Origin of the sequence: Pseudomonas sp. PD9R (assembly GCF_019200975.1) — a bacterium.
Taxonomy (GTDB): Bacteria; Pseudomonadota; Gammaproteobacteria; order Pseudomonadales; family Pseudomonadaceae; genus Aquipseudomonas.
On record NZ_JAHTMR010000003.1, the window covers coordinates 459468 to 517138 of the forward strand.

51 protein-coding genes and 6 pseudogenes (2 of these 57 cut by a window edge) are annotated in these 57671 nt (G+C 58.2%); 32 read left to right on the forward strand and 25 right to left on the reverse strand.

Features of this window, described 5'->3' with window-relative positions; genetic code table 11:
- Together KUF73_RS09640 and KUF73_RS09645 are read left to right on the forward strand one after the other, a co-directional pair.
- Positions 1-811: the 3' portion of a LysR family transcriptional regulator gene (locus KUF73_RS09640; RefSeq protein WP_218437806.1), read on the forward strand. It extends 86 nt beyond the left edge of the window; 811 of the gene's 897 nt are visible here — the last part of the coding sequence; its start codon lies beyond the left edge, outside the window; its stop codon occupies positions 809-811.
- Positions 812-989: 178 nt separating this feature from the next.
- The gene (locus tag KUF73_RS09645; RefSeq protein ID WP_218437807.1) at positions 990-1403 is read left to right on the forward strand and encodes a PaaI family thioesterase; all 414 of its coding nucleotides are present in this window, start codon (positions 990-992) and stop codon (positions 1401-1403) included.
- A 113-nt stretch (positions 1404-1516) separates the two neighbouring features.
- Here the strand turns inward: KUF73_RS09645 and KUF73_RS09650 are convergent, their stop codons facing one another.
- On the reverse strand, positions 1517-2419 hold the full coding sequence (locus KUF73_RS09650) for a LysR family transcriptional regulator (RefSeq protein WP_256345531.1): 903 nt from the start codon (positions 2417-2419) through the stop codon (positions 1517-1519).
- A 119-nt stretch (positions 2420-2538) separates the two neighbouring features.
- On the opposite strand from KUF73_RS09650, the gene KUF73_RS09655 reads away from it, so the two are divergent.
- From KUF73_RS09655 to KUF73_RS09665, 3 genes are all read left to right on the forward strand, one after another.
- Complete coding sequence (locus KUF73_RS09655; RefSeq protein ID WP_218437808.1) at positions 2539-3969, forward strand: aldehyde dehydrogenase family protein; 1431 nt, start codon at positions 2539-2541, stop codon at positions 3967-3969.
- A 120-nt stretch (positions 3970-4089) separates the two neighbouring features.
- Complete coding sequence (locus tag KUF73_RS09660; protein WP_218437809.1) at positions 4090-4995, forward strand: alkaline phosphatase family protein; 906 nt, start codon at positions 4090-4092, stop codon at positions 4993-4995.
- 200 nt (positions 4996-5195) lie between these two features.
- A complete protein-coding gene (locus KUF73_RS09665; protein ID WP_218437810.1) occupies positions 5196-6065 on the forward strand; it encodes a GyrI-like domain-containing protein in 870 nt (289 codons plus the stop codon).
- Positions 6066-6213: 148 nt separating this feature from the next.
- On the opposite strand, the gene KUF73_RS09670 is transcribed toward KUF73_RS09665, so the two are convergent.
- The 6 genes and pseudogenes from KUF73_RS09670 to KUF73_RS09695 form a co-directional block, all read right to left on the reverse strand.
- Positions 6214-7041, reverse strand: coding sequence for a DMT family transporter (locus KUF73_RS09670; protein ID WP_218437811.1), 828 nt, complete (start codon positions 7039-7041; stop codon positions 6214-6216).
- 160 nt (positions 7042-7201) lie between these two features.
- Positions 7202-7450, reverse strand: a pseudogene (locus tag KUF73_RS09675) (N-acetyltransferase family protein); the annotation flags it as partial.
- Between the two features lie 99 nt (positions 7451-7549).
- Entirely contained in the window at positions 7550-8248 is a 699-nt protein-coding gene (gene arsH / locus KUF73_RS09680) for an arsenical resistance protein ArsH (protein ID WP_218437812.1), read from the reverse strand.
- Between the two features lie 9 nt (positions 8249-8257).
- Complete coding sequence (locus KUF73_RS09685; protein WP_218437813.1) at positions 8258-8728, reverse strand: arsenate reductase ArsC; 471 nt, start codon at positions 8726-8728, stop codon at positions 8258-8260.
- Positions 8729-8771: 43 nt separating this feature from the next.
- Positions 8772-8967: pseudogene (locus KUF73_RS09690) on the reverse strand (ArsB/NhaD family transporter); the annotation flags it as partial.
- A 17-nt stretch (positions 8968-8984) separates the two neighbouring features.
- A complete protein-coding gene (locus tag KUF73_RS09695; RefSeq protein ID WP_218437814.1) occupies positions 8985-9332 on the reverse strand; it encodes a metalloregulator ArsR/SmtB family transcription factor in 348 nt (115 codons plus the stop codon).
- Positions 9333-9585: 253 nt separating this feature from the next.
- Here KUF73_RS09695 and KUF73_RS09700 point away from each other — a divergent pair, with 253 nt between their 5' ends.
- The 4 genes and pseudogenes from KUF73_RS09700 to KUF73_RS09715 form a co-directional block, all read left to right on the forward strand.
- The gene (locus KUF73_RS09700) at positions 9586-10302 is read left to right on the forward strand and encodes a bifunctional 2-polyprenyl-6-hydroxyphenol methylase/3-demethylubiquinol 3-O-methyltransferase UbiG (protein WP_218437815.1); all 717 of its coding nucleotides are present in this window, start codon (positions 9586-9588) and stop codon (positions 10300-10302) included.
- A gap of 924 nt (positions 10303-11226) precedes the next feature.
- The gene (locus KUF73_RS09705; protein WP_218437816.1) at positions 11227-11910 is read left to right on the forward strand and encodes a hypothetical protein; all 684 of its coding nucleotides are present in this window, start codon (positions 11227-11229) and stop codon (positions 11908-11910) included.
- 167 nt (positions 11911-12077) lie between these two features.
- On the forward strand, positions 12078-13481 hold the full coding sequence (locus KUF73_RS09710) for an MFS transporter (protein WP_218437817.1): 1404 nt from the start codon (positions 12078-12080) through the stop codon (positions 13479-13481).
- 89 nt (positions 13482-13570) lie between these two features.
- Positions 13571-13974 (forward strand): annotated as a pseudogene (locus KUF73_RS09715) (helix-turn-helix transcriptional regulator); the annotation flags it as partial.
- Positions 13975-14065: 91 nt separating this feature from the next.
- Here the strand turns inward: KUF73_RS09715 and phnX are convergent.
- The 6 genes and pseudogenes from phnX to KUF73_RS31545 form a co-directional block, all read right to left on the reverse strand.
- Entirely contained in the window at positions 14066-14893 is an 828-nt protein-coding gene (phnX, locus tag KUF73_RS09720) for a phosphonoacetaldehyde hydrolase (protein WP_218437818.1), read from the reverse strand.
- Between the two features lie 86 nt (positions 14894-14979).
- Positions 14980-15852, reverse strand: a complete 873-nt coding sequence (locus KUF73_RS09725; RefSeq protein WP_218437819.1) for a LysR substrate-binding domain-containing protein — start codon at positions 15850-15852, stop codon at positions 14980-14982.
- 55 nt (positions 15853-15907) lie between these two features.
- Positions 15908-17203 (reverse strand): MFS transporter, encoded by a 1296-nt coding sequence (locus KUF73_RS09730; RefSeq protein WP_218437820.1) that lies wholly within the window; start codon positions 17201-17203, stop codon positions 15908-15910.
- A gap of 123 nt (positions 17204-17326) precedes the next feature.
- Positions 17327-18418, reverse strand: coding sequence for an iron-containing alcohol dehydrogenase PsrA (psrA, locus tag KUF73_RS09735; protein WP_218437821.1), 1092 nt, complete (start codon positions 18416-18418; stop codon positions 17327-17329).
- Positions 18419-18919: 501 nt separating this feature from the next.
- Positions 18920-20688, reverse strand: a pseudogene (locus KUF73_RS09740) (flavin-containing monooxygenase).
- Between the two features lie 285 nt (positions 20689-20973).
- Positions 20974-21183 carry a hypothetical protein gene (locus KUF73_RS31545; RefSeq protein WP_305516100.1) on the reverse strand — a complete coding sequence of 70 codons (210 nt, stop codon included), beginning with the start codon at positions 21181-21183 and terminating at the stop codon, positions 20974-20976.
- Here KUF73_RS31545 and KUF73_RS09745 point away from each other — a divergent pair.
- Together KUF73_RS09745 and KUF73_RS09750 are read left to right on the forward strand one after the other, a co-directional pair.
- Positions 21169-22830, forward strand: coding sequence for a sigma-54-dependent Fis family transcriptional regulator (locus KUF73_RS09745; protein ID WP_305516101.1), 1662 nt, complete (start codon positions 21169-21171; stop codon positions 22828-22830). The two genes, KUF73_RS31545 and KUF73_RS09745, sit on opposite strands and share 15 nt — an antisense overlap.
- 280 nt (positions 22831-23110) lie before the next feature.
- Positions 23111-23917: a lytic transglycosylase domain-containing protein gene (locus tag KUF73_RS09750; RefSeq protein WP_218437823.1), complete on the forward strand. Its 807-nt coding sequence runs from the start codon at positions 23111-23113 to the stop codon at positions 23915-23917.
- Between the two features lie 164 nt (positions 23918-24081).
- Here KUF73_RS09750 and KUF73_RS09755 read toward each other — a convergent pair whose 3' ends face one another.
- From KUF73_RS09755 to KUF73_RS09765, 3 genes are all read right to left on the reverse strand, one after another.
- Entirely contained in the window at positions 24082-24330 is a 249-nt protein-coding gene (locus KUF73_RS09755) for a hypothetical protein (protein ID WP_218437824.1), read from the reverse strand.
- 289 nt (positions 24331-24619) lie between these two features.
- Positions 24620-25450, reverse strand: coding sequence for a type 1 glutamine amidotransferase domain-containing protein (locus KUF73_RS09760; protein WP_218437825.1), 831 nt, complete (start codon positions 25448-25450; stop codon positions 24620-24622).
- 259 nt (positions 25451-25709) lie between these two features.
- Positions 25710-26597, reverse strand: coding sequence for a LysR substrate-binding domain-containing protein (locus tag KUF73_RS09765; protein WP_218437826.1), 888 nt, complete (start codon positions 26595-26597; stop codon positions 25710-25712).
- Between the two features lie 109 nt (positions 26598-26706).
- Between KUF73_RS09765 and KUF73_RS09770 the strand changes: the two genes are divergently transcribed.
- From KUF73_RS09770 to KUF73_RS09780, 3 genes are all read left to right on the forward strand, one after another.
- On the forward strand, positions 26707-27042 hold the full coding sequence (locus tag KUF73_RS09770) for a carboxymuconolactone decarboxylase family protein (RefSeq protein ID WP_218437827.1): 336 nt from the start codon (positions 26707-26709) through the stop codon (positions 27040-27042).
- Between the two features lie 6 nt (positions 27043-27048).
- Positions 27049-27423, forward strand: coding sequence for a tautomerase family protein (locus KUF73_RS09775; protein WP_218437828.1), 375 nt, complete (start codon positions 27049-27051; stop codon positions 27421-27423).
- Positions 27424-27569: 146 nt separating this feature from the next.
- The gene (locus KUF73_RS09780; RefSeq protein ID WP_218437829.1) at positions 27570-28700 is read left to right on the forward strand and encodes an alpha/beta hydrolase; all 1131 of its coding nucleotides are present in this window, start codon (positions 27570-27572) and stop codon (positions 28698-28700) included.
- A 230-nt stretch (positions 28701-28930) separates the two neighbouring features.
- Here KUF73_RS09780 and KUF73_RS09785 read toward each other — a convergent pair whose 3' ends face one another.
- The 5 genes and pseudogenes from KUF73_RS09785 to KUF73_RS09805 form a co-directional block, all read right to left on the reverse strand.
- A complete protein-coding gene (locus KUF73_RS09785; protein ID WP_218437830.1) occupies positions 28931-30550 on the reverse strand; it encodes a methyl-accepting chemotaxis protein in 1620 nt (539 codons plus the stop codon).
- A 478-nt stretch (positions 30551-31028) separates the two neighbouring features.
- Positions 31029-31172, reverse strand: a complete 144-nt coding sequence (locus tag KUF73_RS31655; RefSeq protein WP_218437914.1) for a hypothetical protein — start codon at positions 31170-31172, stop codon at positions 31029-31031.
- A gap of 1 nt (position 31173) precedes the next feature.
- Positions 31174-31410, reverse strand: a pseudogene (locus KUF73_RS09795) (formaldehyde dehydrogenase, glutathione-independent); the annotation flags it as partial.
- A gap of 156 nt (positions 31411-31566) precedes the next feature.
- Positions 31567-32643: an aromatic ring-hydroxylating dioxygenase subunit alpha gene (locus KUF73_RS09800; protein WP_218437831.1), complete on the reverse strand. Its 1077-nt coding sequence runs from the start codon at positions 32641-32643 to the stop codon at positions 31567-31569.
- 32 nt (positions 32644-32675) lie between these two features.
- Positions 32676-33629: a PDR/VanB family oxidoreductase gene (locus KUF73_RS09805; protein WP_218437832.1), complete on the reverse strand. Its 954-nt coding sequence runs from the start codon at positions 33627-33629 to the stop codon at positions 32676-32678.
- Positions 33630-33920: 291 nt separating this feature from the next.
- Here KUF73_RS09805 and KUF73_RS09810 point away from each other — a divergent pair, with 291 nt between their 5' ends.
- The 4 genes and pseudogenes from KUF73_RS09810 (at position 33921) to KUF73_RS09820 (ending at position 37703) form a co-directional block, all read left to right on the forward strand.
- Entirely contained in the window at positions 33921-34391 is a 471-nt protein-coding gene (locus KUF73_RS09810; RefSeq protein WP_218437833.1) for a MarR family winged helix-turn-helix transcriptional regulator, read from the forward strand.
- Between the two features lie 1267 nt (positions 34392-35658).
- Positions 35659-35847: pseudogene (locus KUF73_RS31660) on the forward strand (HAMP domain-containing protein); the annotation flags it as partial.
- A gap of 78 nt (positions 35848-35925) precedes the next feature.
- On the forward strand, positions 35926-36717 hold the full coding sequence (locus KUF73_RS31665; RefSeq protein ID WP_371135439.1) for a methyl-accepting chemotaxis protein: 792 nt from the start codon (positions 35926-35928) through the stop codon (positions 36715-36717).
- A gap of 50 nt (positions 36718-36767) precedes the next feature.
- Positions 36768-37703: a LysR family transcriptional regulator gene (locus KUF73_RS09820; protein WP_218437834.1), complete on the forward strand. Its 936-nt coding sequence runs from the start codon at positions 36768-36770 to the stop codon at positions 37701-37703.
- Here the strand turns inward: KUF73_RS09820 and KUF73_RS09825 are convergent.
- Both KUF73_RS09825 and KUF73_RS09830 read right to left on the reverse strand, forming a co-directional pair.
- Positions 37688-38134 carry a heme-binding protein gene (locus tag KUF73_RS09825; RefSeq protein ID WP_218437835.1) on the reverse strand — a complete coding sequence of 149 codons (447 nt, stop codon included), beginning with the start codon at positions 38132-38134 and terminating at the stop codon, positions 37688-37690. The genes KUF73_RS09820 and KUF73_RS09825 overlap by 16 nt on opposite strands.
- Before the next feature lie 11 nt (positions 38135-38145).
- Positions 38146-39495 (reverse strand): amidohydrolase family protein, encoded by a 1350-nt coding sequence (locus KUF73_RS09830; protein ID WP_218437836.1) that lies wholly within the window; start codon positions 39493-39495, stop codon positions 38146-38148.
- Between the two features lie 259 nt (positions 39496-39754).
- Between KUF73_RS09830 and KUF73_RS09835 the strand changes: the two genes are divergently transcribed.
- Positions 39755-40141 carry a nuclear transport factor 2 family protein gene (locus KUF73_RS09835; protein WP_218437837.1) on the forward strand — a complete coding sequence of 129 codons (387 nt, stop codon included), beginning with the start codon at positions 39755-39757 and terminating at the stop codon, positions 40139-40141.
- A 75-nt stretch (positions 40142-40216) separates the two neighbouring features.
- On the opposite strand, the gene KUF73_RS09840 is transcribed toward KUF73_RS09835, so the two are convergent.
- Positions 40217-41374 (reverse strand): S9 family peptidase, encoded by a 1158-nt coding sequence (locus tag KUF73_RS09840; protein WP_218437838.1) that lies wholly within the window; start codon positions 41372-41374, stop codon positions 40217-40219.
- Between the two features lie 59 nt (positions 41375-41433).
- Entirely contained in the window at positions 41434-42396 is a 963-nt protein-coding gene (locus tag KUF73_RS09845) for a LysR family transcriptional regulator (protein WP_218437839.1), read from the reverse strand.
- A 298-nt stretch (positions 42397-42694) separates the two neighbouring features.
- Between KUF73_RS09845 and KUF73_RS09850 the strand changes: the two genes are divergently transcribed.
- From KUF73_RS09850 to KUF73_RS09910, 13 genes are all read left to right on the forward strand, one after another.
- Positions 42695-43636 carry a VOC family protein gene (locus KUF73_RS09850; protein ID WP_218437840.1) on the forward strand — a complete coding sequence of 314 codons (942 nt, stop codon included), beginning with the start codon at positions 42695-42697 and terminating at the stop codon, positions 43634-43636.
- A gap of 15 nt (positions 43637-43651) precedes the next feature.
- Positions 43652-44062 (forward strand): Rieske (2Fe-2S) protein, encoded by a 411-nt coding sequence (locus tag KUF73_RS09855; RefSeq protein ID WP_218437841.1) that lies wholly within the window; start codon positions 43652-43654, stop codon positions 44060-44062.
- A gap of 87 nt (positions 44063-44149) precedes the next feature.
- The gene (locus tag KUF73_RS09860) at positions 44150-45274 is read left to right on the forward strand and encodes an FAD-dependent oxidoreductase (RefSeq protein WP_218437842.1); all 1125 of its coding nucleotides are present in this window, start codon (positions 44150-44152) and stop codon (positions 45272-45274) included.
- A gap of 49 nt (positions 45275-45323) precedes the next feature.
- Positions 45324-47021, forward strand: coding sequence for a DUF1302 domain-containing protein (locus KUF73_RS09865; protein WP_218437843.1), 1698 nt, complete (start codon positions 45324-45326; stop codon positions 47019-47021).
- Between the two features lie 12 nt (positions 47022-47033).
- Positions 47034-48422: a DUF1329 domain-containing protein gene (locus KUF73_RS09870; RefSeq protein WP_218437844.1), complete on the forward strand. Its 1389-nt coding sequence runs from the start codon at positions 47034-47036 to the stop codon at positions 48420-48422.
- Positions 48423-48484: 62 nt separating this feature from the next.
- A complete protein-coding gene (locus KUF73_RS09875) occupies positions 48485-49591 on the forward strand; it encodes a YCF48-related protein (RefSeq protein WP_218437845.1) in 1107 nt (368 codons plus the stop codon).
- Between the two features lie 4 nt (positions 49592-49595).
- The gene (locus KUF73_RS09880; protein ID WP_218437846.1) at positions 49596-52070 is read left to right on the forward strand and encodes an RND family transporter; all 2475 of its coding nucleotides are present in this window, start codon (positions 49596-49598) and stop codon (positions 52068-52070) included.
- Positions 52060-53310 carry an MFS transporter gene (locus KUF73_RS09885; RefSeq protein WP_218437847.1) on the forward strand — a complete coding sequence of 417 codons (1251 nt, stop codon included), beginning with the start codon at positions 52060-52062 and terminating at the stop codon, positions 53308-53310. Before KUF73_RS09880 ends, KUF73_RS09885 begins: the two co-directional genes overlap by 11 nt.
- Before the next feature lie 13 nt (positions 53311-53323).
- Positions 53324-53905, forward strand: coding sequence for a cupin domain-containing protein (locus tag KUF73_RS09890; RefSeq protein ID WP_218437848.1), 582 nt, complete (start codon positions 53324-53326; stop codon positions 53903-53905).
- On the forward strand, positions 53902-54885 hold the full coding sequence (locus KUF73_RS09895; protein ID WP_218437849.1) for a fumarylacetoacetate hydrolase family protein: 984 nt from the start codon (positions 53902-53904) through the stop codon (positions 54883-54885). Before KUF73_RS09890 ends, KUF73_RS09895 begins: the two co-directional genes overlap by 4 nt.
- 10 nt (positions 54886-54895) lie before the next feature.
- A complete protein-coding gene (locus KUF73_RS09900; protein ID WP_218437850.1) occupies positions 54896-55900 on the forward strand; it encodes an NAD-dependent epimerase/dehydratase family protein in 1005 nt (334 codons plus the stop codon).
- A complete protein-coding gene (locus tag KUF73_RS09905) occupies positions 55878-56672 on the forward strand; it encodes a cyclase family protein (RefSeq protein ID WP_218437851.1) in 795 nt (264 codons plus the stop codon). Before KUF73_RS09900 ends, KUF73_RS09905 begins: the two co-directional genes overlap by 23 nt.
- Positions 56673-56733: 61 nt before the next feature.
- A protein-coding gene (locus tag KUF73_RS09910) for an arylsulfatase (protein WP_218437852.1) crosses the window boundary here: on the forward strand, positions 56734-57671 show its 5' portion. It continues 718 nt past the right edge of the window; the window shows 938 of its 1656 coding nt (coding positions 1-938); the start codon lies at positions 56734-56736; its stop codon lies off the right edge, out of view.

Genomic DNA, 57671 nt, shown 5'->3' on the forward strand with positions numbered 1-57671 from the left:
ATCACTGGTCAGTCGGCAACTGGCGCAACTGGAGGCCGAGTGGGGCGATCAGCTATTCGTGCGCACTGGTCGCGGTCTGGTCGTCTCGGATTTCGGGCGGCTTGTGCTGCCGGAGATTCGTTTGCTGCTCGGTCAAGCCGAACGCCTGGAAACCCTGGTCAGGGAGTCGTCGGGCGTACCGGCAGGCACAGTGCACATCGGTGTGCTGCCGTCGATGTCCAGAAGGTTGCTGCCCATGCTTTTCACCGCGCTGCAAACCCATGCCCCCGGCGTACGCCTGCATGTGATTGAAGGCTTCAGCGGTGATCTTGATGAACAACTGGCAGCCGGTGCGCTGGACCTGATTGTCGTTAACCGATACGGCATCTCCAACGCCCGTGACGAAGAAACCCTCGGGGTCGTTGATACCTATCTGGTGGGTAAATCCGGAAGCCTGCCAAAGTTTGAGCAATCGATTGATTTTGCTGCGTTGCTGGAGTTTCCGCTGATCCTGCCCTCGCGCCCCAACGGATTGCGGACCACGCTGGACCAGTTGGCGCGTAAACATCAGGTCTCGTTGAACGTGGCGATTGAGGTCGACACGCTTAACGCAATGAAGGATGTGGCGATGACAGGAGGGGCATTCACCATCCTTCCTTTACTGGCGGTGCAGGACGATGTCGAGCGCGGGTTGCTTGATGCCATACGAATCAGTAAACCGGAGATCAAACGGACGATTGCGTTAGCGTTTACCCACCAGCATCCGCTTTCGAAGGCGGCCAGAGTCGTAGGCGTGCATGTCCGTGAGTTGTGCAAATCACTGCTCGAGTAGACAAGCGGCGGATCGACCTATGGCGTCTGCCCATATCCATTCAGGGCACCTGGTTTATCACTGCAAATTCCGCATACGTATAGTGCTTGCCCCATTGCGCGACCACAAATAAACCCTCTGAGTTGAATACAGGTATTCAGGTCAATGACGCCGGTCAGTAACCGCTCAAGGAGGGACTATGAACGACACAGCCATTCCCGAAGGTTTTACCCCGTTTACCCGCAGCAGTCCGCTGCTTGATTTGCTTGGCCCGATCTACGCGCGGGGCAATGGGCTGCAATTAGAACTGGGATTATTGACTGACTCACGACACGCCAATGGCCGCGGCACCTTGCATGGCGGTGTATTGGCGACATTGGCGGATGTGGGTATGGGTTACGCCATGGCATTTTCCAGCGACCCTCCGCAGCCATTGATAACGGCGAGCATGACCCTGGATTATCTCGGCGCAGTGCAAATCAATGAGTGGTTGGAGGTGCGTCTTGAGTATTCCAAAAAAGGACGTCAACTGGCGTTTGCCGCTGTCAGCTTGCATGTCGGTGAGCGAACAGTTGCACGCGCCAGTGCGGTGTTCGCTGTGCCACCGGGTTGAAAACGTATGTTCGTCGAGGCGGTAGCAGTCACTCGTCAAAGCGCCCTGATACTCTGCGGGTGAGTATTATCGCATCGCGTTTAATGACTGCTTCAGCCGACCCGTCACCCGAATCAAACCGGGGTGGACCTCAACTCGTGCACCAGATCAATCAGTGCGCGCAATCGCGCCGGCACGAAGCGATGACCTGAGTTGTAAAGCGTCAACCCGCCAAACGTCGGGCACCACGGCATCAGCACCGGCACCAGGGCGCCGCTTGCAAGTTCTTCCTGGATGAACCACTCGGAAATGAAACCAATGCCAAGGCCCAACAACACGGCCTGTTTGATGGCCAGCAACTCGTTGAACGCCAGGCGTACCGGCAGCTCCATCTGCAACTTCTGGCCGTCGAATTCCAGTTCCCAATGGTAGAGGCCGCCGTGCGCCATGCGCATGCCGATGCTTTGGTGGGTGAGCAAGTCTCGCGGGTGCTCGGGCACGCCATGGCGTTCTAGATACTCGGGCGTTGCCACCACGAGCATGCGGATGTCACCGGACAACGCCACCGCAATCATGTCTTGCGGTACGGACTCTGCCAGGCGAATCCCGGCGTCGAAGCCCCCGGCGACGATGTCGACCATGCTTGATTCGCTGACGATATCGATGCGCACTTCGGGATAGCGCTCAGCGTACTGTTTGAACAGCGGATCCAGCAGCAGGTAGGCCGCACCATGCGGTGCATTGATGCGCAATGTGCCGCTGGGTAAGTCAGGGCCGACGCTGGCCTCTTCGCCGGCACTTTTGATTTGCGCCAATGCAGGGGCAATGCGCTCCACATAGCGTTGCCCGATGTCGGTGAGGGCGACGCTGCGCGTAGAGCGATTGAACAGACGCACTTTCAAACGAGCTTCCAGACCGGCCACCGCGCTGCTGACGGCAGTGGTGGACATTCCCAATTCCTGTGCCGCGCCACGAAAACTGGTGCGGCGCGCAACCGCAAGAACCACTTCCAGTTCGGTCATTCCTGTTTTGTGCATGGATTGTCCTGAAATTGAGGATGCTTCATTAGCCAAAGGATAGCTTATCGGAACAAACCATCCTTCTTAGACTTGGCTTCACAGCGGCTCGAGGCGAGTCATTTGAATGAGGGTTTTCCATGCAGCGCATTGAACACATCTACATCAACGGCGAGTTCGTCGTTCCGCACGGTCAGCAATGGTTCGACCTCCATAACCCGAGCACCGAGGAAGTCATCGGTCAGGTTCGGTTGGGCGATGCACTGGACGCGCAGCGTGCCGTTGCGGCCGCCAAGGCTGCGTTCCCGGCCTGGGCTCGTACCAATCGCGAAGAGCGCATTGCGGCACTGCAACGCATGCACCGGGCCATAGCGGCAAGGGAGGAAGAACTGCAGGAAGCCATCCTCGTGGAATACGGCGCGCCTGCGGTTCGCGGGCGCTGGATGGCGACTTATCCAGCCGATGTGATTGCACAAGCGATCGATGCACTGGAAGCGTTCGATTTCGAGGAACAGGTCGGCATCGCCAGGGTCATTCTGACGCCCGTGGGCGTTACCGGTTTGATCACGCCCTGGAACAGCAATGCAGGCTTCATTTGCAACAAGCTGGCCACCGCGCTGGCGGCAGGCTGCACTGCCGTCATCAAGCCCAGCGAGATGAGCGCGCTGCAGACGCAAGTCGTGGTCAGGGCATTGCACGAAGCGGGACTGCCACCGGGTGTATTCAATATCGTCAATGGGCGGGGCGATGTGGTGGGCGAAGAAATCGCCCGTCATCCCGACGTTGCCAAGATCTCGTTCACGGGTTCGTCCGCTGTCGGTCAGCATCTGGTCAGAACCAGCGCCGACACCATGAAGCGCGTGACGCTCGAACTGGGCGGCAAGTCGCCCACCGTGGTGCTGGATGATGCGGATTTCCAGGCGGTCATGCCGTTGGTGCTACAGGCCGGGTTTCTCAACAGCGGCCAGGCCTGCATTGCAGGCACTCGCATCCTTGTGCCGCGCAGCCGGTTGGCAGAGTTCGAGAAAGTGGCGAAGGAGGGCGTCTCACAGATTCAATCGGGCGATCCGCGCAACGCTGACACCGACATCGGCCCAATGGTGAGCCAGAAACAATGGGAGCGGGTGCAGGGATATATCCGTATCGGTCAGAAAGAAGGTGCCAGGTTGCTGGCAGGTGGCGAAGGTCGCCCGGAAGGTCTGCACGCCGGATGGTTCGTGAAGCCCACAATCTTTACTGATGCGAACAACCAAATGCGCATCGCACGTGAGGAAATCTTTGGCCCCGTGCTGACCATCATCCCCTACGAGGATGATGCTGATGCGATCAGCATTGCCAACGACACGGACTATGGACTGAGCGCCCTGGTGCTCGGAAAGAGCCCCGAACGCTGCGTGAATATCGCCCGTCAGATCGATTCGGGACGTGTGCTCATCAACACCCTGGCCCACGAACCGCGTGCGCCCTTCGGTGGGTTCAAGCATTCAGGCCTCGGGCGCGAAATGGGCAAGTGGGGAATGAGCGCGTATCTGGAACCAAAGACTTTGGTCACGAATCACTCGATGAAATGACGTGGCTGGGAACCTGTCAGGGTGCAACGGGTGGATAGCATCGGAAGCAGGGCTACATCGTTCCCGGTGTAGCATGCAATCTCCCTTACGCGAAACCTGTACTCCCAAGGAGAAGCGGCTTTGGATTTCATTACTCAGAACCGCACACTGCGCTCTGGCCTCAAACTGCTTTTAGCCCTGTGTGCGATGAGCCTGCTGGGTTGTTCACAGAGTGACGAGGCAGGGCAATGCATGGCAGCGGTGCAGGTGCCCGGCCGGCAGGCAGTCATCATTGGTATCGACGGGTTGCGCACCGACGCGGTTAACCCGTCACTGACCCCTTTCCTGTTCCAGTTGGCAGCGTCTCAGGGTTTGGCTTGGGGGAGAGTCGATGTCAGCAATGGCCGCACGCAACAGACCTATTCCGCACCTGGCTGGGTCAGTGTGCTCACCGCAAGCTGGGCAAGCAAACATGGCATTGTTGATAACAGCAGTGCAGGCCCAATCAAAACCCAAACGGTGTTTGAGCGGCTTCAGAGCAGCAAGCCCGACAGCCACAGCTTTTTTGTAACGTCCTGGAGGCCACTGTACGACTTGGTTCAGGGGCGGTTAGGGGATTTGCCAAAAACAGGCCATGCGGCGTTTTTTCGTCGCGACGATGCAGCGGTCGAACAGGAGGTTCTGACCAGCTGGCGAGCATGTCAGCCCGATCTGGCCTTCATTCATCTCGATGCTGTAGATCAAGCGGGGCATCATGGTTCTTTCGACCCGTCTGACCCAGGCTACGCCGCCGCCGTGCAAGAAACAGACTCCCGTATTCGTCGTCTGTGGGAGAAGGCATTCGCCTTGCCATCCGCCCAGGGAGCAATGCCTCAGCGTTTGATTATTTTTGCCAGCGATCACGGTGGCATCGGCAATACCCACGGTCGCTATTCAGAAACTGAGCGCTGGGCGCCGTTTTTGGCAATATCGCCGACTGGATATCCTCCAGCGCAGATCAAAGACTTGGTTGATATCGGCCAGGCTGCTCTGAACTTCGTTCAATGAGGGCGAGACATTCACGTTGTCTAGTTGCTAGACGACCCTTAGCGGACATTGACTTCTACAGGCTTAATCCCATGTCTTCAGTTTCCTGGCGGCCGTTCCGAGCAGCCAATTCAATCGCGACCTGAGCAAACACGGCTAGGCGCGGGTACTCCGATATAGTCGACTCTATTGCCTACCGTATTTCCCGGAGCCTCTATTAAGTGTCTGACTTGCCGAGCAACGCCGCCTACACAAAACGCTTCGACCTGGTACTCGCCTATATCGATGCCAATCTCGAAGGTGACTTGTCGGTGAACACGTTGAGCCAGATCGCGCACTTTTCGGCGTTTCACTTTCATCGACAGTTCAGCGCGTTCGTGGGCGTACCGGTTGCACGCTATGTACAACTGATGCGACTACGACGCGCGGCGCATAGTTTGTCTTCCCTCGCGGATTATTCGGTGCTGGACGCCGCTTTCGGGGCGGGTTTCGAAAGCCCCGAAGCATTTTCCAGGGCGTTCAGGCGAGCGTTCGGTATGACGCCGAGTGCATTCAGGAAGCAACCGAATTGGCAGGTCTGGAGTGCGGTCTTCACCATCCCTCATTTTTCCAGGAACATCATTATGCAGATACGCATTGTGGAATTTCTCGAAGTCAGGGTTGCAGCATTAGAGCATCGCGGAGCGCCAGGGCTCATCAATGAGAGCGTGCGTAAGTTTATCGAGTGGCGCATGCAGAGCGGACAATCGCCGGTGGCATCTAGTCGCAGCTTTGGTATTCCTTTCGGCAACCCCGATACGACCCCGGCGGATGAGTTCCGTTTTGCAATCTGCGGCGAGATTCACGAGGCGGTGGCGGCGAATGAGTTCGGCGTAACTGAGAGGATGATCCCTGGCGGGCGTTGCGTTGTGGTGCGTCACGTGGGTTCGACGGATCACATCGGCGAATCGATCTATCCGATCTATCGTGACTGGCTGCCTACCAGCGGCGAGGAGCTGCGAGATCAGCCGCTGTTCTTCGATTATCTGAGCATTTCCCCCGAGACACCTCAGGATCAATGGCAAACCGATATTTATGTACCTTTGCAATAGCGGACAGATCGCTGCTGGTTTGTAACGATCGTCGTTGAGTTCATCGTTGTAAGCTGCCTCTGGCCAAGGGGCAGCTATTGGCCGGTGTCTGCCTGTCTCGAAGTGCATCAGTCGACCCAAAGCTGACCATCGCTTTGCGCCCCTGCCGTCAACCAATGATGATAGTGCCGATGGCAATCACCGCGCATGCCAGTACCTTTCGGACAGTCAGTGTCTCGCCCAGGAAAAAATATCCGATCAATGCCGCGAACAACACGCTGGTTTCGCGCAATGCCGATACCGCTCCCATTGGCGCGACGGACATAGCGTAGATGACGATTCCATAGGCCAGAAGTGAAACCAGTCCTCCGATGAAGGCCATCATGAAGCCGGGTCGAAAGGTCAATAAACTCTTGGCGTCGCGCACACCGATGTACACCAACGGCATCAAGACGCCCCACAAGGCACACATCCAGACCGTGTAGGCCATCGGGGCCCCGGACAGGCGAACACCAATGCCATCTGTCACGCTATAAGCCGCAATGAAACAGCCGGTTCCCAAGGCATAGGGCAGGCTGGGAACGGCGAGCTTGCGCCCCCTGAAGGCCAGCGAAATGATCCCGCCTGACACCAGTAAAATGCCAAACATCGCGACTGCCCCGACCGTTTCCCTGGCAAAAACCGACGCGGCGAGGGTGATCAGGATAGGCGAGGAGCCCCGTGAGATAGGATAAGTTTGTCCAAGGTCCCCAACCTTGTAACTGCGCACCAGGAACAAGTTGTAGCCAACGTGCAGGACCGCCGAAAGCACTGCGTAGAACCAGCTGGCTTTGGCCGGTGCCTCCAAAAACAAGGCCATGGCGACACTGACGATCGCGACCGCCACGCACATGATCGTCATCGACCAAAGTCTGTCGGCCCCCCCACGCAACGCGGCATTCCAGCTGGCATGCAAAAGTGCAGCGAAAAGTATGAGCAAGATGATGTGATAAGGCATGCGCCATCCTAAGCAATTGGGCACCTTGACGAAAGCGAAGTCCTCTCATCACTTAATGAGTAAATCCTCATGCTTCATCAATATTCTATTTCGGCCTTCTTCGATTCGGCCATTAGCCAATTGCGAAAGCTGACGACTGCGGTCGACCCAAAGCGGGCGCTCAATTGGCGAGCTCCGGGAGTCGATATACTTCATTTGGGGGACATGCCACCGCTGCCCGCTCGAAGCGCCAGTAACCGACGACATGCCACTTGCCAAGCTTGAAGCCTACTTCGGGAAAGGTACCGATGTGTTTGAAGCCCAGGCATTCGTGCAATCCGACGCTCCCGGCGTTTGGCAGGGAAATTCCGGCGTAGGCCGAGTGAAAACCCTGGCGGGCGAGGATGGGCAGCAGCGCTGCGTAGAGGTTGCGACCATGGCCGTGTCTGTAACGATGGGGGCGTAGATGGCCTGGATTTGCGGCGCGACCTCGGGCGTTGCGATTCTGATTTCAATGGACATGACGACCTCAAATTGAACGCTGATTGACACGATCCATCAGTTGTTCGGCAGTTTCCTTGCGCTCCGAGTAGCGATCTACCAGAAACGCCTGGCGGTCACGCAGCAGCACGGTGAACTTCACCAGCTCTTCCATCACGTCGACGACGCGGTCGTAAAACGGCGACGGTTTCATCCGGCCGGTGTCATCGAACTCCATATAGGCTTTGGGCACTGAGGATTGGTTGGGGATGGTGAACATGCGCATCCAGCGTCCCAACACCCGCAGTTGATTGACCACGTTGAACGACTGGGATCCTCCGCAGACCTGCATCACTGCCAGTGTTTTGCCTTGGGTCGGGCGAACTGCGCCCAGCTCCAGAGGCATCCAGTCGATCTGCGCCTTGAACACGGCCGACATCGAACCATGCCGCTCTGGCGAGCACCAGACCTGGCCTTCCGACCACAGCACCAGATCGCGCAACTCTTGCACTTTTGGATGCTCAACCGGGACATCGTCGGGCAGTGGCAAACCCGACGGATTGAAAATACGTGCCTCGGCACCGAAGTGCTCCAGCAAGCGTGCGGCTTCCTCTACCAACAGTCGGCTAAAGGAGCGTTGGCGGGTCGATCCGTATAACAACAGGATGCGCGGTTTGTGGTTGTCCAGAGTTGACGCGTGTAGGTCTTCGAACAGGCTTGGATCGAGGTTGGGCAGGTGCTCTGACATAAGTGCTCCTTAGAGAGTGCCGATTCGATCAAGCTCACGCTTGAGCTGATCGCGGTTGAGTCGGGCGAGGGGAAGTTCGAGGAAGGCTTGGCAGCGTTGCTGGATAGTCGTCAACGTCGAGCGGAAGGCAGCGTCGATCAACGCCTCGTCACCGATCACGTAGGACGGATCTGCCAGACCCCAATGGGATTTCAGCGCCGGGCCGAAGTACACCGGACAGGTTTCGCCGGCTGCCTTGTCGCAAACCGTGATGACGATGTCTGGCGGGTTACTTGCGAAAGCGTCATTGCCTTTGCTGTGCAAGCCGTCAGTCGAGATGCCGGCCTGCTCTAATGTCGAAAGGCTGCGCGGCAATACTTGGCCCTTGGGGAAACTGCCGGCACTCACCGCCTCGAATCCTGCCGGGGCCAGGTGATTGAACATCGCTTCGGAGAGGATGCTGCGGCAGCTGTTGGCCGTGCACATGAACAGGACTCGCATGGGATGCTCCTTCCGCTTCAGGCGGACATCAAAGGTTCAGGCGCAGGATCAGCGCCGCGTCGTCATTGGCAAACACCGCAGACACTGCCGCGCCCAGCAGTACGCAGAACGCGAACAACCGGTAGCGGCTGCCCTTGGCCCAGCGCACCGACCGTAGCACTCCAACCAACGCCGAGGCCCTTGGGTTGCCAGATGACGAGAACGAGGGTGAAAGCGAAAACAGCAACAGCGACAAGCATTGAAAACTCACTCGGATTCAGCAGCACGCAGCTTCGCGGACGGGGCGTCCATCCATGTTTTGCAGGCGCGAAGCGTTGTCCTTGAGCCAATTGACGTTGGCCTGTGACGTCACTTGCAGGATCTCGTGAACCCAATCGGGCAGATCTGGATTTAGGCGGTAATAGACCCACTGGCCCTGACGGCGATCCAGCAACAGGCCGCTGCTGCGCAGTTGGGCGAGGTGACGGCTGATCTTCGGCTGGCTGTCGTCGAGCGCACACATCAGCTCGCAGACGCACAGCTCACCTTGATCGGCAATCAGCAGGGTGGCGCGGACGCGGGTCTCGTCAGACAGGCTCTTGAAGACCTCGGGGGGAGTAATCATATCGCGCTCTTAACATGTGAATAATCGAATATACGGATATCCATATGTTTTGAGCAAGACGTAAATTCAATGACCATCGGCTTATGCCGATTGCGGCCTGTAGCGAAGGGCTGAAACCGACCCATAGCTCACTGTTGTCTGGGCGAACGTTGACCGGACTGGCATTCCTTACAGGAATGCATTGTATAAATTTAATGAATTTTTATTATCGTCGTTTATGACCTAAGTTGATTCAAGGACATGGAGAACCGCCTTGAAATCTTTACCACTCGACTCAGCTGAAAAGTTTGATAACACACGGGCCAATGAGTACGGACGACAGAGCCGTATCGCATTGGCAGGTTATGACGCCTGTCAGGACTTGGCGGCGTGCATGCTCGCGGCAAGCCTCGGCAATATGGGCTCGGCAAAAATTCTGGTCGTCGGCGCTGGCGGTACGGCGCAGGAGATCATTGCGATGGCCAGGCTTGAGCCGGGCTGGCGCTACACCGCCGTTGATCCATCTGGGCCGATGCTTGAAACCGCGAAACAGCAGTTAGCCGTAAACAACGTGCTGGAAAAAACGGACCTGCATCTTGGGCACGTAGAAGACTTGGCAGCGGAAGCGTTCTACGACGCCGCCACTTTGATCGGTGTACTCCATCATCTCGATGGGGATGATGCCAAAGGACAAATTTTACGATCCATTCGGGCTCGTCTGAAACCGGGGGCACCGCTGATTGTCGCAGGCAATCAATATGCCTATGCCAGCCAGCCGTTACTCCTCGCTGCCTGGGGGCAACGCTGGCGGCAGCACGGAGCCAGCCCGGATGAAGTTAAAGTCAAACTTGGGAAAATTCTTCAAGGCGCTGACCCTCCACATTCTGAGGCGGCGGTTCAAAAGCTTTTGCATGACGCGGGTTTCGGAGACGCTACCCGCTTTTTCAGCAGCTTGTTCTGGGGTGCTTGGTTGACGTGTAAAACAGTCTGAGCAGAGATATGAAAGGCACCGATTGGTCGATGTCGGCCTGTCGCCACAGTCAGCTTTGGGTCGACTGATTCGCTTCGAGATAGGCAGACACCGACCCAAAGCGGTCGCTAAGCCGAGCAACGGTACGCGAGCGAGCCCTATATCTCCTGTCAGTAGTGCTAAAAAAGCCTGGTGATTTCATTCAAGATCCGATCTTGGAATTGAGTGCTTGGCCTGTGGCGATAAGCCACCGCGAAAAAAGCAACTCCTTCGTAGTCACAGCGAATCGAAAAAGTCATACCTTCACGCAACCCAAAGACTGATCTGTCTCCTGCTTCAACAAAATATCTCGCTTTTGTAAGAGCCGCTCTGGCGTGCTCCAGGCAGTCAGTTTGGCTAAGTGAGTGTTGTAACCAACTAGTAGTGACACGCACAGACGACGTCTCACTGTCATCGATAGGTGGTCGATTAATGTCTTTAGTAGATGCGGCAGTGTTCTCGTCGCTGGTGCAACCGATCAGTCCCATTGAGATAACACCCAGTAAAATCCCAATACGAACTCTCGAATACTTAAGTGGTTTTCGCATCGTGGGGCGGTCCTGTGACGATCTGCAATGAAATGGCAATTACTAACGTAATAGCGGATTTCTGATCTTTTGCTACCTATGTTCTGTCGTTGCGATGAGAACCGACAGGATAGACCGTCTACTCTTGGCCGTTTTCTGCCCGTCGAAGGGCAGTAGACGACCCTTTGCTGCCGCTCGCGCTTTAGCTACCTAGGTCTGCTTCGCAGCGGTAGCCGTCATTTAGCTTCGCTGTTTCGGAAAGCAGCTGTGGGTCGAAATGACTCATGTTTGATTGGTACAAGCGGGCGAGGGGCGAATACTCTGAAACACTGATTCCTTGAATATCAGTTTGACCTCAATGCGAGATGAAGGGGGCGAGATGCCATCTAATGAAAGTATGACAATCAATTTGCAACGGCTCGAACCGAGCCAAACGCTAGGAGCTCTGCCGGAAGGCCAGGTTCATATGTACGCTGTCCGTCACGAAAGCGCACGGCGCTGGGTAGACCTCAGTCTTCATCTCTCCGACCTCGAGGTCACTCTCAGTTGGCTTGAACTTCTCGTTCACAAGCACACTCAGCGAACGCCAGAAGCAGATGCCTTGTGGACGGCAGCGCTCACCATGTTTTTCAAGTGTTTCAAACGCAGCGCAAGTCGGAGCAAGCTTGATGTAGCACTGATCCTCGCGAACGAGCCAGAGGAAGGTCGCGCACAGTTTGCGGTTCTCCAGTCATTGAGGGATAAGACGGTTGTGCATGATGAAAATGCGTACACGCAAGGCGCCGTGCTGGTGCCAATTGCCAACCCCGATGGACCAGTGGCAAAGGTAGGCCCACCAGTTGTGACTCTCTTTAAGGCATCAACGCTCGATGATGGGCACATCAGCAATCTACGGCTACTTACCTTGGCATCAATCACTTACGTGAGTTCTGCAATTGCAGCTGCTTCAGCAGAAGTGGAGGCTTACATGTGTTCGGCTTCACGTGCCGATCTTGTGGCTGCTGGTCCGTACCTCTATACATCACCTTCCGTAGAAACTGTAAGCAGGCGCAGGAGCGATTGATCAAAAAAACTAGTCAAAAACGACTGGAGCGTAGCCGTTTTCTGTCCGTCACCATTGGCAGGCCCGGGGCCCCACAAGGTAGGCATTGTCTGGCCGGCATCAGGCGGCAGGGCATTTTGATCTGACGTACAGTGTCCCGCTATGACGTAGTCGAACAGGAACAACCGATGTCACAACGCCGCTCAACCTGGATTGCCCTGTTGGTGGCCGTCACGTTCTTTATGGAGAACCTCGACGCCACAGTGATCGCTACCGCGCTGCCTGACATGGCCAGGACGTTTGGTGTCGCGGCGGTCGACCTGAACATTGGTATGAGCGCCTACATGCTTGCCGTTGCGGTGTTCATCCCGATCAGCGGATGGTTGGCCGACCGGGTCGGTTCACGTTTGGTGTTCAGTTCCGCGATTGTGCTGTTCAGCCTGTCTTCATTGATGTGCGGGTTGAGTGAAAGCCTGGATACCTTCGTCGCCGCGCGCGTGCTGCAGGGAATCAGCGGAGCGATGATGGTGCCGGTGGGGCGCCTGGCGGTGCTTCGTACCACCGAGAAGAAAGACCTGGTGCGGGCGATTTCATTTATCACCTGGCCCGGTCTGGTGGCGCCAGTACTGGGGCCTCCGGTGGGCGGCTTCATCGTCACCCACGCTGCGTGGCCGTGGATTTTCTTTCTCAACCTGCCTTTGGGCGTGCTGGCGTTGATTGCCGCGCTGGCATTGATTCCAAAACGGGACGACGCCAGCTCCAGAGCGTTCGATTTCAGTGGTTTTCTGCTGGTCGGCATCGCCAGCGCCGCGTTGTTGTTTGGCGTGGAGATGCTCGGGCAAAGCCGTGCCAATCTGTTACAGGGGCTGGTGCTGAGTGGTGCCGGCGTGGTTCTCGGTGTGTTTGCCTGGCGACATATGCGCCGGCATGCGCAACCCTTGTTGGCGCTGGGTGTAACCGGTATTCGTACCTTCAGCGTCTGCCTGTGCGGCGGCTCGATGTTCCGCATCGCTATCAGCACTTTGCCGTTCCTCTTGCCGCTGATGTTTCAACTGGCCTTTGGTCTCTCTGCATTCGATTCTGGGCTGCTGGTACTGGCGGTATTTGCCGGCAATCTGGCCATGAAACCTTTCACCACCGGGGTGATGCAGCGTTGGGGATTTCGTCCGGTGCTGATGGTCAACGGCGTCCTTGGCGTACTGGCGATCGCGGCTTGCGCGCTGCTGGATGAGCGCATGAGCCCGGCGCTGATTGTGTTCATCCTGTTCGTCGGTGGCTTGTCACGCTCCATGCAGTTCACCGTGTTCAATACGCTGGCCTTTGCCGAGATCCCCAAGGCGCAGATGAGTGACGCTTCAACGCTGTTCAGTATGTTCTTCCAATTGAGCATGGCGATGGGCGTGGCCATCGGCGCATTGCTGCTACGTCTTGCGATGAACGTCCGTGGCACTTCAGGGCACGCCGAGACTGTCGACTTTCAGCTGGCATTCCTGTGTGTGGCGGCGATCGCAGGCGTCGCCTTGCTGGACAACCTGCGCCTGCCGCCACAGGCGGGTGAGTCGGTGTTGCAGCGTGAACGCGTCAAGGATTAGTCGACGCCTTACGAAGCGATATGTGACCATTCACGTCACTGGCCGCACACGCGTTACATCCAGCCGAAAGTGAGCATTGTCGTTGATGCGAAGATTTTGCCAAGGTCTGTGCCCTGATCGAGCAGATGCGCGCCCTGGATGAGAAGCGTTGAGCCGGATGTCCGAATACTTGCGCAAGAACATTGCCGATCCCGATCTCAGCCTGATCAAGGTGGCGGCCGCAACTTACCTGGCACCGACCTATTTGACGCACTGGTTGCGCAAGGAAATCGGCAAGACCTTCACTGAACCGGTACTCGAACGCCGGATGCACGCGGCGCGCAATTACCTGCTCAATGGCACGCGATCAGTGGGGGAGGTGGCAAGGTTGTGCGGTTTCGCTGACGAGGCATACTTCTCACGACGCTTCCGTCAGATCCGTGGCCAGCCACCCGGACAGTTCAGGCGCCGGCAACTCAACCCCGACACGCCACAATCACCTTCCAGCACGTGATCGTCTCCACTCGACGCTTCCAGAAGGTGTGAATTTTTTGATGTGGCCGTTCATGGAACGGCCACTTTTCGTTAAAGAGGCTTTAGGGCATTCAGCAAGCTTGCGGCGTTTCTCCCCGTGCCAGGCGGGCATTGATGTCTTCGATAACTGCCGGCAAATCGACGATGGTGTCGATCAGGTAGTGGGGACGGGAGCCTTCGAACATCTTGCTGATTCGCGCCCGCTCTTCGACCAATTTGTCGGAGGGCAGGGCTTTGAATTGATCGTAGGTCAAGCCCAGCGCGTTGCCGGAACAGGTCAGCGCGACCGTCCACATCCCGGCACTGCGCCCCTCGAGAATACCGGGCCAGGTGTCGTCGACCTTCACGCAAGCGGCGACGTCGCTGATCCCAAGGGCAATCACGTTGGCCAATGCCTGGGCCGGATGCGGCCGTCCATTGGGAACCTCGTCGGTGGCGACTACGTGATCGGCGACGTAGCCATTGCGTCGTGCAAGTTCAACGACTTTTTCCATGACGACGGCCGGGTAGCCGGAACATGAACCAATTTTCAGACCCTTGTCGCGCAGTGTGTCGATAGCGTTCAGTGCACCGGGAATCAGGGCCGAGTGCAAGGCGATCTTTTCGATTTGCAGGGGCATGAACCGTTCATAAAGGGCGGTGACATCGTCATCGGTCGGCAAACGATCAAACACCGCACAATAACGTTCGGCGATCTGCGGTTGGTTGCATAAAGTGCGGATGTGATCCCACTTGCCCATGCCCATCGGGCCCCGGGCTTCCTCCAGTGAGACAGCGACGCCAAACTCGGCGAATGCCTCGACGAAAATCTGCGTAGGGGCGAAGGAGCCGAAATCAACGACGGTGCCGGCCCAGTCCAGAACCACGGCTTGCAGGTGATCGGGTTGTTGATAGTTCATGTTGATTCTCCATTTTTGGATATGAGCAGGCCGTCCCTCCTGGCGTCAGGAAGTAAGCCTGTTGATCGTTTGAACGCGTTAAGGAATCAGATTGCCGGTATGGGGCTTGAGTCGAACAACTCCGCGATCATCGGCCTGTTTCTGCGGATACCTAGGCAGCACAGGTGGTAGTCGATCGAGAATGGATGATTGACGAAGGTGATCGGCTTGGTGCCGGGCGTTTCGGCGTATTCGACGGCAGAAACAAAACCGATGCCGATGCCCTTGGCGATCGCGTGAACGATGGCTTCACGACTGTTCAACTGCATGACGCAGTTCAGTCCGACACCGAGTTGCTTGCAGTTTTCCTCCACCAGTTGGCGAGTGCGTGAACTTTTCTCGCGCAGGACCCATTTTTCGCTGCTGATTTGCTCGACGTGCACCTCCTTTTGCTGGGCCCAAGGGTGGTCGTCGCGCACCACGGCAATAATCGGGTAGCGGCGGTATAGCTGAGTATCAAAGCGCTGATCAAACTCGGAGAGCGCAAGAATCGCCACATCGATATCGAAGTTGAAGAGGCGATCCAGCGTCTCTTTTTCAGGAGAGAACGACGTTTCCAGTTCGATATCCGGATGCTGCTGCATCAACTCATAAGTCAGGTTCATCGCAATCGGAGGCGAGACTGCACCCAGGCGCAGCATCCCCGTTTTGCGCTGCTTGAAACTTTGCAGAAGTTGCACGGCTTCATCCTCTTGGCCGAACAGGCCTTGGGTGATCGCGTAAAGTTTGTGACCTGCCGAACTCATCTCGATAAAGCGCCCGCGACGATGGAACAGCTCCACGCAAAACTTCTTTTCCAACGCGTTGACCTGCTCACTGACCGTCGGCTGGCCGACGCTCAGGTACTCGGCGGCGAGGGTAAAACTGCCAGTCTTCGCCACCGCATGAAAGGAACGTAACCACTTGTGGTACTGGTACATGAAAAGATCCTGTTCCTGAGTCGTCGCCTGTCATTCAAGCATCGATGTCGAGCCATCAGCGCCGGATGAACAGCGCGACCGTGGCGCTGCAAAGGCAGGCCGTGGTGACCACGATAAAGATCAAAGAGGTATTGCCCGTACTGTCGAGCATACTGCCGATCAGCGGTTCCGCCAGGCCAGCGAACAGATAGGACGAGAAGTTCATCACTCCCGTTGCCGTGCCGGCTCGTTTGGCTCCGACCAGATCCGGGCACAGCGCCCAGAAACTGGATGCAGGGCCGTATACGAAGAAACCGCACAGAAACAACGCCACCAGGCCCGTCGCGCTATGGGGTGCAAGACTCCACATCCACAGACTGGTACCTGCGCCAAGGACCATGTACAGCATGATCGCCAGGTAGCGTTTGGAGCCGAACAGTTTGTCCGATATCCAGCCATTGCTGAGGGCGCCGATGGCCATGCCAACCGGAAGGGCCACGGTGATCCACTTCGGATCGATCATGCTGTCGCCACTCTTCCAGTCGGCCCCCAGAAAGTGCACCGGCACCCAGACGATCAAGCCATAGCGAGCCGCGTTCTGAAACCCCAGCGATACGGCTGCGATGATCAGGCGGTAGTTCTTCAGAACGGCTTTGTAGCGTTGCGCAGAAGTTTCGACTTCTCCGTGTGCTACCTCGTGGTTTTTGTCCTCGGCATTGGCCACGCCAGTGTCGGCGAGGGGGTCGAAGCCAAGGTCCTGCGGACGTTCACGAGCCACCAGGTAGAAGATGATGCCGCCGGCCAGCATCAGCAGCACTGGCAAACGGAAGATCCAGCGCCACTCCAGTTGCAGCACTTCGAGCACAACGATCGAGGTCACATAAGAAAGGACAGAGGCGCAACCCGCGGCGAACACGTAAAAGCCATACACCTTGCCGCGCTCACCGGCGCTCCACCAATTGGAAATCAGTCGACTGCCCGGTGCCCAACCCAATGCCTGGAAGTATCCATTGATTCCCCAAGGCAGGATCAGAGCAGCAAAACTACCGGCGAAGCTCGTCACCCAGTTGGCGCCGCAGGACAGCACGGCACCCAGGGTCATGATGCGTCGACCACCGAACTTGTCGGCGAGGTTGCCGTTGATGGCCTGGCCAATGGCGTAGGCCCAGAGCATGGCGGCCGATGCCCAACCAAGGTGCTCCTTGGTAAAGCCGAACTCGGCCTGGATGCCCGGAATGGCGAAACCGAACGTCTGCCGGCCGGTGTAGAAAAACAAATAACAGAACATGGCGGCCAGCAACATGCGCCACTGGGCGACTCGAAACGAGCTGGTGGCTACAGCGAGACCTGGGATGGTTTGGGCACGATTCATGATCTTTTCCTTTTTTATTGTTCGTTCCCTTCGAGGCATGTCGAAGAGTGCACCCTTTGAGGGGGCAACAGGAAATCGTCGCGGCTCGTTACGCCGCAGGCAGTGCTTGGGGTAGTACAGGTTCTACGCGGCTTTCGAACCGATGAAGTTTTTGCCTCGGGCACCTTGCATGGCGAAATGGATCATCTCCTCGGCTTGCTTTTGCGTGAGCCCGTAATCGGCAAATTCCGTTTTCACATCGAGGCTGTGCAGGAACTCACGCAACTGACCCTGGGCCTTGTGCAGGTCGTTACCGAAGATTCGCTGAAGCGTTCGGTCGCGCGCCTCGTCATGGCCCCAGGCAAGTCCCAGAACCAACGGCAGGGTGAAGGAGCAGGCGATACCGTGGGGCAGGCCATAGTGCAGGGTCATTTCGTAGGAGATGGAATGGGCCAGTGCGGTTTTGGTGTTGGAGAACGCTAACCCGGCCTTAAGTGCGGCCAATGCCATGCGCGAGCGCAGTTCCTGGTTGGACAGGTCACGACGCAGTAGGGGCAGGCATTCCAGGATGTCCGCAATAGCGGATATCGCGAAGGTGTCGGAAATCGGGTTGGCATTAATGTTCCATACCGACTCGAGCGCATGGGAGAGGGCATCCAGGCCGGTGGAGACAGTGACGCTGTCCGGCACCGTCAGCATCAACTGCGGATCGATGATGGCAACTTTGGGCCAGGTGCAGTCCAGGTGCAGGGAGTATTTCTTGTGGCTGGCAGCATCCCAGATCGTCGCCCAGGGTGTGACTTCGCTGCCGGTACCCGCCGTGGTCGGTGCCGCGATCAGCAATTTGCTGCGCGCCGGGACGAATGGCTTGGCGCTTGCCAACAACGCTAGCAGTTCATCGAACCGACCCGATTCCGTGCCCACGATCAACGCCTTGGCGGTATCAATAGCGCTGCCTCCGCCCACGGCGATGACTGCGTGGCATTCGCCGGCTTCCTGCCAGAAGCGCTCATAAGTCCCGCGCAGTTGGGCAACGTCCGGGTTGGGTTGGACATCCTCGATCACATAAACCAGGCGGTCACCGAGCAAGTCCTGGATGCGATCCACCAAGCCCAAAGCGCGCGCTTCGGGAAAGGTGACAAGGGCCACTTTCTGGTTTTCGGTGATGGCGGCAAGTGCTTGCAGGCTGCCCCAGCCGTAACGTGTATCAACTGGGTTGTGAAATCGGGCGGTCATGGCGGGTCCTTTTTTTTGTTTTTGGAAGTGGCCCCATGCTCGCGGTCTATCCACAGCAGCACAAATCGATAATTCCTGGGTTTGAATCGGCTGGGCCGATAATGCAAGACGTGGATGACAACTACCCCCGGCGTTTCATCCCCGTTGGTATTGCAAGAAAACCAACGACGGCCACCGCCAGCAATGATGGCTGCCAAGGCTAGCCTTGACGTGCCTGAGCGATGAAATTAGAAGGCGAGTTTTCATCCAGACAGGTGACTTTTTTCCGATTCAACAGGCTCGGAGGGTTGATGCGTGATGGGCCTTCCACAGAATAAATAGTAGGAGGGCCTCGCATAAGTCGGCTCGACATTAGGCTTTGAGAGAGTCGAAGCACAATTTAGTAAGGTTACTGATGCCGGCCACAAGTCGATTGCCTGCCAGGTGTTGCTGACCGATATCCATCGGCTGCTACCGGGGCATTATGGAGAGGCGCCCAACCCCGGCCGGGCGCCATTCGACTCAGCCAGTGTGGTGACTCTCGGCAAGGCCATAGACAGATGTGTCGATGCCTTCAAAGCGTGCTTTTAACTGCAACGCCAGATACAGCGAATAATGCCGTGACTGATGCAGGTTGCCACCGTGGAACCAGAGATTGTCCTGCTGCGTTGGCTTCCACATGTTTCGCAATTCTCCCTCGTACGGGCCAGGGTCATTGGTGGTTCCAGAACCCAGGCCCCAGCAGCGGCCGACCTTGTCAGCTACTTCCTGGGAAATCAGCTTCGCCGCCCAACCATTCATTGAACCGTAGCCCGTGGCGTAGACGATCAGGTCGGCGGGTAGCCGGCTGCCATCGTTAAGTACGACGGCATCGGCTTCGATGCGCTCGACACCCAGGCCGGGTGCGCTCTTGAGCTTGATGGTGCCGTTAGCGATCAGTTCGGACGCACCAACGTCGATGTAGTAACCAGAACCACGTCGTACGTACTTCATGAAAAGTCCAGACTCGTCGTCACCGAAATCGAGCATGAAACCAGCCTTGGCCAAGCGCTCATAGAAGTCCTTGTCACGCTCTTTGATCGCTTCAAACACGGGTTGATGAAAGCTTGGCAGTACCTTGTAGGGAATCGAGGCGAACAACATGTCGGCCTTGTCCGTAGACAAACCCGACTCCACGGCATCTTCTGAATAGAGCCCGCCGAAGACCAGATCCATCAGACTGTCAGACCGCACGATGTGGGTGCTGGACCGTTGCACCATGGTCACCTCGGCACCGTTCTCCACCAGGTCGGCGCAGATATCGTGTGCCGAATTGTTCGCACCGATAACCACTGCACGCTTGCCGCTCCAGGCGTCTCCGCCGGGATGGCGACTGGAATGATGTTGCTGGCCCTTGAAAGCCTCGGCGCCCGGATAAACCGGAACATTCGGCACGCCTGACATGCCGGTGGCGAGGATCAGTTGGGTAGGCTGCAAGGTCACGCGCTGACCATCGCGTTGCACTTCAACGCGCCAGGTGCCGCTTTGCTCATCGAAATTGGCGCTCACGCATTCTGTGCGCGGCCAATAATTGAGCTCCATGACTTTGGTGTACATTTCGAGCCAGTCGCCAATCTGGTCTTTTGGGGTGAATACGGGCCAGTGATCGGGGAAGGGCAGGTAAGGCATATGGTCGTACCAGACAGGGTCGTGCAGGCACAGCGACTTGTAGCGACCCCGCCACTGATCGCCAGGACGCTCGGCCTTGTCGACGATCAGGGTTGGCACACCCATTCGCTTGAGCCGCGCAGCGAGCCCGAGCCCACCCTGACCGCCGCCTACGATCAGGCAGTAAGGTTGGGTGGTAAGACCCAGTGACGCTTCTTCATCGCGGCGGCGTTCCAGCCAGTTGCGTTTGTCGGCGTGGGCGTGACCGTGACTGGCACCCATCGGACGGCGGCGACCGCTCGGTTCTTCAAAGCCTTTGAGCTCGCGCATCGTTGTCAGCAACGTCCAGCACAGGCCGTCCTTCAGACGCACGTAGCCTTTACCCCGCGCCGTGTCGGTTTCCAGGCTGATTCAGGGCGAGTCTGGTCGAGACGAGTTTCGAGCAAATTCCGGACGGCAGGCTTACCTTCCAGGGTCACCAGGTTCCAGCTGAAAAGTAGCAAATCACGCCAGTAACATTCATCGGCAAACAGTTCGAGTACACCGTCCACATCACGTTGGACGAGTCGCTCGCCGAGGTTTTCAACCCAGGCCGTGAGCTGAGCAGTTGGCGTTTGCAGAGATGTTTCGACAGGAATGTTCATGGGGCTTCTCCCGATCTTGTTGTTTTTTGTGACAACTTGCCCTAGAGCAAGGCTCGGGCCATCTTGGTGAGAGCCCTGTTGCAGAGCGGTTGCTGTAGTGCCGAACAGGTTTTGAATCGCCACGCTGTCACGAATCTGGGAATGGTGAATGACAGAGTGTCACGCGGCGCAAAGAACGCTCGTTGCGGCCTTTTCATATAAGCTGCGAACAGACCCGTGTCCTAACCGTAGCGGAGAACAAGAACAATGAAGCCGGCCTTGATCAACGCCCATGCACAACAAGTGCTACAAGCCGTGCAGGGCACTATTGCCAGCCACAGCCCTGCTGCTGACCTGGCCATCACACGATCCTGGTGCCGGTGCCTGGATCAGTATCAGCTCGATCCCGCCAGCCGCCGCGCGCCTAATGTAGTTGAACACCCACGCTTGCAAGATCACCGCGCGCCACTGGAACACATCATTGGCATGGCGCACTGGCAGATGAGCAGTTTGCACCAACAACTCGGGCGTGACGGCCACGTGGTGTTACTCACCGATGCTCGCGGTGTTGCAATCGACAGTGTGTTCAACGAATCCGAACGAACCGAGTTCCAGCGTTCCGGATTGTGGCTCGGCTCGGTGTGGAGCGAGGATTGCGAGGGTACCAATGGTGTCGGCACCTGTTTAGTTGAGCGACAGCATGTAACCATCCGTCGTGATGAACACTTCCGCGGTAAGCACGCCGGTTTGACCTGTTCGGCTAGCCCGATATTTGATGCGAGCGGAGAGTTGCTTGCCGTGCTCAACCTCTCGTCTGTGCGGGAGGAGCACAGTCTGCAGCAACACTTTCAGGCCATGGCATTGACCAACCTGTCAGCCAAGTTGATAGAGAGCTGTTTTTTCTTGGGGCATGACCCGCAGCGATACCTGCTGCGCTTCCATCCTGAGGCAGGTTTCGTGGGGCTATTGGGTGAAGGTCTCCTCAGTTTCGACGAGAATGCTCGTATCTGTTCAGTCAACCATGTTGCGCTGGATCTGTTGGGCCTTAGCCGTGACCAAGTGGTGGGGCAATCTCTGGCGATGCTGTTGGAGACACCTATCGAACATGTGGTGAGTCAGGCCAGCGCACAGCCAGGTGTCTGTTGGCCAATGCGGTTAGTGGACGGACGTCTGTTCTACGGGCAGTTGCGAGAACCCTTACGTCAGACGCCTTTAGCCACTCCCGCAATTCCAAAAATTAACGATGAACGTGTGTGCATGGAAGATCCACGCCTGCAACGCGCCTTTGCTCGTGCGCTGCGCGTTTTGGAGCGTGATGTTCCAGTGTTTTTGCAGGGCGAAACCGGTACCGGAAAAGAAGCTTTTGCAGCGGCGCTGCATCGCGCCAGCTCTCGAGCGAGCCAACCGTTTGTGGCGATCAATTGCGCGGCCATTCCAGAAACATTGATCGAAAGCGAGCTGTTCGGCTATCGCGGCGGCAGCTTCACCGGCGCACGCAAGGACGGGATGATCGGTAAGCTGGAACAGGCCCACGGCGGCATTCTATTTCTCGATGAGATCGCCGATATGCCACTGGCGTTACAGACTCGCCTGCTGCGCGTGCTAGAGGAACGTCAGGTAGTACCGCTAGGGGGCGCGACGGCACGTCCGCTCGACGTACGCCTGATCAGTGCCAGCCACCAGGATCTGCAGGCCTGTGTAGCCGAAGGACGCTTTCGCGAGGATCTTTTTTATCGCATTGGGGGGTTCGCCGTGCAGCTCCCGCCGCTGCGTGAACGGTCAGACAAGGGCCTTTTGCTCGACCTGCTACTGCGCGAAGAGACAACAGGTGCCCGGATTCGGCTGGAGGCGGGCGTTAGAGAACGCTTGCTAGAGCAGCCTTGGCCGGGAAATGTCCGGCAGCTGCGTACGTGTCTGCGCACATTGGTAGCGTTGGCATTGGAAGGGCGTGTCACGCTAGACGACCTGGCTGAGTTGCTGCCGACCACGCCGGCGGCAGTCGCGTTGGCCGAAAATCCGCTCGGCGCATCCGAACGGCAGACGCTGCTGACGTTGATTGAAGCGGAACACTGGCACATCGCACATGTTGCTGCCCGCCTGGGAATCAGCCGCAATACGCTCTATCGCAAACTGCGCCATCACGGTATTTCACGACCCGGTTGAATGCGCAATGACCTCGCGCGGTTCCTGCCTGTTAGTCGTCAGGCATTAAGTACTGTTGAGAGGGTCGCGTAGAACTCGATGAGCCGCTGGGTCTTCGCAGGAAGCAGCCGTTTTTCAATCGGGGCGTAGACCGAGATGCGACGAGATGTGCCATATCCTCCCGGTTAGAAGGGGTATAACTATCAGAACAAAAGGCGGGTCAACCGGAATAGGCCCGCCAAAGACAACACCCAGACCAGGCGCCCAGGCCTGATCGGCGCCTACGGCGCGGAGCGATGTGATGAGTTCCAGAGCATGGCGATGGGCTCGCAAGAGCCTTCTTGGCTGCATTGAGCTGGCCTTGCTGGTCGTTCCACTGTGCGCCAGCGCCATGTTCAAGTGCCAAGCGAGCGACGGAGCCATCAGCTACGCCGGGCAAGCCATCGCCAGCGCCCACTGCACTCGCGTGAATGGCATGGCGGACGCCGGTGTTGGCGCCAAGGCCACGGCCCTGCCACGAGTTGTGCGGGGCGACGACTCCGGCGCGGTGCGGATTCGGGTGTTCACCTTCATCCATAAGGGTAAGCGTCAATATGTGAGCCGGCGCCCCGAAGGGATTTCCGCACGGGTTGATGTCCTTGAACTCTATTACATCAAGGGCTGCTATCTGTGCATGGCGCCGAAGGATTTCAAGGTGACCTCACTGAGCCTCGACACCCAATCCTATCGGCGGGAGATCGAAGCCGCTTCGGGTCTTTATGGTGTCGACAGGGCGCTGATCCGCGCAGTTATACATGCCGAATCGGCGTTTCGCCCCAACGCCATTTCCGAAGCCGGCGCCCAAGGGCTGATGCAGTTGATGCCTGCCACTGCCGAGCGCTTCGCCGTCGACGATCCGTTCGACGCACGACAAAACATTCGGGGCGGCGTGCGCTACCTGGCTTGGCTGCTCAAGCGCTTCAACGGCAACCAGATGCTAGCGCTGGCAGGTTACAACGCCGGCGAAGCGTCCGTGGTTGAGTACAACGGGGTGCCTCCCTACGCCGAGACGCAATCCTACGTCACCCTCGTGCAGTCCTTGACCGAACGCTATCGCAAACATCGCTAATACCGTGTGGCGCATAAACCGGAGTAGACAATACGCCGGGCGGGGAATGGCTCAACGGAATTCCACGCTCGCCGGTGTCTATCGACCCATCGCTGCCGGTGGCGACATCGAAGGCAACACAGCGTAATGAAGCTAGGGCGTAAAGCCCTAGCAGATAGCAAATATCACTTTTTCTTTTTCGCGGGCTTTTCTGCCTTCTCTGATTTTTTAGTCTTTTCTGGCTTGCTATCAGCTTTTTTTGCAGATTTCTTTGGTTCGGTATCTTTTTTCTTGTCTTTCTTTTCGGAAGATTTCGAAAGAGCCGACGCCGCAGCTGATTTCTTTACCGGTGATGACTTTTTGTCTTTCAATTCCTTGCTGGCTTTTGAAGACTCACCTTTGCTTTTCTTCTCGTCTTTGGCCATGTTGACCACCTCTCGGAGTATGCCGGTATAGGCACATTACCTGTGGGATTACCCACAAGCTGATCATTAGGCGAGCGCGTCCAGCAGCGGTTCAAATTTTCTTTGATGCGTCGAGAGGGGCTTTGGCTGATGCACTGCCTTTCGGCGCCAATATTCCCTCCCTGGGCACAACAGCCGTATCCCAGGTACAGGCGAACAGCCAACTCGAACCGCGTGTCGGTATAGACGGTGGTGCTGCAGCCAAAGCAGATCGACCCGCAGCACCTATGGCCGGCTTGCCCGGACCGGCAGCCCTGGATTACTTCAGTTTCGCCAGCATGGCCACGGCGACTGCCTTGGCCGACTGTGGGTTCTGGCCGGAAATGACTTCGCGGTCTTCGATCACGTTCTCGCTCCATGGCTTGGCTTCGGAGAAGTTAGCACCGGCTGCCGTCAGGCCATCCTGCGGAAACAGTTTCATATGGCCGCCGCCGAGGAAACCTTTGGCCTGCTCTTCTTCCGCGTCGGTGAAGGCGGTGACTTTGTAGCCCTTGTAAATCCAGTTGGCTGGCGCTGCGGGCTGTTTGCCCGATTCCAGCGCGGAGACGAAACCGTGCGCGTCCGGGATCGTCGACAACATGGCGATGGTGCCATGGCAGGTGAAGCCGGTGACCTTGCCTTTTTCATGGAAGTTGGTCAGCAGTTGGCCCAGTTGTTTGTCCTTCAGCAGATCCTGCATCGGGATATGGCCGCCAGGCACGAATACGGCATCGAACTTGTCGTAGCCGATTTTCTGAACCTGCGCGAAGCTGATTGCTGGCGAGCCGCTCTTCGAGGTCAGCTTCAGCGTGTCCAGCAGCGCGAGACTTTCCTGACGGGCCTTTTCATCGCCGCCCCAGAAGCTCACATCATTGGATTTCTGGTCCGCGGTTGGCGCCTTGCCGCTAGGGGTGGCAAATATGACGGTTTGACCGGCCGCGATGAAGGTCTGCACCGGTTGCATTAATTCGTTCAGGAAGAAACCGGTTTGCATGACCTTGGCGTCTTTCAGGTCCAGTTGAGCCTGATCCGACAGTACAACCAATACCGTGCCAGCGTTGGCATAGTTAGCGGCAGCAGTTAGCAGGGCGGCAATAATGGTTTTTTTCACGCGATTCTCCAGTAGGAATGGTTTGATGGCGCCATCTTATTACTAGAGCAGACGGGGATAGAGCCCATGAATTGAATTTCACTTATTACATTGAGTAATCAATAGTGAGGGCTTTCTGCAGCTGAACGGTTTGGCCACTTTGGCCGATCGCTACCTTTCGCGAAGGCTGAAATCGACCCACAGCCCGGATTGGCTTATCACTTCAATGCTTCGTTATTCGCCTTCCCTATCGCTCGAATTGGACCCTTGGTGCGTTCGATTATTTCGTAACCGCGAAACTGAACGCCTGTTCTTGCAGGCTCGTTTTGATCAATGCAGCCAGTTGTTGAATGGCGGGTGTCGGGTCGTCGCCACCGCTGTGAAGCACATAGCCAAGGCTTGGCACAGGGGGTAAGCCAGACACAACGGTGAGATGACTCGGCAACCCAAAGCGGGTTCGCAGCGTCAGGCCCAACCCGGCGGCAACGGCTGCCCAGATACCGCCGACGCTGGGGCTGGTCAGGGCGATCCGCCAAGGTATTTGCGCGGCATCCAGCGCCTGGGTGGCGGCGCTGCGCAACACGCAAGGTGCGTCGAAGACGATCAATGGCAGCGGCGAATCATCAAGGGCCGTCAGCAATGGAGTATCGCGGGCCCCGATCCAGTGCATCTGTGTTTCGCCCAGATGCGTGGCGTAAGGCGACGGGTGCCCTGTGTCCCATGTCAGCGCCAGGTCAAGATCTGCGCTGTCGACCAGCGCTAGCAGTTCAGCATTACGGGCGATCCTGACGTCGAGATTCACCCTGGGGTACGACTGGACGAAGCGTCGCAGGATATCGCTGAGGAGATGCTCCCCAAAGTCCTCTTGAAGACCAAGGCGTATGGTCCCGGCAGTCTGGCTTTCATGCAGCGTCTGGAAAATGCTGTCGTTCAGCTCCAGCAATCGACGGGCATGGCTGAGCAGTGTTTCTCCTGTGGGGGTCAATACCAGTCCGCGACCGGATTTAGCCAGTACCGGCGTACCGATCTGCTCTTCAAGTTTCTTCAATTGCGCGCTTACGGCAGAGGTTGACCGGCCAAGACGATCCGCCGCTTTGGCAAAGCTGTTGTACTCAACGCCGGCGACGAAGGTGCGCAATACATCAAGATCGAAGGTTGGACGGCGCATTCAATGGTCCACTAATTTGGGATGATTGGTTCAATTAAATCTGATATTCGGAATGATCGCGAGTTGATAGTTTTTCCCTGTCAATTGGGACATCAAAGGGAAAAACATCATGAATGCATCGATGGGCACGGGACGGGAACACCAGAGCCACTACCCGCAGAAGTTTGCCGAGCTGACCGACGACGTCTTGTTTGGCGACATGTGGACGCGTACGCAATTAAAGCCCCGTGAACGCAGTCTGGTCACAGTGGCCGCGCTGGTGGCGATGTACCGTCTGGAGCAACTGCCATTTCATTTGAAACGTGCACTGAATAACGGCTTGTGTGTCGATGAACTGGCCGAAGTCATCACCCATCTGGCGTTTTATTCAGGTTGGCCGACGGCCGCCTCGGCGCTGAATTTGCTCAGTGAACTACAGGCCAGCCTTGCAAAACCTCAGGAGTAATCATTGATGCCGTTTGCGCGAATTTCACTGCACCGGGGGAAGTCCGCCGAGTACTTACAGGCGTTGTCTCAGGGTTTGCACGACGCCTTGGTCGAGAGTTTCGAAGTGCCGAAGACAGATCGCTTCCAGGCCATTCACCAACATGAGGTCGGTGAGCTGATGTTTGATCCCCACTATCTGGGCGGGCCACGAAGCCATGACTTTGTGCTGATCGCGATTACCGCTGGCCGTCCTCGAAGTGTCGAGACGAAACAACGTTTTTACCGCGACCTGGTCGAGAGGTTGGGGCAGGAAACGGGGCTGAATGCGGAGGATGTCATGGTGGTGATCACCACCACGGCCGGTGATGAGTGGTCATTTGGAGGAGGGCGGGGCAACTAGCTCGGGAGAGTGCATAGCCTGCGGGCCTGCATAACGCGTCTATCAACGTCCCCCTTTACCGATTATTTACTTGTCCTCATACCTCATTTTCCAGCGAGGCTGGTTACGCTGCTAGCCATCTTAATCCGGACGAGTTTGTGAAACGAATGAACCTTCAACCTCGGTACTGGCTAGCGGTGGGTGCAGTTGTGGGCAGTCTGGGTTTGATCACTGGTTGTGCGGGTGATCCGCCAGACCCGCGGATCAGATTTACCGAGCGGGTCAATGAACATCTGGCCACCGCCTATCAACCGGCTCACAACGAAACCTCTGGCTGGGACGCAATATGGCAACTCGGTCAGCAATCGGTGGATGTGGCGTGGCTGGCACCGGCTACCCAGGCGCGCTTGCCGCTGATTATTTACTTGCCGGGCCTGGGTGAGTCGGCTTCAGGCGGAGAGGCGTGGCGCAGCGCTTGGGCACAAGCCGGTTATGCGGTGCTATCTGTTCAAGGGCACGCCTACGATAAGTCGATTTTTTCGTCGAGGCAGGCGTTGGATGGCAACTTCCGTGGAATGGCAAGCAGTTACTACACGGCCGCCGCCTTGCGCGACAGGCTGTCTACATTGCAGGAAGTCCTGACCGAAGTTCGGGCGCGGGCCGAGAAAGGAGACGCGCAACTGGCTGCCATCGACTGGAACCAGGTCGTGGTGGCCGGCTTTGATGTCGGCGCGCAGACAGCTGAGGCTCTGGCCGGCGCGCTGGAGCCTGGCGCTACGTCGGGCGTCGCGATTCAGCCTAAAGCTGTGTTGCTGCTCAGCCCTTATGTGGATGCCAACGCCCGGCGAGAAGTGTTCGCCCAAATGTCGGCGCCCGTGCTGTCGATGACCGGCCAGGAAGATGAAGATCCCTTCAACTGGGTCAGTTCTTACCGCCAGCGACAAGTGTTGGGCGAGTCGGTGACGGTGGCTGGCAGCGTTCAGCTAGAGCTGGACAAAGCGACGCACAAGACCTTGTCCGGAACCGAATTGTTTAACCGGCCATTGAAAAAGGCCGGCAAGGGCAGCGATGCGTCCAGCGGTGCTTCCAAGGGCAGCGGGCACAAGCACGGCGCAAAATCCGCCGGTGGTGCCCATGGTCCGATGGGCGAGCCATCCCCGGATCCCCAGCAAGTTGCTGCGATTGAGGCAATTGGTGTGGCGTTTTTGGACAGTCGCATCAAACACAACTCCGCAGCCACTGAATGGTTGCACAAAGGCGCGCCAGGTTGGCTGCATGGCGCGGGGCACTTGAAGTAGTTTGGGCAGGGCATCCGCTGTTGCCCGTGACCTGTACGGAACCGTGCGGGATGTGGTGTGAGAGGACGCCAGCTGTAAATTGTCCCTTTTTTTCCAGAGCGTCCGCACGCGGTCGATTTTTGCCTTTCGCGAAGGGGTGCAATCAATGCCGTGCCTTTTGCTAAGACCGCTCATTCAGCGCTACCCCTATGGCTGGCTCTCTCGCCAGCCATAGGGGGGATCACTAAGGCTCAAACCGTGAATCTGGACACCAAACCGTTGAGTGAAACCGCCAGACGCGACAGTTCCTGGCTGGCAGCGCTGGTTTGCGTCGCGCCGGCGGACGTCTGCGAAGCCAGCTCGCGTATGTTGGCGAGATTGCCATCCACTTCGCGAGCGACTTGCGCCTGCTGCTCGGCTGCACTGGCGATGACCAGGTTGCGTTCGTTTATCTGCGTGAATGAGCTGGCTATTTGATCGAGGGCCAGCCCCGCGGCCTGGGCAACTTCCAGTGTGCCGTGAGCGCGGCTATTGCTGTCTTGCATCGCACCCACAGCCTGAACCGTGCCTTGTTCGATGGCCTGGACCAATGATTCAATTTCCTGGGTCGAGCGCTGGGTGCGATGGGCAAGGCTGCGCACCTCATCGGCGACCACGGCAAAACCACGACCGGCCTCACCAGCCCGGGCAGCCTCGATGGCGGCGTTTAGGGCCAACAGATTCGTTTGTTCGGCCACCGTGCGAATGACATCGACCACTTGGCTGATATCGCGCACACGACCGGCCAAATTCTCCACTTCGCCAGCGGTGGCGGTGACGCCACTGGCCAATTCGCCGATCGCCTCGACCGTGCGCATCACCTGCTGCCGACCTTGCTGCGCGGTCAGGTCGGAGGCCCGCGTGGCGTCGGCTGTGGAGACCGCGTTGCGGGCAACATCTTCCGCTGCGCTGGTCAATTCGTTGATCGCGGTCGCCGCTTGCTCGATCTCACTGTTTTGCTGGTGCAGTCCGCGGCTGGCATCTTCGGTGACAGCACTCAACTCTTCGGCAGCAGATGCCAATTGATTGGATGATTCGGCAATGGCCACGATGGTTTGGCGCAGATTGCTCTGCATGGTTGCCAATGCCGCCATCAACCGCGCGGGCTCATCGCTGCCGATAACCTCGGTGCGTGTGGTGAGGTTGCCGGTCGCCACCGTCTCGGCCAACAGCACCGATTGGCGCAGCGGCAGGACAATGCTGCGAATCAAGCCGACGGCGACGACGCATGACGACAGCGCGACGACCAGCAACGCTCCAATAACGCCCGTGCGTGCACTGTTGAAAACGTCGACGCTGTGAGAGGCGGCACTGTGGGCACCACGGTCATTCAGATCGACCAGGTCGGCGAGTGTTTTGCTCAACACATCCGCCCGCTGGTTCATCTCGCCATTGATGTCCCGGGCCTCGTCGAGCTGATCCTTGCGCGACAAAACGAGTACTTTGGCCTGGAGCGACATATAGGCCGCTTCGGCGGTTTTGAGGCGATCGAACAGCACCTTGTCTTCATCGAGGAGAATGTTCTTTTCGTAATTATCGAGCTCTTTTTGGGTCTCGGCCTTGAGGAGGTCGATCTTGCTGTAGTTTTGCTCAAGGGTCTGCGGGTCGCGGCTGATCATCACGCGCAGGGTCAGGGCGCGGATACGTTGAACGTTTTGCGCGGCATGATTCAAACTCATCACGCTGGGCAACCAATCATCACTGATCTGTCGAGTGGCCTCACGCATGTCATCCATCTCCGACAACGCAAAGATCCCCAACCCGGCGGTCAACAACGCAATCAGGCTGAAACCAATAGACGCACGCCAAGCAATACTAATAGTCCTTAGCATATTTTGTTTTTCTTCTTTAGGGTTTTGAGCCGTTAGCTCCAGCCATAGGCCTTTAATGCAGTGATGCCAGTCGCTGGAAAGTGGAGGTGTACGGGTCATGAACTTGTGTCTTTTTGTTAGTGTTCACAGCGCTCTGAATAAGGTGATCGGGCAATCACCCGCACAATGAAATGTTTGGAAGTGCGGGGATGGCGGATACAGTTCGGTATCTCTACCAACGATTCGTTTTACGTTGATTTTGTTGTGAGTGACCACGCATTCCACGACAGTTTCTTTCCATTTCATGACAGATATCTGAATCAAGCGGCACAGCATCTCTTGATCGCCTTTGATATCTGTGTGTCACGCTGGCCTGAAGAGAAACGGGACTATGGTCCGTTGAGAGAGTGGTCGTCGGAAGCGGGGATGTCGATGTGGTTAACACGGACGTGGCCATGTACACACCTGGCATCACACTCAATTGAACAAGTGGGCGATGTCAGATGTTCATAGGCCGCTGGCAAGTCCACCGCAACGGCGCATCAGGCGGTGGTGGAGATGGCTCGTGCGACAGGTCGGCGATTTCGAAACCCTGCGCCTTGGCATGCGCCAGGCGCACGGTGTTGACGTCACCGATGATCACCACTGCCGCGCCCCACAGGCGAGCAGACGCGGCTGCGGCCTGGCACCAGACCGGTTTGAGCGGTGGTACGGCCGCGCACCATGTGCTGGTCGGAGCCACAGATGTTGGTGGAGATCACCTTGAGAATGACCGCATGCTCGATTTTGAGACCACGCGGGTATTGCATTTTCGGGTAGTCGATTTTTTGTACTTCGACTTTCCCGGAGCCGAGATAAACCACGCCACGATTGCCAGACATGCTTTTTTACTTGAGGAAGTTTCTGTTATGTAGCGGTGCCAATTGCTGCCTTTGGGCCTAAAACTCCTTGGAACCGAGTCTTTGGTTAGAAAATGGATCAACGCATCAGTACAAAAATGAGCACGCACACTCAGTGAATATGCGTGCGCTGTGCGTTCAAGAGGTGGATTGGCGAAGTTGCCCGATAATTCGGCGGGCGCGATTTGCACCGACATCGACGTGGATGTCGATCATTGGGCGCGCACCGAAACGGCACATGTTCTGGTACTGGGCTTCGATAATTACCTTGTCTTCATCGAAGGTCATTATCGTTTGCTCAACAACCTTGGCCTTGATGGCTTCGGGATCGCTTTGTGGATTGGTGGCGATAGTCCAGAAGTAGTGACTGGTGGTTTCGGTTTCTGGCGTTACCCCGTGGAATCCGCGCATATGAAAGCCACCACGATCGGGGTCATCCAGAGCATCGGTCCCCGCATCCACGGCACCGGTCCAGATACGCAGATGACTGACGTGAAATTCGATTTCCTGCCAACGGTCCACGGTGCCTTTGAAGGGGTAGGCGGCCGTGTAGGTGGGGGGTGGAACCGAGTCCGGCATATGGCGCACGACCCGCACCACGTTGCCTTCACTTTCCACACTCATCCGGGCATTCATATGGATGCTGGCGTTACCACCGATGGTGCGCAGGTGGACGTAACCCAGATGACTCAAGTCCATGAGGTTGTCGTGGATTAACTGATAAGGCGCGTTGTAGTGGTAAACGTCGCCGTCGAACAAGTACTTGCCACTGCTGTGAACAGGGTAGGTCGGCGGCTCGCAGTTCGGCTCCGGTTGAAGCTCGCTGCCAAACCAGATCCAGACGATCTGGTCCTGCTCGCGCACGTGGTACGCGGGCACTTTGGCCTTGCTCGGTATCTTGTCCTGGCCCGGGATTTCAACGCATTTTCCTCGTTCATCGAACAGCAGGCCGTGGTAGCCGCAACGTATGCCAGCGGCTTCGAGCGTGCCGTTCGACAGTGGCAGCGCCCTATGGCAGCAGCGGTCTTCCAGCGCGGCGACCTCGCCGCTTGTCTTGCGAAACAGTACGACAGGCTTGTTGAGTAGCGTCCGGCCGACGGGTTTGTCCTTCAACTCCCATCCCAGGGCTGCGACGTACCACTGGTTGAGGGGGAAGCTGGGTAAGTCAGGCACCGGAATTTCTTCGGCAAGCGTTTGGAGAGTAGATGTGTTCATGGCGTTCTCCATGTTGATGGTGTTGTTTGAGTTCACAGATCAAGAACAAGGCGTGACGATTTGGCGCGCGAGCAGCAGGGGGTAAAGCGGTCGTTTGCGGCTTGTTCGGACTCTGTCAGGAACTTGTCCCGATGTTCCGGGATGCCCTTGAGTACACGGGTTACGCAGGTGCCGCAGATGCCTTGCTCGCAAGATGACTCGATCGCTATACAGGCCTCGTCGAGCACTTCAAACACCGTACGTTCGGCAGGTATCTGAAAAACCTGTCCAGTGCTTGCCAGCTCAACTTCGAAGGGCGCATTGGCGCTTTCATCGATAGGGGCTGCGGCGAAAAACTCTTTGTGTACCTGGCTCTGCGACCAGCCAGCGTTCTGCGCAGCATTGAGGATGTAATTCATGAAACCGGCCGGCCCGCACACATAGAGATGGGTGCTAGCGTCTGGGGTTGCCAGCAAGGCCGACGCATCCAGCTTCTGTCGTTGAGCGCCGCTGTCGTCATGAAACTTTATGCGACCGGCGAATGGGGTGTGCGCAAGCATCGCCACGAACGCTGCGCGTTCACTGGATCGAAAGCAGTAGTGCAACTCGAAGTCGGCCCGTTGATGTGAAAGCTCATAGGCCATGGCCAGCATGGGCGTGATGCCGATACCACCGCCGAACAGCAGGTGTCGGTTGGCGGAGCGATCAAGCGGGAAAAGGTTGCGCGGTGTGCTGATGGTGAGCGTTTGTCCTGACCGTATCTGCTCGTGCATGGCCTTAGAGCCGCCACGGGAGCTCGGGTCCTTGAGCACGCTGATCAAGTAGCGATGGCGCTCCTTGGGATCGTTGCACAAGGAGTATTGCCGGGTGAGGCCCTCGGCAATGTGGATGTCGATGTGAGCGCCGGCCTCGAACGCCGGTAGCGCACTGCCGTCTGCTGCACATAATTCGAAACTGCAGATGCCTTCGGCTTCATCTGCTTTGCGGGTGACGTTGACTTGAAGCATGACCTGTCCCTCCACACTGAAGTGGCTGCTGAAAAAAGCATAAGTTAGAGCGTTAGCTGAGGACGGGTCAGCCGGTCGCTGGCACGTGGGGGACGACCCTGTGCGTAAGCGAGGCGAAGGGAATGAAATTGAAAGTGTTCATGACCACGACCTGATAATTATTTTTATGCGGTAGGGCGACGGCCTATCATGCAGGCAATCACCCGTGACGTTCGGTAGAGAAATCCTCCGGTCATTTAGTTGCGGTGTCAACTAATATTCAACGACCCGCCGATGCAAGGTGTTTGCTCAATGTCCGCAGAATCCCAACTGAATCTGACTCGTTACGTCCCGGCACTCCTGAATTTTTTGTCCAATAAACTCTCTGCCGGGGCCTCACAGTGCTATCGCAAGCATTTCGGCATAGGGGTCGTCGAGTGGCGAATGCTCTCGATGCTCGCCGTGGAAAATGACATCACCGCCAATCGAATTTGTCAGACGATCGGTCTCGACAAGAGCGCGGTCAGCCGTTCACTGCAGTCCCTGGAAGTGGCAGGGCACATTTGCAGCCAGGTTGATTCCAAGGATGCGCGGCGTTACACCGTCAGACTGACTGACAGCGGAAAAGCGTTGCATGATCGAGTGTTGAAGGTTGCACTGGAACGAGAGCGGCGGCTGCTGAGCGGGCTCTCTGCCAAGGAAGTGGACACCCTTATCGAGTTGTTGGGGCGAATGCATGCCCAAGTCTCCAACGTGAACGATTACGACCCGGTAGACGCTTGACCCTGCGCTTGATGGATACAACTTCTGTGTGTGGTGTCGCTTCGTGACACCACACATCTTGCTGCTGAATCACCCTTGACTACCTCGGACGCCGCCTTGCGTGCGCGCCCATCTGCGCCCCTTGGAACTCACTCGCCTGCGTTTCAGATATCGCGTTTGCCGATAGGTCACATCCCGACAAGCGATTAGTCAGCGCCGCTGTGTCACAGGCAACCTGTGCCCGTCGCTCGGTCCATCCCGCCAATTGACGCGCGCCGGTTCAAGCCGCCATTCCCGGCCGCAGGTGGTGGGTGACATTGCCAATAAAAACTAAAAGAAGGCTCGTTCGATGGCTACTCACTTCATCGCCGCATCGCGGCGTGCGCCTTTCATGACGAACCACTTCTTGGGCGATTTGCTCAGCCGGCTCAGTGTTGGCGGCAAGTTGTTGCTCGGCTTCGGTCTGGTGCTGATCTGCACGATGGGCATGGCGTTCACCGCGTGGTATTCGTTGCAGGTAACGCAGTCGAGCGCCACACAGTTACGCGTGCTGGATCGCCAGAAAGATAACCTCGCCCAAGCCCGAGTTGCAGAGAAGGATTTCGGTTTGCAGCCGTCAATGGAGAAGGCCAGGCAAGTTGAGGAATTTCTGCGCCAGCTTCAAATCGGCTCGCCGCTTGAGCACGTGGGCGAAGACTTCGGGCGTACGCTTGCGGACTCGTCCGACGGTTACCTGAAGGCGTTTCAGGCATACGCCGAGGCGCGTCAACAGGCGTTACAGGCGAGGATGCGCATGCAAGTGCTGGCGGAAACCACGGGACACCGTTTCAGCGAAGTGTTCCTCGACCAACTGGACGGTATCAATCTGAATCTTGAGCAACACAACCTGCCCGACACGCAGTCAATGCAGCAGTTGGAGGAGGCGGCGTCGTTACGCGAGCGCTTGGCCAATCTGCGCGGCAGTGAGCTGTATTTTTCCCTGGATCCGCAGACGCGTTACCGCGACGACTGGGTCAACCGAGTCAATGAACTGGGTACTGCGTTGAGCAGCCTGAGTTCGCAACTCGACGGGGATCGTCGTCGTGCACTGGATGAGGCCAGCGCAGCGTTGACCGAATATCGTCAGGCATTTTTGGCTTATGCCGTCAGCGGTGAACAGGCCATGGCGCAGCAGGTGAGCATGTCGAACTCGGCAGAGAAAGTGACGGCGCTTTTGGAAGACGAGCGCGTCAGGGCCGCGCACTCTTATGAATCCCTCCGGCAACGCCTGGACCTGCAACTTGCCGCAATGGTGCTGCTGGCAGTGGTCCTCAGTATCGTTGCGTGCCTTGTGATCCGACGCTCGATTGTCTTGCCCCTGAAGTTGATGCTGGGCCTGGCACAACGGGTGGCCGCAGGTGATCTGAAGGATCGTCCCGCACAGCTCGGTCGGCAGGATGAGTTAGGCCAGCTCAGCCGCGCTATCGACCTGATGTTGCAGGCGCTGCGCAGTCTTGTGGGTCGGATCGGCAGCGATGTGCAACAGCTTGACGCTGCCGCCGCCACGTTGGGCGCAATGGTGCAGCGCACAGGGCAGGGCGTGCGTGCACAGCGCGAACAAACCGCTGAGGCGGTTGAGGCCATGCAGCATATGACCCGAGCCGCTGTACAGGTCAACCAGCAAGTCGCAGGCAGCCAGGTAACCTTGGGCGAAGCCTGCGAGCTGATCCATCAGGGGGACGATCTGGTACGTCAGGCTAGCCAAAGCTTGCAGCGGCTGTCGCGGGAAATGACCAGCAGTGCGAGTTCCATGCAACTGCTGAAAACCGAGAGCCAGGCGATTACCGGCGTGCTCGACGTGATCAGCACCATCGCCGAACAGACGAATCTACTGGCCTTGAATGCGGTCATCGAAGCCGCACGCGCCGGTGAGCAGGGGCGCGGATTTGCTGTGGTGGCGGACGAAGTGAGGGCGCTCGCCAGTCGAACGCGAGCATCGACTGGCGAGATCGACAGCATGATTCGACGTCTGGGCGAGGTGACTGGCGATACCGCCGCCAGTCTTTTCGACAGTCAGCGCCTGACAGATGAAGGCGTTGATCTGACCGTTCGCGCGAGTCGGGTTCTGGATGCGATTACCGAGGCCATTTCGCGTGTTGAACACACCGGGAAGAGCATTGCCCACGCCGCATCGACTCAACACGACATCGTCTGCCGGGTCGATGCAGTCCTGGGTCAGGTTGATGGGGTGGTTGAGCAAAATGCCGAGGAGTGCGCTCGGTTGGAATTGGCTAATGGCAACTTGCAGCGTCTGAGTGTCAGCCTGGGTGAAGCGGTTGGGGCGTTTCAAAGCGACCCTGTAGTTTGAGTATCCCTCAGTGATGGTTGTTCTTTCTTCCCAACTAAAATGGACACTGCATGCGTTATCGACGTCTTGACCTGAATCTGCTGGTAGCCCTGGATGCCTTGTTGAGCGAATGCAGCGTCAGCAGGGCCGCCGAACGTTTGTGCCTGGGCCAGTCGGCAGCCAGTTCGGCGCTCGGGCGTTTGCGTGAGCATTTCAATGACCCGTTGCTGGTTCAGGTAGGACGACGTCTGGAACCCACGGCGTTGGGGCTGGAGTTGCTGCCCAAAGTGCGTCAGGCGCTGGCACTGACACGGGAGATTGTCGATGCCCCGGTCAATTTTGAACCTGCCAATTGCATTCGGCACTTCACGTTGGTGGCCTCCGACTACGTGGCTGGCGTGCTGCTGCCGGCGGTCAGTCTTGAATTGGCCCGAATCGCGCCGGGCGTGCGCTTGAGCCTGCGGGACATGCCTGTACCGCGCGATGGTGATGTGGTCAGCGAAGCGCTCGATTATCGTCGCAGTGATTGCGTGATTGTGCCTCAGCGACGGTTGAATCCGGCTTACCCCCATCTACCGTTAATGAGTGACCAGCTCTGTTGCATCGTCTGTGCTCAGCAACCGCAATACGCCGATGGTCTGAGCCTTACCAATTATTGCGAGGCGGAGCACGTAGTCCGCGAGTTTGCCGATGGCCGAAACCTGGCGATGGATGCCGTGCACCTGCATGAACTGGGTGTTCAACGGCGAGTGGCGGTGGCCCTTGAAAGCTTCGTGCTGATGCCCGAATTTATCGTGGGTACCGCGCGGATCGCCACCGTATTTCGCCGGCAGGCGCAGCGTTTCGCTCAGCATTACCCACTGCGAATTCACCCAACACCGCTGGCTTTTCCCGAGGCTGTCCAGGTGATGCAATGGCATCCCTATCAAGACCATGACCCCGCCATGTTGTGGTTTCGCGGCCTCTTGCTGGAACAGGCCGCGTTGCTTGATCAGCCGGGCAACTGATCACCGTTATCCGCCACCAACCCAACCTGTTCGATAGCCTGTAACGCACAGCGTTCGTCATTGTCCGACGTGTCGCCGCTGATGCCGATGGCCCCGAGAAGCAGCCCCTCGGCATTGCGAATCAACACTCCGCCGGCGACAGGAATCACCTCGCCTCCAGTCAGGCTGTTGATGGCGTCGAAAAATGCCGGCATCGCTTGAGCACGCCGGGCCAGTTCACGTCCCCCAAAACCCATGCCGAGGCAGCCTCGGGCCTTTCCGGCGGCGATTTTTGGTCGAAGAAAACTGGCGAGTTCATCGCGCAAGACGGCCAGTGGATGACCGGCGGCATCCAGCACGGCGACAGCCAAGGGTTTAATCGCCGTTTCTCGGGCGATGCGGATAGCGCTGCTGGCGATGTTGATGGCGGTCGACAGGTCGAGTTGTTGCATGGCGTTGGTCCTCATTGAGCCCACTTGCCCAATTGGGCAACGCGGTCGCGGGTGTAAAGGTCTGTCCATTTCAGCGAGTTGAAGTCAGACACCTGTTTTGGGTTGTAGGGGCTGCGCTCCATGGGCACGGGGCGGCCGGCCTTGTACACGGCTTTTAGGCACGAGCGGTCTTGCAGAATGCGGATGTCGTGCAACGGTGAACCGTCGAGTAACAGGAAGTCCGCTTGCTTGCCAACTTCAAGGGAACCGAGGGTCTCGCCACGCGGCATGCAGCGTGCGCCGACTGCCGTGGCGGCATACAACGCTTCTGCCGGTGTGAAGCCCAGGCGGGTGACCAACAGTTCCAACTCACGAGCGTGCCACTCGCCGTAAGGCGTCACCGCAAAACCGCTGTCGCTGCCACAAGCGAAAGGCACGCCGGCGGCCTTGGCACGTTTGAGCACGGCCGAACCCACTTCCAGGGTGCGGGCGCAGTAGCCGGCGTAACCGGTACTGATGGCCGGATCGTGGGGCTGGCAGAAGTCCACGGTGTTTTGAGGGAAGGTCATGGTCGGCGCGAGAATGCTACCGGCTTCGAGCAAGGCTTCGATGCACGCGTCGTCCATATAAAAGGCATGAAACACCAGATCAACACCGGCGCGCGCGGCGTACATCACCGCTTCGCGGCCATAGGCGTGAGTCGCCACTTTGCAACCCAGTCGATGCGCTTCTTCGACCATTTCGTAAGTTTCTTCAGCGGTGAACGCGGCAATGATTTCGCCATTCGGGCGGCGGTGGGTGCCATCCATGGCGATCTTGATCAGGTCGACACCATCCTTGGCCTGTTTGCGGATTTCGGCCAATGCTTCGCTGCGGCTGGTGACCAGCCGCGCGGTGAAATATTCCGGCGCACCCACGCGGCTCGGGAACCAGTCGTTGAGGCTCTGCCGATTGGTAATGACCCGGCTGCTGGCGGCAATGCGCGGGCCCTCGAACAAACCGGCGGCGATTGCATTGCGCACGGCGATGCTGAGCTGGCCGCTATCGCCCGGGCAGACCATGCTGGTCACACCCGCGGCCAGCACATGTTGGGCGAAGAACATGCCACGCAGCGCGCGGAACTCGTCACTGGTCCAGATATCGATGTCTTCTTCGCTCTGCGCGTTACCAAAGGCCAGATGGGTATGCACATCCACCAGGCCCGGCATGACAAAGTTATCACCGGCGTCCAGAACGGTGTCTCCCGGTTGCGATTGCGGCGCCAAGGCGGTTGGGCCGACATACGACAGCAGGCCGTTTTCCACGACCAGGGTTTGCTGTTGACGGGTTTCCAGGCCAGTACCGTCGAACAAGGTCTGGCATTTCAGGTGCAGGGCGTTCATGGCGTTTTCACTTTGCTGATTGTTATGCAAAGCGAGGCTAGGGCGCGGCCATGGACACCACCAGCCACTTGCATCAATGCGCGCGTATTGATGGCGTCAATAGCGGCTGCACATCAGCAGCGGCGGGGCTTTGCGGCGAAGAGTGACCTCAAGGGGCGAGTATCGCGAGTCACGATGGCTGGCATCGCGATCGGCGATTTTTTATCGGCCGGGTCGGGCGTCTATGGTGCGCGCTCGTCATCCACAGAGATCCCTTCATATGACCATCGCCACTGTAAAAGCCCAACTCCTGGCACTTGAGCAAGAACGCCGCCGGGCCCTGGTTGAGGAAGATTATTCGCGCGTCGCCGAACTGTTCGCCGATGACCTTGTGTACGTGCACACCACCGGATTGGTGCAAGGCAAGGCGGACTACCTGGAATACGCCAAAAGCGCAGTGCAGTATCTGGACATTGAACGTGGCGAACTGCTGATTCGCTTCTACGGCGAGCGCCTGGCGATCATGACCGGTACGCAGTGCAACACCTTGCGTAAACGCGGTGGTGACCAATCGATTCGCGGTGAAGGCTTTGCCACGCAGGTCTGGGCACTCGGTGCCGAAGGTTGGCAGATCAGCTCGTTCCATGGCACACGAGCGCCCAACTGAATTCGTTTGCCCCACAACGAAAAACGCCGGAAACCCCAAGGCTTTCCGGCGTTTTTTTATGCTTCGCGAAACCTGTTAAGCGGTGTGGCCACCCAGCGTTTCGGCAATCCAGTCAGCGATGTAGTGACCGGCGTTGATGCTGTTATCGAAGCTGGAATGCTGCACGCCACCTTCGCGCTCGGTGAAGATCTTCAGTTCGCGCTTAGGGCTGTTGACCAGTTGCTCGTAAGTGCGCTGAGCCCACTTCAGCGGGATTTGCGAGTCCTTTTCGCCATGGGTCACCAGGAACGGCACCTTGATGCGATCGAGTACGCCATCCAGATGCACGTTTTCGGCGATGGTCATGAACTCATCCATGTCTTTTGCCCCCCACACCCAGCACACGTGCGCCCAATAGTGCGGTACGGGGAAGCTGCCTTCTTTTTCCAGTCGACGTTTTTGCACATCGCGCCAGTCATGGTTTGCGCCCCACACCACGCCGCAAGCAAACCGTGGTTCAAACGCCACCGCACGCGGGCAGTAATAACCGCCGAGAGAGACGCCTTCCAGGCCAATACGCTTGGCATCCACGTCGCTTCGGGTTTCCAGCCAGTCGACTACGCGGCTGGCCCAATGCTCGCTGTCGAAACGGGCAATCAGGTTATGCAGGCGCAGGGCTTCACCCGTGCCGGGCTGGTCGATGATCAACGATGAGATGCCGCGTTTCGCCAGCCAGGCCGGCAGGCCGACGCGGTATTTCATTTCTTTGGTTGAATCCAGTCCGTTGACCTGCACCAGGATCGGTGCCGGACCGGTTACGCCTTCGGCGCGCACCAGCAGGCCGGAAATATGTTTGCCCTCGTAGGGGATTTCAACGCGCTCACAATTCTCGCGTGACAACTCGATGCCGCGTTTGAAGGTCTGCAAAAAACGCTGGTACAGCTCATTCCGGCCCGGCGCGCCATGGGCCTGCAAACGTTCGCAAGTGAGGTAATAAGTGGCGGCGCGGTTGTACTTTTCGCCTGCGGACAGCAGCCGGGCATTACCTTCATCTTCCTCAGCCAGGCCACACAGTTTGTCTGCCATCTTCGCCCAGGTTTCGCGGAACGCTTTGGTTCCCGCTGCGTCGGGCTGCTGGGCGGCTTCCTGCAAGGGCGCGCACATCTCTTCGATTTCGCCCATGCGGGCGCCCATCTCGATGGCCAGGTCGACAGAAAGATTCCACACATAATTGGTTGGAAAGTAACGGAACATGATGGTTGTTGTCCTTGTGATTGTCTTGACGTTCACAAAGCACGTTAAGGACGCACCGACTAATTGGCCAATCGTGCCTCAGGATGGGAGGTATCGCGACCGGCGATAGAAGGGTTTTCCAGGTGCTGGATAAATTCGCTGATGCGTTCGCGCAGCCAGCGGTGCATCGGGTCGCCCTCGACGGTGCGATGCCAGAGCATGACCTCGCGCATGACAGGGATCTTCACCGGTGGATTGAGGATGCGCAGCGGCAAGTGCTGGGCGTATAGCCGTGCCAGACGCCGGTGCATGGTGGCGATGCGATGGGTGCCTACAACCAGCTGCGGCAGTGTGTTGAAGTCGTTGGTAATGACTTCGATACGGCGGTTGAATCCGTACTGGTTCATGAACCACTCTTCGATGCTCAAGTGCCGGCTGCGACCAAAACCGACAGAAACATGCCCCATTTCCATGTACTGCTCAAGGGTCAGGCTGTCACCGACCTGGGTATTGCCGTCCCACACCACGCAGACGTGTTCCTCTTCGAACAGCAGCTTGTGGGGATGGCCGTCGATGATGTAGCGCTCAGGCACGATCATCAGGTCAACCTCACCGCGAATCAGCAACTCACCGGAATTGTCGCCGGGGCCGAGCATCTCGAAGGTGATGTTGGGCGCTTCCTGGTGGATTTTTTGAATGACCTGGGCAAACAGCACGCTGATCAGGTAATCCGAGGTCACCAGGCGAAAGTGACGTTTGCTGGTGGTGGGGTCGAACACGGGCTTGGCAGTGATCGATGACTTGATCGTCAACAGCACCTCACGGATGGGCGTGGCGAGCTCCCTGGCATAGGGCGTGAGTTGCATTTTTCGGCCGACCTGCACCAGCAGTTCGTCTTCGAAATAGGTACGCAGGCGTCCCAATACACCGCTGGTGGCAGACTGCGTCATGTGCAGGCGTTCGGCGGCGCGGGTGATGTTCTGTTCTTCGAGCAGCACATCGAGTGCGACCAACAGGTTCAAATCCAGGTGGTTAAAACGCATCAGGCACGTCCGTTTTTTGTATTTATTTTGGCGATACATTCGGATGAATACATCAGCGCGTCAACCTCCCGCTGTTTCTTTTCCTCTCCTCAAAAACGCGCGCCCCCAGATTTTCTGGTATCGCGTTTTCTGATAGGTCGCATCCCGACATGCGATTAGTCAGTTGCTAAACCGCCCGGCAATCTTCGTGGCAGTCGGCACCCTTGCCGACACCACCACCGGACCCCTTGCATCACTGACGGGCTTATCGAGCCTGCGGCCGCTTCGTCCGGATACTAATTTCAATGGAGTGGTAGCCATGAACATCCTTGGCCTTGATGCCCTGATCTTTGGCGTCGATGACATCCAAGCCTGTACCGATTGCCTGCGTGACTACGGCCTGGCCCCTGTCGCTGTCGACAGTAACGGCGGGCGTTTCGAAGCACTGGACGGCACTGCCGTGATCATTCGGCGGTCGGACGACCCTGACTTGCCTGCCGCCATTGGCCCGGCACCCTCGATTCGCGAAACCGTTTATGGCGTCGCCAGCGCTGCCGACCTCGATGCCATCGCAGATGAACTGGCGCGAGATCGTCAGGTCACCCGTGACGGCAACGGCGTGTTGCACAGTGTCGACGACATGGGTTTTGCGATTGCTTTCCAGGTCACAGTCCGCAAGGCGTATAGCGCTCCGGAAGACCTGACCAACGCCGCCGGCCATGCGCCACAGCGTCCGCTTAATCAGCCCGGCATCACGCTCGAAATGAATGCCACGCCGCGCACCTTGTCGCACGTGGTGTATTTCGTCCCCGATGCGGCCAAGGCCGAAGCGTTCTATGCCGAACGCCTGGGCTTTCGAACCACAGACACCTTTATCGGCGCAGGGCCGTTCATGCGCCCGGCAGGTTCCGATGATCACCACTGCCTGTTCATGATCCAGACCCCACCACACATGAAGGGCTGCGAACACTTCACCTTCCACATGGGCAGCGGTACCGAAGTGTTGTTGGCCGGTACGCGCTTCGAGCAAAAAGGCTGGACCAGTTTCTGGGGCCCTGGCCGCCACCTCTTTGGCTCCAACTGGTTCTGGTACTTCAACAGTCCGCTGGGCTGCCACATCGAATACGACGCGGACATGGACAAGCACGATGACGCCTGGGAGGCGCGCCGTGCGCCACTGTCGGCGGATAACTCGCAGCTGTTCCTGTTCAACTCGAAAGAAAAATGGGCACCGGGCGGCCCGCCACCCAAGCACGGCTGAGTGCGGGTGTTGACCATGAGCCACAGCGATTTTTTTCTGTGCCGGATGGACGAGTTGGCAGAAGGGCAGGCGCGCGGTTTTGACCCGTTGCAGCGCGGCAAGGACAGTGTTTTTGCCTTGGTGCACGAGGGGCAAGTGCGGATTTATCGCAACAGCTGCCCGCATCTGGACGTGCGCCTGGAGTACCGAAAGGACCGGTTTTTGTCGGCCGACGGCCAGCTGATCGTCTGTTACGCCCACGGCGCGCAGTTTCTCCCGAGCACCGGCGAATGTGTCTACGGCCCATGTCTGGGCCAGGGCCTGGACGCGTTGCCATGGCGTCTGGAGGAGGGCTGGCTGGTGCTGGAAATGCCGAGATCTACCGCGTTATCGGGGCCGGTCGAGGTATCGCGTTTGGCGATACATCGCATCCCTACTCGCGATTAGTCAAATCCCTGCTTTGACGGGAAGCTGGACCTAACGACGTAGCGCCCGGCGCTGCATCGAATCACAAGAATAAAAAGTGAGTAAGTCATGAGTGCAGTGAACAAAGTTCTGATCGTGGGTGGTGGGATTGGTGGCTTGTGTGCGGCCATCGCACTGCGGCGCAAGGGCGTTGAGGTCGACCTGATCGAGCTCAAGTCAGAGTGGACGGTTTACGGTGTCGGCATCATCCAGCAGAGCAATGTGGTTCGCGAGATGGCCAAGCTGGGCGTGCTCGATGGTTATCTCGATGCCGCGTATGCCTTTGAAGACGTCGCCATCTATGGCCCGGCCGGTCAGCAACTGGCGCGCATCCCGGGTCAGCGTCTGGCAGGGCCTGCCTATCCGGCGAACGTTGGTATCTCCCGTTTGGCGCTGCATAAAGTGCTCAGCGAAACCGCCCTCGAACTGGGCGCCAACGTACGCCTGGGACTCAGTGTCGAATCCCTGAAGGACCTTGGCGACAGCGTTGAAGTGGTGTTCACCGATGGCAGCAGCGGGGGGTACGACCTGGTGGTGGGTGCCGACGGTTTGTTCTCCAAAGTTCGCGACCTGCTGCTTGGCGATACGTACCAACCGAGGTTCACGGGCCAGGCGGTGTGGCGCTACAACTTCCCACGCGACCCGCACATCGATCACCTCGCCAACTACCAAAGCGCCGACGGTAATGCCGGGCTGGTGCCGTTGGCCGGTGACCTGATGTACCTGTTCCTGACTTCCCACGAACCCACCAATCCGTGGATGGACCCGGCCACTCTGGCCGAGCAAATGCGTCAGCGCCTGCAAGGGTTTACCGGCCTGATCGGCGAACTGCGTGAACAAATCACCGACAGTAGCCAGGTTGTTTACAAGCCGATGGAAGTGGTTTTCGTCGACGAGCCTTGGTATCGCGGCCGCGTTCTGTTGATCGGTGATGCGGCCCATGCCACCACGCCGCACCTCGGCCAGGGCGCCGGCATGGCGATCGAAGATGCCATCGTGCTTAGTGAGGAGCTGACCGGTGAAGGCGATATTGAGCAACAGCTCAAGCGCTTCATGGAGCGCCGTTTCGAGCGCTGCAAATACATCAGCGAAAGCTCGGTGTTGGCCGGCGACAAAGAGATGCAGCACGACCGCGACTTCGACCGCATCGGGCTGGTCAAGCAGATGCTCGCACGCACGGCCGAGCCTATCTGATTCAACGCATCCACAGCAGTTACCACTATAAAAACAAGAGGTTAACGCGATGGTCAATTCCACGACTGCGACGCTTGCGCGTCGCCCGGTCAGCACGTCTGCACCCTTTGGTTTCAGTTTGGCGGCGGCGTTGGTGCTGTGCAGCCAGGCTGCCCATGCCTTTCAAGTGGATACCGGCAATCCGGATTTCAGCCTGCGTTGGGATAATACGGTCAAGTACAGCGCCGCATGGCGCACCCAGAACCCCAGCAGCAAACTGACTGAAGGGCAGGTGGCACTCAATCAGGACGACGGTGATCGGGCCTTCAAAAAGGGCTTGATCTCCAACCGCACGGACATCCTTTCCGAACTGGATATGTCCTTCAAAAACGTCGGCGCGCGCCTCAGTGGCGCCGCCTGGTACGACACCGAATATCAGCAAGACAACGACAACACTGATCCGACACGCGCCAACGCCCGTTCCGTGGCCTATGACGAATTTACCGATGACACCCGCCACTTGCACGGCGGTGACGGCGAATTGCTCGATGCGTTCGTGTACTGGAACGGCGAGTTGGGCGATCACGCCACGTCAGTGCGCGCCGGCCGCCACGGGTTGGTCTGGGGCGAGAGCCTGTTCTTCGGTGCCAACGGCATTGCCGGGGGCATGGGGCCGGTCGATGTGGTCAAGGCGCAGTCCGTCCCCAACACCCAGTTCAAGGAAATCACCCGTCCGGTCAATCAACTGTCGGGGACTTTCCAACTGACCGACGCCGTGTCGCTCGGCGCCTTTTACCAACTCGAATGGGAAGAGACGCGCCTGCCCGGTGCCGGCAGTTATTTCTCCACCAGCGACACCATCGGCGAAGGCAACGAACGCTTGATCGTGGGAGCACCTTTCCCCGCATTCCTCGGTGGCAATCCCAACAGCCCGGCGGCGTTTTTCCATGGCAATGACAAGGAAGCGAAAAGCTCAGGGCAGGGCGGTCTGCAGTTGAAATACAACGCGGAGACTGTCGAATACGGCCTTTACGCGATCCAGTACAACGACAAGACCCCCAAGCTGTATCTCAAACCTTCTACGGGTGTGCCGAACTTCAGTACCGGGCAAATCGGTGAGTACTACTGGGTGTATCCGGAAGACATCCGCGCCCTGGGCGCCAGTTTTTCCACCACCGTGGATGAATACAGTTTCGCCGGTGAAGCCTCGATGCGCTGGAACATGCCGCTGGTTTCCAACGGTCAAACCGTGTTGCCCGGTGTTGACGCTGATAACGACAACAACCCGCTTTATGCCGTCGGCCGTACCGCCCACATCAACCTCAACGTACTGGCTTCGTTCGGGCCGAACTTCATTGCCAATGAGTCGGGACTCGTCGGTGAGGTTGCCTGGAACCGTCTGCTCAGCGTCACTAAAAACCGTGCAGCGCTTGACCCCAATGCCACCGATGACGGTCTCGGTTTCAAGGTGGTTTACACCCCGACCTACCGCCAGTTTTTCTCGGGCGTCGATATCGGCATCCCGGTCGGCCTCAGCTACTTCCCCCTGGGCAAATCCGCGGTGGTCAGCTCGTTCGGTCCGGACAACGGTGGCGATATGAACATCGGCATTACGGCCACCTACCTGGATCGCGTGACCGCGGGCCTGACTTACACGCACTACTACGGCCCCGAGGACACCAACCTCAATGGCGCCAACGAGTTCAATTTCAAGCAATCGCTGAAAGACCGGGACTACTTGTCTTTCTCCGTCAAGACCACGTTTTAAGAGGACTTGCGCATGACCCACAACAAAAAGACCGGAGCTTTCAAGCTCAAAGCCCTTTGCTTCGCACTGCTGGGCAGCCTGGCCGTTTGCAGTCAGATGACAGTGGCAGCGACGGCTGAAGACGCGGCGAAACTCTCGAAAAGCCTGACGCCTTTCGGTGCTGAACGTGCCGGCAACGCTGACGGTTCCATTCCCGCCTGGGACGGTGGTTACACCAAGGTCGATCCCTCCTATAAGGAAGGTGGAAAACGCTCCGATCCGTTTGCCGCGGACAAACCGCTGTTCAGCATCACCTCGAAAAACCTTGCGCAATACGCCGGCAAGCTCAGCGATGGCACCAAGGAAATGTTCAAGCGTTTCCCGGACACCTACCGCATCGATGTTTACCCGACCCGGCGCTCGGCCGCCGCACCACAGTGGGTGTATGACAACACCCTGAAAAACGCTACCCGCGCCAAACTGGTCGACAGCAGCGCCGGTCCCGTACCGCAAGGCGCGTTTGGCGGCATCCCGTTCCCGGTGCCAAGCAATGGCGCCGAAGCCATGTGGAACCACGTGCTGAACTGGCGAGGCACCTCGGTGGCGATGCATTTTCGTCACTACCTGATGACCGCCGATGGCAAACAGGTGATGACCACCGACGGCAAGGCCATCCAGGAAATGCCGTATTACTACCAGGATGGGTCGCCGGAAACGTTTGCCGGTGATTACTGGCTGTTCCGTCTGCTCAACGTCGGGCCACCGTTGCGTGCCGGCGAGCAGATCATGGGCCGCACCAACATCAATGGCGACCTGTCCCAGGCGCACGTTTACCTGACCGGTCAACGCCGGGTGCGCAAGCTGCCAAATGCCTGCTGCGATACCCCGACACCTGCCACTGCCGGCGTGATGTCGTTCGACGAGTTGAGCGTATTCCAGGGCCGCATGGACCGCTTCGACTGGAAGCTGGTGGGCAAGCAGGAGATGTACATCCCCTACAACACCAACAAAGTGCAAACCGCCGGCAAACCTGAGGATCTGTTCCTCGCACACCACATGAACCCTGATTACGTGCGTTGGGAATTGCACCGGGTCTGGGTCGTGGAGGCTGACTTGGCGCCGGGTAAACGTCACCAGTTGCCGAAGGGCCGCTACTACCTCGATGAAGACACCTGGCAAGCGATGCTGGGCGACCGCTGGGACGCCAACGGCCAACTGGCCAAGACCCTGTGGTCGTTGCCGGCAGTCATGCCGGACCTGCCCGCTCAAGCGCAATTGTCCTCGGGCTTTTATGACCTGACCTCAGGCGCCTGGTTTATCCAGAACGTCTACACCGGCTTGCCGGAGCAGTACGGCTTGGTGGATCGCTATAAGGCTTCGGAGTTTTCGCCTGCAGCGATGGCGGGTGCCGGGGTTCGTTGAGTCAGGCCGGATCGTGGTTTGTGGAGCGCGATCCGGTTTTTAACGGTTTTTCGAGGTCGGTAATGAACAGAATCTGTCAGGTGGTTGGTCGGCTGATGTGGCTTATGGCGTTGCCTCTGGCGATGCCATTGAGCCTGGCGCAGGCCGCGGCGGTGGGCGACGTACTGAACACCCCGGCGATGCAGGTACCGCAAGCAACCTCCGCGGTGCTGCTGGATCTGGCCCGGGCGGGTTTACGCCTGGTAGCGGTGGGGGAGCGGGGCATCGTGCTGCTTTCCGATGACAACGGCGCAAGCTGGCGTCAGGTCGCCGTGCCGGTTTCGGTCAGCCTGACGGCGGTGCAGTTCGTCAACGCCAGCACGGGGTGGGCCGTGGGGCATGGCGGTGTCGTCCTGGCCTCCCGTGACGGGGGTGAACACTGGGTCGTGCAACTGGATGGCCTTCGAGCGGCGCAACTTGAGCTGGCCGCCGCCAGGGAGCAATTGCCTGCCGCCAACGACCAGGACGCAGCCGCCGTACGTGTGCAAACAGCTGAACGTTATGTCGGGGAGGGCGCTGACAAGCCGTTTCTTGCCCTTCAGTTCGTGGATGACCAACACGGCGTGATTGTCGGGGCTTACGGCTTGGCCTTTCACACCGATGATGGCGGTTCCACCTGGCATTCGATCATGGGGCAAATCGACAACCCGATGGGCGCGCACTTGTCTGCCATCGCTCAACAGGGTGAACACTGGTTTTTGGCCGGCGAGCAGGGTTACCTCGCTCGCTCGGACGATGCCGGCAAGTCATTCACTCAGCTGGAAAGCCCCTATGCGGGCAGCTTTTTCACCCTGCAATTGCGCGATGACGGCACCTTGCTGGTGGCCGGCCTGAAGGGCAATGCGTTTTCCTCCCGCGATCTGGGCGAGAGCTTCCAGCCAGCGCCCGTGTCGATGCCGGTGTCGTTCAGCGATGCGATCCGCACCGATGACGGCCAGTTGCTGCTGGTCAATCAAACCGGTGCCTTGTTTCGCACCAACAGCCAACCCGATGCATTGCTCCAACCCTATGGCAAACCGCTCGGCAAGCCCGTTTCCAGTGTTATTCAGGCCGCCGATGGCAGCCTGGTACTCGCGGGTTTCACTGGGTTGACGCGCCTTTCGCCGTCAATCGTTACCGCTTCGGAGTGAGGTTATGAAGTCTTTCGACAACGCCACGCAAAGCCTGGCGAATTTCGATCCACGCTCCGGTTCGGTGGTGGAACGCACGCTGTTCAATCACCGCCTGTGGGTGCTGCTGGTGTGTGTGCTGACAACCCTGGTATTGGGTTATCAAGCCACCCGCATCGAGCTCAATGCCAGTTTCGAAAAGATGATCCCCACACAACAGCCCTACATTGCCAACTACCTTGAGCACCAGAAACAGCTCACCGGTCTAGGCAATGCCCTGCGCATTGTGGTGGCCAACCGGCAAGGCAGCATCTACGACGCCGAGTATTTGAAAACCCTGCAGGCCATGAGCGACCAACTCTACCTGCTGCCGGGTGTCGACCGGGCTTACATGAAGTCGCTGTGGACACCCGCCACCCGTTGGGTCGCAGTGACCGAAGACGGCCTTGATGGCGGTCCGGTGATACCCGATGACTACAGCGGCACCACCGCCAACCTCGATGCACTGCGGCGCAATGTGCAGCGCTCAAATGAACTCGGACAGCTGGTGGCGTTCGATCAGACTTCCAGCATCATTTACGTGCCGTTGTTGGCAACCACTTCTGACGGCAAGGCACTTGATTACGCGGTCCTGTCCGAGCAGTTGGAGACGCTGCGCAGCACCCATCAAAGCGCAAAAATCGACATTCACATCACCGGTTTCGCGAAAAAAGTCGGCGACCTGATTGCCGGTCTGAAACAGATTCTGCTGTTCTTTGCCGTCGCGATCCTGATCACCACCGCCGTGCTGTTTTGGTACACCCGGTGCCTGCGCAGTACCGTGCTGGTGGTGTTGTGCTCGCTGGTCGCGGTGGTCTGGCAACTCGGTTTGCTGCCCTTGCTGGACTACCAACTGGACCCGTATTCCGTGCTGGTGCCGTTTCTGGTGTTTGCCATTGGCATGAGCCACGGCGCGCAGAAGATGAACGGCATCATGCAAGACATCGGTCGTGGCATGCACCGGGTGGTGGCTGCACGCTTCACTTTTCGTCGTTTGTTCCTCGCCGGGCTGACGGCGCTGCTGTGTGATGCCGTGGGTTTTGCGGTGCTGATGCTGATCAAGATCCAGGTCATCCAGGACCTCGCGGTGATCGCCAGCATTGGCGTCGCGGTGTTGATCTTCACCAACCTGATCCTGCTGCCGGTGTTGCTCTCGTATGTCGGCGTTTCTCCCCGTGCGGCACAACTGAGCCTCAAGAGCGAACAAGCCGAGCAATCCGGTCAGGCGCGACATGGGTTCTGGCGCTTTCTTGACCTATTCACCCATCGTCGTTGGGCCAGCCTGTGCATCGCCATCAGCCTTGCGTTGGCGGTTGTCGGTTTTCTAGTGGGCCTGCAACTGAAAATCGGTGACCTCGACGTCGGTGCGCCGGAGCTGCGTGCGGACTCGCGCTACAACCAGGACGATGCCTTTCTGACCCGTCACTACGGTGCCAGTAGTGACCTGTTTGCGGTGATGGTGAAAACACCGGCCAGCAGTTGTGCGCGCTACGACATCCTCGCCAAGGTCGATGCCCTGGACTGGCAACTGCGCGCTTTGCCGGGTGTGGACTCGACCAACTCACTGGCGTTGCTGAACCGTCGCATGCTGGTCGGGCTCAGTGAAGGCAACCCGAAGTGGTATGAGCTACAGAACAACCAGGCGATGCTCAACATGATCACCGCCAGTGCGCCGCGTGGGTTGTACAACGAAGACTGCAGCCTGTTGACCCTGTACGCCTACCTCACCGACCACAAGGCCGAGACGCTGACGCGCTTGGTCGACCACGTGGAAAAATTTGCCGCCGAGAACAACACCGACGAGGTGCAGTTCCTTCTGGCCGCCGGTAACGCCGGTATCGAAGCAGCAACCAACATTGTGGTCAAACAAGCCAACCGCGAGATGCTCGTCTGGGTCTACGGCGCGGTGATTGTGCTGTGCCTGATCACATTCCGCTCCTGGCGCGCGACGCTGTGCGCGGTCATTCCGCTGATGCTGACGTCCATCCTCTGTGAAGCGTTGATGGTCTGGCTGAACATGGGGGTGAAAGTCGCCACGCTGCCGGTCATCGCCTTGGGTGTCGGTATCGGTGTCGACTATGCGTTGTACGTGATGAGCATTCTGCTGGGGCATTTGCGCCAGGGGGCGAGCCTGTCCGAAGCGTATTACCGCGCGCTGGTGTCCACCGGCAAGGTGGTGATGCTGACCGGTATTACCCTGGCCATCGGCGTGGCGACCTGGACGTTCTCACCCATCAAATTCCAGGCCGACATGGGTGTCCTGCTGGCCTTCATGTTCATCTGGAACATGGTCGGTGCCTTGGTGTTGCTGCCGGCATTGGCGTACTTCCTGTTACCCGCACGCAGCGCTGCGACCGGTGCGGTTGTAGCGGTGAATGGGGTCAAGGTGGCGGGTTCTGATCCGGCGGTTGTTGCGAACGTTCACCCACTGCGCATTAAGGATCACTGCCATGGTCGCTAATTCCTTGATAGACAACTCCACCCGACACGCCGGATTGCCGCAATCGCTGTTGCTGCTGCTGGGAAGCTGTTTGCCGGTGCTGGGGGCCGTATTGCTGGCCCCGGTATTGCCACGGATGCAGGCGCATTTCGCCGATGTCGCTGGCAGCGCCGTGCTGGTCCCCATCGTACTGACCTTGCCGGCATTGGTGATTGCGATGCTGGCGCCGTTCGCCGGGCTGATCGCCGACAGGCTGGGGCGCAAGCCATTGCTGCTCGCCAGTATGTTGCTGTACGTCCTCTGTGGCGTGCTGCCGCTTTGGCTCGACTCGCTGCAGATGATCGTGCTCAGCCGTGCGGGCATCGGATTGGCCGAGGCGGGCATCATGACCTGCTGCACCACGCTGATGGGCGACTATTACAGCGGTGCCAAACGTGAACGCTTGTTCGCCTTGCAGATGGTCGCCACCTCGTTGTCCGCAGCGGTGTTTATCGCGCTGGGTGGGTTCCTAGGGCAAGACGACTGGCGTACGCCGTTCGCGCTGTACGCCGTGGGTTTGATCTTCTTGCCGCTGATGGCCTGGCAGTTGTGGGAACCGCAGGCTCGCCCGCAGGCAGAGCAAGCAACGCAAGCGGTGCCCACAGGCAAATTTCCATGGCGCGCGCTCACACCCCTGTACGTGCTGGCGCTGTTGGCAGGTTTGAGCCTGTTTATCGTGCCGGTGCAGGCCGGTTACCTGCTCAATCTGCTGCAAGTGGACGCACCGGAAAAAATCGGCCTGACCATGGGCGCCAATCAACTGGGCGTTCTGGTCGGTGCACTGAGTTTTCGTTTGTTCAGCGGGAGGCGCGGGCAGCACATGTTGCTGATCGCCTATGTGCTGGCGGGCATCGGCGGATTGTTGATGGCTGATGCCTTGAGCCATGTGCAGGTCGTGGTCGCCGTGCTGATCAACGGCCTGGGCGTTGGCTTGATGCTGCCGACGCTGATCACCTGGATCATGGCGCAAGTTAATTTCCATCAACGCGGGCGGGCTGCGGGTTGTTTTACCGCCGCCATCTTCGCCGGCGAATTTATCAGCCCCCTTGCAGTGCTGGGCATGACTCATGGCGCCGCTAGGGCGCTACCGCAGGCGTTGGCCATTGTCGGCGGGCTGCAACTGTTGGTGGCGGTGTTGTGTCTGGCCGTGCCCCGGATCGCGGGACTGTTGGACGACGCGAACATTGTTGTCGGTGACACCACCATCGGCGACGGAAACTGAACGAGGATTTTCCATGCAAGCGCTTCCTGAATTCAAACGAGTGGTTACCGGTCACGATCAACAGGGTCGGGCCATCGTCGCCAGTCATGGGCCGACGCCCAATGTGTTCCCGCTGTCTTCCGTGCCGGGCACGGTGTTTCATGAACTGTGGAACAGCCGCACCAGCCCGGCGTTACTCGACAACGCCAGTGATCCGAGCAGCAAACCGTTGCAACTCAGCCCCGGACCACAGGGCAGCGTCATTCGGGTGGTGGACATTCCTCCGGACAGCATTCAGAACCAGGTCAGCGATGAAAACGCCGCGGCGGTGTTCGCTGAAATTGGCCAGGTCCACGCGGGTACCGGGCAGGGCAGCGCCCGGCATAAATTGATGCACCGCACCGAAACCCTCGACTACGGCATCGTCACCGAGGGTGAAGTGTGGCTGGTGCTGGATGAGGAACAAGTGCACCTAAAACGTGGAGACGTGGTGGTGCAACGCGGCACCAACCATGCCTGGAGCAATCGCACCGAAGCGATGGCGCGCATGGTATTCATCCTCCTCGACGGGCGTTTCGCTGACGAGTTGAATCGTGAACAAGGAGCATCGATATGAAACTCGCCACCCTGAAAAACGGTAGCCGAGATGGCAGGCTCGTGGTGGTTTCGCGGGACCTGGCGTGGGCAGTGGATGCCGGTTCCGTGGCGCCCACCTTGCAACAGGCGATAGAGAACTGGAGTAGCGTGGAGCCGCGTTTGCAGGCACTTGCCAGCAAACTGAACGCTGGCGAAGCGGCGGAGGTCTTTGCCTTCGACCCGGCTCAGGCCATGGCGCCATTGCCGCGTGCTTACCAGTGGTGCGACGGCTCGGCATTCCTCAGCCATGGTGCGCTGATGCAGAAAGCGTTCAACCTTGATCCTATCGACGGCGTCGAACACACGCCGCTGATGTACCAGGGCGCCGGCGACGATTTCATGGGGGGGCGCGACGATATCGCGCTGCCAAGCGAAAGCCAGGGCATCGACTTCGAAGGCGAGTTTGTGGTGCTGGTGGATGACGTGCCCATGGGGTGCGCCGCCGAACAGGCGCTGCAACACATCAAGCTGATTCTGCAAATCAATGACGTCAGTTTGCGCGCCCTGGCCCCACGGGAAATGCACACAGGCTTTGGATTTTTGCAGGCCAAACCCTCATCCAGCTTCGCCCCCGTGGCCATCACGCCGGACGAACTGGGTGATGCCTGGCGGGACGGGCGCGTGCATCTGCCCTTGCAGGTGCACTGGAACGGCCAATGGTTTGGTCATCCGCACGGCGGGCAGATGAATTTCAGTTTTGGCCAGTTGATCGCCCATGCCGCCCTGACTCGCAGGTTGGGTGCCGGCACGTTGATGGGTTCCGGCACGGTCTCCAATGCCGAACGCAGTGTGGGCTCCGCTTGCATCGCCGAGCGTCGAGCAATTGAAATGATCGAACAGGGTGCCGCGCAAACCGGGTTCATGCGCTTTGGTGATCGCGTGCACATGGATGTTCAGGGGCGCGACGGCCAGTCGTTGTTCGGTGCAATCGATCAACGTGTGGTTCAGGCTCAGGGCTGAGGAGTGGCACATGCGAGTATTGATTACCGGCGCCAATGGTTTTGTGGGGCGTGAATTGGTGCGATGCCTGCTGGCGCGCGGCAGCTTGCGCGGTCGCGTCATCGATTCGTTGTTGGTGCTGGATACCGACCTGCAAGGCTTGCCGGAGGACCCGCGTTTGCGCCGTCATTACGGCAGCATTACCGATGTGGCCTTGATGCGCCGGGTGTTGGCCGACGGCATTGACGTGGTGTTCCACCTGGTCAGTATCCCCGGTGGCGCCGCCGAAGAGCAGTACGAACTGGGTTATCAGGTCAACCTGCTGGCCAGCCTGGAGTTGCTTAACCAGCTGCGCAATAAAGCGCTGCCACCGGTGCTGGTGTATGCCAGCAGCGTGGCGGTGTACGGCGCCCAGTTGCCGGCAAAAATGAACGAGCAGGCTGAACTGCGTCCGCAATTGTCTTATGGCACGCACAAAGCCATGGTCGAGAGCGCCATTATCGACCTCGGCCGGCGAGCCGAAGTGGACGGCCGCGTACTGCGCCTGCCGGGCATCGTTGCCCGCCCGCGTGAACCCAATGGCTTGCGCTCGGCCTTCATGAGCGATTTGTTGCGCGCATTTGCCGAAGGCGATGCCTATCGTTGTCCTGTCTCTGCGCAGGCAACAGCGTGGTGGATGTCAGCGCGTTGCTGTGTGAACAACCTGATTCACGCTGCCGAACTCGATAGCAACCAATGGGCGTCGCAACGGGTATGGCAGTTGCCGGTGCTGCATCTGTCCATTGCCCAGGTGGTGGACGCATTGGCGGCGAGTTATGGGCAGGAACGCCGCAGCCTGATCAGCCATGACCCCGATACCCAACTGGAAGCGTTGTTCGGGCGCATGCCGCCACTGAAAACCCCGCAGGCGCGCGCCGCCGGTTTCAGCCATGACGGCAATGCTGCCGCGCTGATTCGCAACGCCCTGAATCCCGCCACCCCTCGCCACTTGTCGCTCACTGGAGACACGATTCATGTCGCAGCCAACCAAGCCTAAACGTCGTCTTGTAGATCTCTCGGTCACCCTCGACAACAACCCCTACACGGACCCACCTCCGTTATTGCCGAAGATTGACTACATGGATCACCAGCAAGGCTGGCCCGAGATGGCGGCGATGTTCCCCGGGTTGCAACTCGATCAGATGCCGGGCAACGAATCCTGGGCGGCCGAGCGGCTGCACATCACCACTCACAGTGGAACGCACATGGATGCGCCTTGGCATTACGCCTCGACCACGGATGGCGGCGAGCCAGCGTTTGGCATCGACGAATTGCCGCTGGAGTGGTGCCTGCAACCGGGCGTGAAGCTGGATTTCCGGCACATGGCGGACGGGCACGTGGTGACCGCCGATGAGATTGAAGCCGAGCTGACGCGAATTGGCCATGCGTTGCAGCCGCTGGACATCGTACTGATCAACACCCGGGCCGGCGCGATATTTGGTCAACCGGGTTACCTCGATGCCGGCGTCGGAATTGGCCGTGAAGCTACCTTGTATCTGCTGGAGCGCGGGGTGCGTGTCGTCGGCACCGATGCCTGGAGTTGGGACGCACCGTTCAAGTACACCCGCGAGCGTTTTGCCGCGGACGGAGATGCCTCGATTATTTGGGAGGGGCACAAAGCGGGGCGCGATATCGGTTATGGGCAGATGGAAAAGCTCGCCAATCTTGAAGCCCTGCCGGCCAGCGGGTTCGTGGTGTCGTGTTTCCCCTACAAGATCAAACATGCGTCGGCGGGGTTTGTACGCGCGGTTGCGATATTCGAAGAGTAAGCATCCGCCGGGTAAGTGACCAGGTTGTCGTTCCTCGATTAAACACAATAAGAGAGAAAATATGCCGCTTTTGCGTTTGCCTCACGCCTTGCTGATTAGCGCACTCACACTGGGTAGCAGCCTGGCCATGGCAGCCAGTACTGACCAGACGCAACCCAATATTCTGCTGATTCTCGCCGACGACCTGGGTTATTCCGACTTGGGAAGCTACGGTGGCGAAATCAGCACGCCAACACTCGATGCACTGGCTCACGAAGGCATGCAGTTCACCAGCATGTACGCCGCGCCAACCTGTTCGATCACGCGCTCGATGCTGATGTCCGGCACCGACAACCACCTCGCCGGGCTTGGCACCATGGCTGAGGCATTGCAGCCTTTTCAACGGGGCAAACCGGGTTACGAGGGGTATCTCAACCAGCGCTCTTACTCCATTGCCGAGTTACTCAAAGCGGGTGGCTACAACACCTTGATGGTAGGTAAATGGCATTTGGGACTGGAACCTGATCAAGGACCGGATCAACGAGGATTCCAGCAGTCTTTCACTTTGCTGGAGGGCGGTGCACCGCACTTCAAACCCTCCAGTGTCGATCCGGCAAAAATCGAGCAAGTGCACTACCGGGAAAACGGCCAAGCCGTGGAGTTACCGGAGAACTTTTATTCCTCGGACTTCTACACCGACAAGTTGATCAGCTACCTGCAAAACAGCAAAAAGGACGGCAAGCCATTTTTTGCCTACGCCGCTTTCACTTCACCTCACTGGCCATTGCAAGCCCCCAAGGCGTACCTGGAGAAGTACCAGGGGCGGTTTGATCAGGGGTATGACAGCGTACGTCTGGCGCGAATCGAGCGGATGAAGAGTCTTGGCCTAATGGCGAACGACGCCGAGCCTGCGAACCCGCTGCCGGTGAATCCAAAGCTGCCGGGATGGGCCCAGTTGAGCCCTGAGCAGCAGCGTATCGAGGCGCGAAAGATGGAAATCTACGCGGCCATGGTCGATAA

What these genes read in the sequence shown, in the direction of transcription:
- KUF73_RS09645 (WP_218437807.1), top strand. Translation starts at nt 990, where the DNA reads ATGAACGACACAGCCATTCCCGAAGGTTTTACCCCGTTTACCCGCAGC.
- KUF73_RS09650 (WP_256345531.1), bottom strand. Translation starts at nt 2,419, where the DNA reads ATGCACAAAACAGGAATGACCGAACTGGAAGTGGTTCTTGCGGTTGCG.
- KUF73_RS09655 (WP_218437808.1), top strand. Translation starts at nt 2,539, where the DNA reads ATGCAGCGCATTGAACACATCTACATCAACGGCGAGTTCGTCGTTCCG.
- KUF73_RS09670 (WP_218437811.1), bottom strand. Translation starts at nt 7,041, where the DNA reads ATGCCTTATCACATCATCTTGCTCATACTTTTCGCTGCACTTTTGCAT.
- arsH (WP_218437812.1), bottom strand. Translation starts at nt 8,248, where the DNA reads ATGTCAGAGCACCTGCCCAACCTCGATCCAAGCCTGTTCGAAGACCTA.
- KUF73_RS09685 (WP_218437813.1), bottom strand. Translation starts at nt 8,728, where the DNA reads ATGCGAGTCCTGTTCATGTGCACGGCCAACAGCTGCCGCAGCATCCTC.
- KUF73_RS09695 (WP_218437814.1), bottom strand. Translation starts at nt 9,332, where the DNA reads ATGATTACTCCCCCCGAGGTCTTCAAGAGCCTGTCTGACGAGACCCGC.
- KUF73_RS09705 (WP_218437816.1), top strand. Translation starts at nt 11,227, where the DNA reads ATGCCATCTAATGAAAGTATGACAATCAATTTGCAACGGCTCGAACCG.
- KUF73_RS09710 (WP_218437817.1), top strand. Translation starts at nt 12,078, where the DNA reads ATGTCACAACGCCGCTCAACCTGGATTGCCCTGTTGGTGGCCGTCACG.
- phnX (WP_218437818.1), bottom strand. Translation starts at nt 14,893, where the DNA reads ATGAACTATCAACAACCCGATCACCTGCAAGCCGTGGTTCTGGACTGG.
- KUF73_RS09725 (WP_218437819.1), bottom strand. Translation starts at nt 15,852, where the DNA reads ATGTACCAGTACCACAAGTGGTTACGTTCCTTTCATGCGGTGGCGAAG.
- KUF73_RS09730 (WP_218437820.1), bottom strand. Translation starts at nt 17,203, where the DNA reads ATGAATCGTGCCCAAACCATCCCAGGTCTCGCTGTAGCCACCAGCTCG.
- psrA (WP_218437821.1), bottom strand. Translation starts at nt 18,418, where the DNA reads ATGACCGCCCGATTTCACAACCCAGTTGATACACGTTACGGCTGGGGC.
- KUF73_RS09745 (WP_305516101.1), top strand. Translation starts at nt 21,169, where the DNA reads ATGAGCAGTTTGCACCAACAACTCGGGCGTGACGGCCACGTGGTGTTA.
- KUF73_RS09750 (WP_218437823.1), top strand. Translation starts at nt 23,111, where the DNA reads ATGAGTTCCAGAGCATGGCGATGGGCTCGCAAGAGCCTTCTTGGCTGC.
- KUF73_RS09765 (WP_218437826.1), bottom strand. Translation starts at nt 26,597, where the DNA reads ATGCGCCGTCCAACCTTCGATCTTGATGTATTGCGCACCTTCGTCGCC.
- KUF73_RS09770 (WP_218437827.1), top strand. Translation starts at nt 26,707, where the DNA reads ATGAATGCATCGATGGGCACGGGACGGGAACACCAGAGCCACTACCCG.
- KUF73_RS09775 (WP_218437828.1), top strand. Translation starts at nt 27,049, where the DNA reads ATGCCGTTTGCGCGAATTTCACTGCACCGGGGGAAGTCCGCCGAGTAC.
- KUF73_RS09780 (WP_218437829.1), top strand. Translation starts at nt 27,570, where the DNA reads ATGAACCTTCAACCTCGGTACTGGCTAGCGGTGGGTGCAGTTGTGGGC.
- KUF73_RS09785 (WP_218437830.1), bottom strand. Translation starts at nt 30,550, where the DNA reads ATGCTAAGGACTATTAGTATTGCTTGGCGTGCGTCTATTGGTTTCAGC.
- KUF73_RS09800 (WP_218437831.1), bottom strand. Translation starts at nt 32,643, where the DNA reads ATGAACACATCTACTCTCCAAACGCTTGCCGAAGAAATTCCGGTGCCT.
- KUF73_RS09805 (WP_218437832.1), bottom strand. Translation starts at nt 33,629, where the DNA reads ATGCTTCAAGTCAACGTCACCCGCAAAGCAGATGAAGCCGAAGGCATC.
- KUF73_RS09810 (WP_218437833.1), top strand. Translation starts at nt 33,921, where the DNA reads ATGTCCGCAGAATCCCAACTGAATCTGACTCGTTACGTCCCGGCACTC.
- KUF73_RS31665 (WP_371135439.1), top strand. Translation starts at nt 35,926, where the DNA reads ATGGTGCAGCGCACAGGGCAGGGCGTGCGTGCACAGCGCGAACAAACC.
- KUF73_RS09820 (WP_218437834.1), top strand. Translation starts at nt 36,768, where the DNA reads ATGCGTTATCGACGTCTTGACCTGAATCTGCTGGTAGCCCTGGATGCC.
- KUF73_RS09825 (WP_218437835.1), bottom strand. Translation starts at nt 38,134, where the DNA reads ATGCAACAACTCGACCTGTCGACCGCCATCAACATCGCCAGCAGCGCT.
- KUF73_RS09830 (WP_218437836.1), bottom strand. Translation starts at nt 39,495, where the DNA reads ATGAACGCCCTGCACCTGAAATGCCAGACCTTGTTCGACGGTACTGGC.
- KUF73_RS09835 (WP_218437837.1), top strand. Translation starts at nt 39,755, where the DNA reads ATGACCATCGCCACTGTAAAAGCCCAACTCCTGGCACTTGAGCAAGAA.
- KUF73_RS09840 (WP_218437838.1), bottom strand. Translation starts at nt 41,374, where the DNA reads ATGTTCCGTTACTTTCCAACCAATTATGTGTGGAATCTTTCTGTCGAC.
- KUF73_RS09845 (WP_218437839.1), bottom strand. Translation starts at nt 42,396, where the DNA reads ATGCGTTTTAACCACCTGGATTTGAACCTGTTGGTCGCACTCGATGTG.
- KUF73_RS09850 (WP_218437840.1), top strand. Translation starts at nt 42,695, where the DNA reads ATGAACATCCTTGGCCTTGATGCCCTGATCTTTGGCGTCGATGACATC.
- KUF73_RS09855 (WP_218437841.1), top strand. Translation starts at nt 43,652, where the DNA reads ATGAGCCACAGCGATTTTTTTCTGTGCCGGATGGACGAGTTGGCAGAA.
- KUF73_RS09860 (WP_218437842.1), top strand. Translation starts at nt 44,150, where the DNA reads ATGAGTGCAGTGAACAAAGTTCTGATCGTGGGTGGTGGGATTGGTGGC.
- KUF73_RS09865 (WP_218437843.1), top strand. Translation starts at nt 45,324, where the DNA reads ATGGTCAATTCCACGACTGCGACGCTTGCGCGTCGCCCGGTCAGCACG.
- KUF73_RS09870 (WP_218437844.1), top strand. Translation starts at nt 47,034, where the DNA reads ATGACCCACAACAAAAAGACCGGAGCTTTCAAGCTCAAAGCCCTTTGC.
- KUF73_RS09875 (WP_218437845.1), top strand. Translation starts at nt 48,485, where the DNA reads ATGAACAGAATCTGTCAGGTGGTTGGTCGGCTGATGTGGCTTATGGCG.
- KUF73_RS09880 (WP_218437846.1), top strand. Translation starts at nt 49,596, where the DNA reads ATGAAGTCTTTCGACAACGCCACGCAAAGCCTGGCGAATTTCGATCCA.
- KUF73_RS09885 (WP_218437847.1), top strand. Translation starts at nt 52,060, where the DNA reads ATGGTCGCTAATTCCTTGATAGACAACTCCACCCGACACGCCGGATTG.
- KUF73_RS09890 (WP_218437848.1), top strand. Translation starts at nt 53,324, where the DNA reads ATGCAAGCGCTTCCTGAATTCAAACGAGTGGTTACCGGTCACGATCAA.
- KUF73_RS09895 (WP_218437849.1), top strand. Translation starts at nt 53,902, where the DNA reads ATGAAACTCGCCACCCTGAAAAACGGTAGCCGAGATGGCAGGCTCGTG.
- KUF73_RS09900 (WP_218437850.1), top strand. Translation starts at nt 54,896, where the DNA reads ATGCGAGTATTGATTACCGGCGCCAATGGTTTTGTGGGGCGTGAATTG.
- KUF73_RS09905 (WP_218437851.1), top strand. Translation starts at nt 55,878, where the DNA reads ATGTCGCAGCCAACCAAGCCTAAACGTCGTCTTGTAGATCTCTCGGTC.